General features: G+C 68.1%; 60 protein-coding genes and 4 pseudogenes (1 of these 64 cut by a window edge). 30 read left to right on the top strand and 34 right to left on the bottom strand.

Translation table 11 applies throughout. The features are described 5' to 3' along the window. Window positions 1-53: 53 nt before the first annotated feature. Both Q9G87_RS56690 and Q9G87_RS56695 read right to left on the bottom strand, forming a co-directional pair. Window positions 54-245, bottom strand: coding sequence for a cytochrome d ubiquinol oxidase subunit II (locus Q9G87_RS56690; RefSeq protein ID WP_305925004.1), 192 nt, complete (start codon window positions 243-245; stop codon window positions 54-56). Between the two features lie 13 nt (window positions 246-258). Next, a complete protein-coding gene (locus tag Q9G87_RS56695; protein WP_305925005.1) occupies window positions 259-1527 on the bottom strand; it encodes a cytochrome ubiquinol oxidase subunit I in 1269 nt (422 codons plus the stop codon). A 274-nt stretch (window positions 1528-1801) separates the two neighbouring features. Here Q9G87_RS56695 and Q9G87_RS56700 point away from each other — a divergent pair, with 274 nt between their 5' ends. Continuing rightward, on the top strand, window positions 1802-2242 hold the full coding sequence (locus Q9G87_RS56700) for a YybH family protein (RefSeq protein ID WP_305925006.1): 441 nt from the start codon (window positions 1802-1804) through the stop codon (window positions 2240-2242). Window positions 2243-2295: 53 nt separating this feature from the next. Continuing rightward, window positions 2296-2859 (top strand): YceI family protein, encoded by a 564-nt coding sequence (locus tag Q9G87_RS56705; protein ID WP_305925007.1) that lies wholly within the window; start codon window positions 2296-2298, stop codon window positions 2857-2859. 359 nt (window positions 2860-3218) lie between these two features. Here Q9G87_RS56705 and Q9G87_RS56710 read toward each other — a convergent pair whose 3' ends face one another. Continuing rightward, window positions 3219-4115, bottom strand: a complete 897-nt coding sequence (locus tag Q9G87_RS56710) for a LysR family transcriptional regulator (protein WP_305925008.1) — start codon at window positions 4113-4115, stop codon at window positions 3219-3221. A gap of 260 nt (window positions 4116-4375) precedes the next feature. On the opposite strand from Q9G87_RS56710, the gene Q9G87_RS56715 reads away from it, so the two are divergent. Further along, window positions 4376-5905 carry an N-acyl homoserine lactonase family protein gene (locus Q9G87_RS56715; RefSeq protein ID WP_305925009.1) on the top strand — a complete coding sequence of 510 codons (1530 nt, stop codon included), beginning with the start codon at window positions 4376-4378 and terminating at the stop codon, window positions 5903-5905. Continuing rightward, window positions 5902-6558: a TetR/AcrR family transcriptional regulator gene (locus Q9G87_RS56720; RefSeq protein ID WP_305925010.1), complete on the top strand. Its 657-nt coding sequence runs from the start codon at window positions 5902-5904 to the stop codon at window positions 6556-6558. Before Q9G87_RS56715 ends, Q9G87_RS56720 begins: the two co-directional genes overlap by 4 nt. 322 nt (window positions 6559-6880) lie before the next feature. Here the strand turns inward: Q9G87_RS56720 and Q9G87_RS56725 are convergent, their stop codons facing one another. Further along, window positions 6881-7294 (bottom strand): hypothetical protein, encoded by a 414-nt coding sequence (locus tag Q9G87_RS56725; RefSeq protein WP_305925011.1) that lies wholly within the window; start codon window positions 7292-7294, stop codon window positions 6881-6883. A 280-nt stretch (window positions 7295-7574) separates the two neighbouring features. Here Q9G87_RS56725 and Q9G87_RS56730 point away from each other — a divergent pair, with 280 nt between their 5' ends. Beyond that, a complete protein-coding gene (locus Q9G87_RS56730) occupies window positions 7575-8507 on the top strand; it encodes a GNAT family N-acetyltransferase (protein ID WP_305925012.1) in 933 nt (310 codons plus the stop codon). On the opposite strand, the gene Q9G87_RS56735 is transcribed toward Q9G87_RS56730, so the two are convergent. Then, the gene (locus Q9G87_RS56735; protein WP_305925013.1) at window positions 8504-9283 is read right to left on the bottom strand and encodes an NAD(P)H-dependent oxidoreductase; all 780 of its coding nucleotides are present in this window, start codon (window positions 9281-9283) and stop codon (window positions 8504-8506) included. The genes Q9G87_RS56730 and Q9G87_RS56735 overlap by 4 nt on opposite strands. A gap of 138 nt (window positions 9284-9421) precedes the next feature. Between Q9G87_RS56735 and Q9G87_RS56740 the strand changes: the two genes are divergently transcribed. Next, entirely contained in the window at window positions 9422-10267 is an 846-nt protein-coding gene (locus Q9G87_RS56740; RefSeq protein WP_305925014.1) for a helix-turn-helix transcriptional regulator, read from the top strand. A 53-nt stretch (window positions 10268-10320) separates the two neighbouring features. On the opposite strand, the gene Q9G87_RS56745 is transcribed toward Q9G87_RS56740, so the two are convergent. Further along, on the bottom strand, window positions 10321-11181 hold the full coding sequence (locus Q9G87_RS56745) for an NAD(P)-dependent oxidoreductase (protein WP_305925015.1): 861 nt from the start codon (window positions 11179-11181) through the stop codon (window positions 10321-10323). A 93-nt stretch (window positions 11182-11274) separates the two neighbouring features. Between Q9G87_RS56745 and Q9G87_RS56750 the strand changes: the two genes are divergently transcribed. After that, window positions 11275-11856 carry a TetR/AcrR family transcriptional regulator gene (locus Q9G87_RS56750; protein WP_305925016.1) on the top strand — a complete coding sequence of 194 codons (582 nt, stop codon included), beginning with the start codon at window positions 11275-11277 and terminating at the stop codon, window positions 11854-11856. A gap of 93 nt (window positions 11857-11949) precedes the next feature. On the opposite strand, the gene Q9G87_RS56755 is transcribed toward Q9G87_RS56750, so the two are convergent. After that, window positions 11950-12831: an NAD(P)-dependent oxidoreductase gene (locus Q9G87_RS56755; protein ID WP_305925017.1), complete on the bottom strand. Its 882-nt coding sequence runs from the start codon at window positions 12829-12831 to the stop codon at window positions 11950-11952. 158 nt (window positions 12832-12989) lie between these two features. Here Q9G87_RS56755 and Q9G87_RS56760 point away from each other — a divergent pair, with 158 nt between their 5' ends. Further along, the gene (locus Q9G87_RS56760) at window positions 12990-13328 is read left to right on the top strand and encodes a winged helix-turn-helix transcriptional regulator (RefSeq protein WP_305925018.1); all 339 of its coding nucleotides are present in this window, start codon (window positions 12990-12992) and stop codon (window positions 13326-13328) included. 114 nt (window positions 13329-13442) lie between these two features. Here Q9G87_RS56760 and Q9G87_RS56765 read toward each other — a convergent pair whose 3' ends face one another. From Q9G87_RS56765 to Q9G87_RS56780, 4 genes are all read right to left on the bottom strand, one after another. Then, window positions 13443-14324 (bottom strand): NmrA/HSCARG family protein, encoded by an 882-nt coding sequence (locus tag Q9G87_RS56765; RefSeq protein WP_305925019.1) that lies wholly within the window; start codon window positions 14322-14324, stop codon window positions 13443-13445. A 512-nt stretch (window positions 14325-14836) separates the two neighbouring features. After that, window positions 14837-15163 (bottom strand): DUF1048 domain-containing protein, encoded by a 327-nt coding sequence (locus tag Q9G87_RS56770; protein WP_305925020.1) that lies wholly within the window; start codon window positions 15161-15163, stop codon window positions 14837-14839. A gap of 1 nt (window position 15164) precedes the next feature. After that, on the bottom strand, window positions 15165-15521 hold the full coding sequence (locus tag Q9G87_RS56775) for a DUF1048 domain-containing protein (RefSeq protein WP_305925021.1): 357 nt from the start codon (window positions 15519-15521) through the stop codon (window positions 15165-15167). Beyond that, window positions 15518-15844 carry a PadR family transcriptional regulator gene (locus Q9G87_RS56780; RefSeq protein ID WP_184758742.1) on the bottom strand — a complete coding sequence of 109 codons (327 nt, stop codon included), beginning with the start codon at window positions 15842-15844 and terminating at the stop codon, window positions 15518-15520. Before Q9G87_RS56780 ends, Q9G87_RS56775 begins: the two co-directional genes overlap by 4 nt. Before the next feature lie 382 nt (window positions 15845-16226). Between Q9G87_RS56780 and Q9G87_RS56785 the strand changes: the two genes are divergently transcribed. Beyond that, window positions 16227-16487 (top strand): hypothetical protein, encoded by a 261-nt coding sequence (locus tag Q9G87_RS56785; protein WP_305925022.1) that lies wholly within the window; start codon window positions 16227-16229, stop codon window positions 16485-16487. Window positions 16488-16824: 337 nt separating this feature from the next. Here the strand turns inward: Q9G87_RS56785 and Q9G87_RS56790 are convergent, their stop codons facing one another. The 3 genes from Q9G87_RS56790 to Q9G87_RS61175 form a co-directional block, all read right to left on the bottom strand. Further along, window positions 16825-17208, bottom strand: coding sequence for an NAD(P)H-binding protein (locus Q9G87_RS56790; RefSeq protein ID WP_305925023.1), 384 nt, complete (start codon window positions 17206-17208; stop codon window positions 16825-16827). Window positions 17209-17254: 46 nt separating this feature from the next. Beyond that, window positions 17255-17728, bottom strand: coding sequence for a VOC family protein (locus Q9G87_RS56795; protein WP_305925024.1), 474 nt, complete (start codon window positions 17726-17728; stop codon window positions 17255-17257). A 200-nt stretch (window positions 17729-17928) separates the two neighbouring features. Next, a complete protein-coding gene (locus tag Q9G87_RS61175; RefSeq protein WP_371825992.1) occupies window positions 17929-18060 on the bottom strand; it encodes a CBS domain-containing protein in 132 nt (43 codons plus the stop codon). Between the two features lie 753 nt (window positions 18061-18813). On the opposite strand from Q9G87_RS61175, the gene Q9G87_RS56800 reads away from it, so the two are divergent. Beyond that, window positions 18814-20061, top strand: coding sequence for a vanadium-dependent haloperoxidase (locus Q9G87_RS56800; protein WP_305925025.1), 1248 nt, complete (start codon window positions 18814-18816; stop codon window positions 20059-20061). A 213-nt stretch (window positions 20062-20274) separates the two neighbouring features. Here the strand turns inward: Q9G87_RS56800 and Q9G87_RS56805 are convergent, their stop codons facing one another. Beyond that, a complete protein-coding gene (locus Q9G87_RS56805) occupies window positions 20275-20439 on the bottom strand; it encodes a hypothetical protein (protein ID WP_305925026.1) in 165 nt (54 codons plus the stop codon). A 419-nt stretch (window positions 20440-20858) separates the two neighbouring features. Between Q9G87_RS56805 and Q9G87_RS56810 the strand changes: the two genes are divergently transcribed. Continuing rightward, entirely contained in the window at window positions 20859-21065 is a 207-nt protein-coding gene (locus Q9G87_RS56810) for a three-helix bundle dimerization domain-containing protein (RefSeq protein ID WP_305925027.1), read from the top strand. 167 nt (window positions 21066-21232) lie between these two features. Here Q9G87_RS56810 and Q9G87_RS56815 read toward each other — a convergent pair whose 3' ends face one another. From Q9G87_RS56815 to Q9G87_RS56830, 4 genes are all read right to left on the bottom strand, one after another. Beyond that, complete coding sequence (locus Q9G87_RS56815) at window positions 21233-22396, bottom strand: AAA family ATPase (protein ID WP_305925028.1); 1164 nt, start codon at window positions 22394-22396, stop codon at window positions 21233-21235. A 198-nt stretch (window positions 22397-22594) separates the two neighbouring features. Then, a complete protein-coding gene (locus tag Q9G87_RS56820) occupies window positions 22595-23482 on the bottom strand; it encodes an NmrA family NAD(P)-binding protein (protein ID WP_305925029.1) in 888 nt (295 codons plus the stop codon). Window positions 23483-23508: 26 nt separating this feature from the next. Beyond that, window positions 23509-24237 carry an NAD(P)H-dependent oxidoreductase gene (locus Q9G87_RS56825; RefSeq protein WP_305925030.1) on the bottom strand — a complete coding sequence of 243 codons (729 nt, stop codon included), beginning with the start codon at window positions 24235-24237 and terminating at the stop codon, window positions 23509-23511. Next, window positions 24234-25295 (bottom strand): LLM class flavin-dependent oxidoreductase, encoded by a 1062-nt coding sequence (locus tag Q9G87_RS56830; RefSeq protein WP_305925031.1) that lies wholly within the window; start codon window positions 25293-25295, stop codon window positions 24234-24236. Before Q9G87_RS56830 ends, Q9G87_RS56825 begins: the two co-directional genes overlap by 4 nt. Before the next feature lie 361 nt (window positions 25296-25656). On the opposite strand from Q9G87_RS56830, the gene Q9G87_RS56835 reads away from it, so the two are divergent. Together Q9G87_RS56835 and Q9G87_RS56840 are read left to right on the top strand one after the other, a co-directional pair. Further along, window positions 25657-26397, top strand: coding sequence for a VOC family protein (locus Q9G87_RS56835; RefSeq protein WP_305925032.1), 741 nt, complete (start codon window positions 25657-25659; stop codon window positions 26395-26397). A 70-nt stretch (window positions 26398-26467) separates the two neighbouring features. Continuing rightward, window positions 26468-26938, top strand: coding sequence for a MarR family winged helix-turn-helix transcriptional regulator (locus tag Q9G87_RS56840; RefSeq protein WP_305925033.1), 471 nt, complete (start codon window positions 26468-26470; stop codon window positions 26936-26938). A gap of 281 nt (window positions 26939-27219) precedes the next feature. On the opposite strand, the gene Q9G87_RS56845 is transcribed toward Q9G87_RS56840, so the two are convergent. Continuing rightward, window positions 27220-27771 (bottom strand): NADPH-dependent FMN reductase, encoded by a 552-nt coding sequence (locus Q9G87_RS56845; protein WP_305925034.1) that lies wholly within the window; start codon window positions 27769-27771, stop codon window positions 27220-27222. 113 nt (window positions 27772-27884) lie between these two features. On the opposite strand from Q9G87_RS56845, the gene Q9G87_RS56850 reads away from it, so the two are divergent. Beyond that, the gene (locus tag Q9G87_RS56850; RefSeq protein ID WP_305925035.1) at window positions 27885-28808 is read left to right on the top strand and encodes an AraC family transcriptional regulator; all 924 of its coding nucleotides are present in this window, start codon (window positions 27885-27887) and stop codon (window positions 28806-28808) included. A 120-nt stretch (window positions 28809-28928) separates the two neighbouring features. Here Q9G87_RS56850 and Q9G87_RS56855 read toward each other — a convergent pair whose 3' ends face one another. After that, window positions 28929-29756 (bottom strand): class I SAM-dependent methyltransferase, encoded by an 828-nt coding sequence (locus Q9G87_RS56855; RefSeq protein WP_305925036.1) that lies wholly within the window; start codon window positions 29754-29756, stop codon window positions 28929-28931. A gap of 98 nt (window positions 29757-29854) precedes the next feature. Here Q9G87_RS56855 and Q9G87_RS56860 point away from each other — a divergent pair, with 98 nt between their 5' ends. From Q9G87_RS56860 to Q9G87_RS56875, 4 genes are all read left to right on the top strand, one after another. After that, a complete protein-coding gene (locus Q9G87_RS56860; RefSeq protein ID WP_305925037.1) occupies window positions 29855-30457 on the top strand; it encodes a TetR/AcrR family transcriptional regulator in 603 nt (200 codons plus the stop codon). Window positions 30458-30809: 352 nt separating this feature from the next. After that, window positions 30810-31655 (top strand): CPBP family intramembrane glutamic endopeptidase, encoded by an 846-nt coding sequence (locus Q9G87_RS56865; RefSeq protein WP_305925038.1) that lies wholly within the window; start codon window positions 30810-30812, stop codon window positions 31653-31655. Continuing rightward, entirely contained in the window at window positions 31652-32806 is a 1155-nt protein-coding gene (locus Q9G87_RS56870; protein WP_305925039.1) for a sensor histidine kinase, read from the top strand. The genes Q9G87_RS56865 and Q9G87_RS56870 overlap by 4 nt, the downstream gene beginning before the upstream one ends. After that, window positions 32803-33462, top strand: coding sequence for a response regulator (locus Q9G87_RS56875; protein ID WP_305925040.1), 660 nt, complete (start codon window positions 32803-32805; stop codon window positions 33460-33462). The genes Q9G87_RS56870 and Q9G87_RS56875 overlap by 4 nt, the downstream gene beginning before the upstream one ends. A gap of 48 nt (window positions 33463-33510) precedes the next feature. On the opposite strand, the gene Q9G87_RS56880 is transcribed toward Q9G87_RS56875, so the two are convergent. Together Q9G87_RS56880 and Q9G87_RS56885 are read right to left on the bottom strand one after the other, a co-directional pair. Further along, window positions 33511-33708 (bottom strand): hypothetical protein, encoded by a 198-nt coding sequence (locus Q9G87_RS56880; protein WP_305925041.1) that lies wholly within the window; start codon window positions 33706-33708, stop codon window positions 33511-33513. 327 nt (window positions 33709-34035) lie between these two features. Next, window positions 34036-34644, bottom strand: a complete 609-nt coding sequence (locus tag Q9G87_RS56885; RefSeq protein WP_305925042.1) for a TetR/AcrR family transcriptional regulator — start codon at window positions 34642-34644, stop codon at window positions 34036-34038. 94 nt (window positions 34645-34738) lie between these two features. On the opposite strand from Q9G87_RS56885, the gene Q9G87_RS56890 reads away from it, so the two are divergent. Next, window positions 34739-35488 (top strand): SDR family oxidoreductase, encoded by a 750-nt coding sequence (locus tag Q9G87_RS56890; protein WP_305925066.1) that lies wholly within the window; start codon window positions 34739-34741, stop codon window positions 35486-35488. Between the two features lie 539 nt (window positions 35489-36027). Here the strand turns inward: Q9G87_RS56890 and Q9G87_RS56895 are convergent. Continuing rightward, window positions 36028-36858: an SDR family oxidoreductase gene (locus tag Q9G87_RS56895; protein ID WP_305925043.1), complete on the bottom strand. Its 831-nt coding sequence runs from the start codon at window positions 36856-36858 to the stop codon at window positions 36028-36030. Window positions 36859-37132: 274 nt separating this feature from the next. Here Q9G87_RS56895 and Q9G87_RS56900 point away from each other — a divergent pair, with 274 nt between their 5' ends. Next, window positions 37133-38032, top strand: coding sequence for a helix-turn-helix transcriptional regulator (locus tag Q9G87_RS56900; protein ID WP_305925044.1), 900 nt, complete (start codon window positions 37133-37135; stop codon window positions 38030-38032). A 160-nt stretch (window positions 38033-38192) separates the two neighbouring features. Further along, window positions 38193-38537 (top strand): annotated as a pseudogene (locus Q9G87_RS56905) (transposase family protein); the annotation flags it as partial. Window positions 38538-38687: 150 nt separating this feature from the next. Here the strand turns inward: Q9G87_RS56905 and Q9G87_RS56910 are convergent. Then, window positions 38688-39092, bottom strand: coding sequence for a nuclear transport factor 2 family protein (locus tag Q9G87_RS56910; RefSeq protein WP_305925045.1), 405 nt, complete (start codon window positions 39090-39092; stop codon window positions 38688-38690). Between the two features lie 150 nt (window positions 39093-39242). On the opposite strand from Q9G87_RS56910, the gene Q9G87_RS56915 reads away from it, so the two are divergent. After that, entirely contained in the window at window positions 39243-39794 is a 552-nt protein-coding gene (locus Q9G87_RS56915) for a TetR/AcrR family transcriptional regulator (RefSeq protein ID WP_305925046.1), read from the top strand. A gap of 136 nt (window positions 39795-39930) precedes the next feature. Here the strand turns inward: Q9G87_RS56915 and Q9G87_RS56920 are convergent, their stop codons facing one another. Beyond that, a complete protein-coding gene (locus Q9G87_RS56920; RefSeq protein ID WP_305925047.1) occupies window positions 39931-40149 on the bottom strand; it encodes a hypothetical protein in 219 nt (72 codons plus the stop codon). Window positions 40150-40272: 123 nt separating this feature from the next. Between Q9G87_RS56920 and Q9G87_RS56925 the strand changes: the two genes are divergently transcribed. After that, window positions 40273-41277 (top strand): helix-turn-helix domain-containing protein, encoded by a 1005-nt coding sequence (locus Q9G87_RS56925; RefSeq protein WP_305925048.1) that lies wholly within the window; start codon window positions 40273-40275, stop codon window positions 41275-41277. 254 nt (window positions 41278-41531) lie between these two features. Here the strand turns inward: Q9G87_RS56925 and Q9G87_RS56930 are convergent, their stop codons facing one another. Beyond that, window positions 41532-41996: a nuclear transport factor 2 family protein gene (locus Q9G87_RS56930; RefSeq protein WP_305925049.1), complete on the bottom strand. Its 465-nt coding sequence runs from the start codon at window positions 41994-41996 to the stop codon at window positions 41532-41534. 101 nt (window positions 41997-42097) lie between these two features. Continuing rightward, entirely contained in the window at window positions 42098-43621 is a 1524-nt protein-coding gene (locus Q9G87_RS56935) for an FAD-dependent oxidoreductase (RefSeq protein ID WP_305925050.1), read from the bottom strand. Window positions 43622-43743: 122 nt separating this feature from the next. Here Q9G87_RS56935 and Q9G87_RS56940 point away from each other — a divergent pair, with 122 nt between their 5' ends. Together Q9G87_RS56940 and Q9G87_RS56945 are read left to right on the top strand one after the other, a co-directional pair. Further along, window positions 43744-44520 (top strand): TetR/AcrR family transcriptional regulator, encoded by a 777-nt coding sequence (locus Q9G87_RS56940; protein WP_305925051.1) that lies wholly within the window; start codon window positions 43744-43746, stop codon window positions 44518-44520. A gap of 223 nt (window positions 44521-44743) precedes the next feature. Further along, the gene (locus tag Q9G87_RS56945; protein ID WP_305925052.1) at window positions 44744-45043 is read left to right on the top strand and encodes a hypothetical protein; all 300 of its coding nucleotides are present in this window, start codon (window positions 44744-44746) and stop codon (window positions 45041-45043) included. 707 nt (window positions 45044-45750) lie between these two features. On the opposite strand, the gene Q9G87_RS56950 is transcribed toward Q9G87_RS56945, so the two are convergent. Beyond that, window positions 45751-46164, bottom strand: a complete 414-nt coding sequence (locus Q9G87_RS56950) for an SgcJ/EcaC family oxidoreductase (RefSeq protein WP_305925053.1) — start codon at window positions 46162-46164, stop codon at window positions 45751-45753. 252 nt (window positions 46165-46416) lie between these two features. Then, window positions 46417-47208 (bottom strand): arginase family protein, encoded by a 792-nt coding sequence (locus tag Q9G87_RS56955; protein WP_305925054.1) that lies wholly within the window; start codon window positions 47206-47208, stop codon window positions 46417-46419. 347 nt (window positions 47209-47555) lie between these two features. On the opposite strand from Q9G87_RS56955, the pseudogene Q9G87_RS61185 reads away from it, so the two are divergent. Continuing rightward, window positions 47556-48020 (top strand): annotated as a pseudogene (locus Q9G87_RS61185) (serine hydrolase domain-containing protein); the annotation flags it as partial. 233 nt (window positions 48021-48253) lie between these two features. Beyond that, window positions 48254-48865, top strand: coding sequence for a hypothetical protein (locus tag Q9G87_RS56965; protein ID WP_305925056.1), 612 nt, complete (start codon window positions 48254-48256; stop codon window positions 48863-48865). Between the two features lie 187 nt (window positions 48866-49052). On the opposite strand, the gene Q9G87_RS56975 is transcribed toward Q9G87_RS56965, so the two are convergent. Further along, complete coding sequence (locus tag Q9G87_RS56975) at window positions 49053-49514, bottom strand: hypothetical protein (protein WP_305925057.1); 462 nt, start codon at window positions 49512-49514, stop codon at window positions 49053-49055. 115 nt (window positions 49515-49629) lie between these two features. Next, the gene (locus Q9G87_RS56980; RefSeq protein ID WP_305925058.1) at window positions 49630-49956 is read right to left on the bottom strand and encodes a hypothetical protein; all 327 of its coding nucleotides are present in this window, start codon (window positions 49954-49956) and stop codon (window positions 49630-49632) included. A gap of 306 nt (window positions 49957-50262) precedes the next feature. Here Q9G87_RS56980 and Q9G87_RS56985 point away from each other — a divergent pair, with 306 nt between their 5' ends. From Q9G87_RS56985 to Q9G87_RS56990, 3 genes and pseudogenes are all read left to right on the top strand, one after another. Further along, complete coding sequence (locus Q9G87_RS56985) at window positions 50263-50442, top strand: site-specific integrase (RefSeq protein ID WP_305925059.1); 180 nt, start codon at window positions 50263-50265, stop codon at window positions 50440-50442. 41 nt (window positions 50443-50483) lie between these two features. Further along, window positions 50484-50708 (top strand): annotated as a pseudogene (locus Q9G87_RS61190) (site-specific integrase); the annotation flags it as partial. Window positions 50709-50795: 87 nt separating this feature from the next. Beyond that, complete coding sequence (locus Q9G87_RS56990; protein WP_305925060.1) at window positions 50796-51236, top strand: tyrosine-type recombinase/integrase; 441 nt, start codon at window positions 50796-50798, stop codon at window positions 51234-51236. Between the two features lie 87 nt (window positions 51237-51323). Here Q9G87_RS56990 and Q9G87_RS56995 read toward each other — a convergent pair. Then, window positions 51324-51716, bottom strand: a pseudogene (locus Q9G87_RS56995) (transposase); the annotation flags it as partial. A gap of 345 nt (window positions 51717-52061) precedes the next feature. After that, window positions 52062-53881: the 3' portion of a hypothetical protein gene (locus Q9G87_RS57000; RefSeq protein ID WP_305925061.1), read on the bottom strand. 355 nt of this gene lie beyond the right edge of the window; only the last 1820 of its 2175 coding nucleotides appear in the window; its start codon lies beyond the right edge, outside the window; its stop codon occupies window positions 52062-52064.

Raw genomic sequence — 53881 nt, forward strand, 5'->3', positions numbered from 1 at the left:
CTACGCTGGCCACGAGGTCTCCGGTACTTGGCTCTTCTTGGTCGTTGAACCAACTACCGGAGGCCTCGTCGTTTATCGATGACCGCCACGCCGCAAGCCCTCAAAGACCCTTTTGAAACACGGCCTAGAGCCGCGTCGCGGTCTTTCATGAACGGGTGCAGCAGCTGCACGCCGAGGTCGTAGCCGCCCAGCACGAAGTACCCGGAAAGTAGCAGCCCGAGCAGGGCCAGCCAGAATGTCTGCATGGTCGTCTCGCTCTCAGAAGGCCGGAACCGTTTGCTTGTCTTCGGCCGGCGGCTGCGGCGCGCCGAGCTGGGTGGCGTCCGGGCCGCGTCTGGCCAGGCGGGTAATGAGCGTCCAGTTCGTCACCGCCAGCGCCACGAAGATGACGATGAAGGTCGCGCACGAGATGGCCAGCGCAGCCGTACTGACGTGGGACAGGGCGTCGGCGACCTTCAGCTCGCCGTAGACCAGCCACGGCTGGCGGCCCACCTCGCGGAAGACCCAGCCGCCCACCGAGGCGATGAACGGGAAGGGGATCATCGCGGTCATCAGCCAGGCCAGGGGGCGCCAGCGCACCAGCCAGTCCTTCCACAGCAGGATGACGGCGATCAGGGTGATGGTAGAGATGGTGTTGCCGATGATCGTCATGGCGTCCATCGAGACGCGCAGCCATTCGCCCGGAAGCGTGTAGTCGCCCGGTCCGTACTGCTGGAGGAGCCGGGCCTGCACCTGGGCGACGCCGCTGTCGTCCATGGCGGCGATTTTCATCGGCTGGGTACGGCGCAGCAGGGGGAACTGCATGTCGCCGACGATGATGACGAAGAAGGAGGCCGGCATGGCCACCCACACCCCCAGGCGGAGCGAGCCGCGAAACAGGTCGGTCTCCTTGGTGGCGCGGGCGAAGTGGTAGGCGCTGACGCCGGCGACGAACACACCGCCGGTCGTCAGCGCGGCCAGGGTGACGTGGGCCAGCGCGATCAGCGCGCTCGGGTTGGTCAGCAGCGCGGCGAAGTCGGTGAGATAGGCGGCTCCGTCGCGTACTTGGTAGCCGACCGGGTGTTGCATGAAGCCGTTGGCGACGAGGATCCAGTAGCCGGAGGCGTAGGCGGTCAGGGCCACCAGCCAGATCAGCGTGACGTGCACGCCGCGGCGCAGCCGCCCCCATCCGAAGATCCACATGCCGAGGAAGGTGGATTCGGCGAAGAAGGCGATGAGGGTTTCCAGGGCTAGCGGGGCGCCGAACACGTTGCCGGCGAACTTGCTGAGCCCGCTCCAGCTGAGCCCGAACTGGAACTCCATGACGATGCCGGTGGCGATGCCGACGGCGTAGTTGATGAGGTAGAGCTGGCCCCAGAAGCGCGTCATGCGCTCCCATACGGCCGCTTTGGCCAGATCTCGGGTGAACGCGGCCCTGGTGTGCATGATCGCCACGATGGGGACCAGGCCCATCGTGAGGATCACGAACAGCCAGTGGATGCCGGTGGTGGCCGCGAACTGGAGTCGGGCCAGATCCGCAGCGCTCATGGTGCGACCTTCCTGGTGCAGTGGCGTGGTGTGGGGGCCATTGCGACCGTAGAGGACAGGCGCTTATGCCTTCCAAGACCGGTTTTGCCATGAACAGATAACCCGCAAGGCATAACCCCTCGCTGAGCGCCTCGCGGCCCGGCTGCAGCTCCATCATGCCACCCAGCGCATAACGCCATAGCAATATTAATCTTGGACAAGATAACTGCAGAGCCATAGCGTCGGAGGTGTGAGAAGCCAAGATTCCACCGCAAGGGGAAGGGCCGGGATAGCGATGCCCACGCAACGCGAGGTAGATGAAGCCAAGATCCGCCAGCTGGTCGACAAGATCGTCGAAGGGCTCCAAAGCAAGGATCTCGAGGGTCTGAAGCGGCTTTACGCAACGGACATCGTGTCCTTCGACGTCGAGCCGCCGCTCCAGCATGTGGGGATCGAGGCGAAGCTCAAGAACTGGGCGCCCGTGTTCACGTTCTTCGAGCGTGTGACTTATGAGGTTCGCGACCTGACGCTCACCGTGGGCGATGACGTGGCGTTCGGGCACGCATTCGCTCGGCTCAGCGGCACGCTGAAGAACGGGACGGCGACGCGCGGTATGTGGGTCAGGGTCACGTACTGCCTCCAGAAGATCGACGGCACATGGTTGATCGTGCACGACCAGGTCTCGGTGCCGCTCGACATCTCCAGCGGCAAAGGCGTTGTCGACCTCGAGCCCTGATCCCGCCACCCCACTCCCGCCTGCGCCACGGCACCCCATCCATGGAGGAAGCCATGACCCCCGTCCCCGCGACCCTCGAGATCCCGGGCTATCTGGTCGGCACCTGGAAAGCCGACCCGGTGCACTCCGAAATCGCCTTCACTGTCCGTCATCTCATGATCAGCAAGACGCGTGGCCGGTTCACCGGCTACGACGTCACGATCGTCACGAGCCAGGACCTGCTGGGCTCGTCGGTGGCCGCGACGATCGACCTCGCGTCCATCAACACCGGCAGCGAAATACGTGACAACCACCTTCGCACCGCCGACTATCTCGAGGTCGAGAAGTACCCGACGATGAGCTACCGCTCGACCGGCATCCGCCAGACCGGCGACGGTTGGGTCATCGACGGTGAGCTGACGTTGCACGGCGTCACGCGGCAGGTACCGCTGGCCGTCGAGGTGAACGGGTTCGGCTCAGACCAGTGGGGTGCACAGCGGGCCGGCTTCTCCGCGACCGCGGAGATCAACCGGCACGACTTCGGCATTGACATCAGTACCCCGATGGAGGCCGGTGGCGTCGTGGTCGGTGACAAGGTGGCGATCAGCCTCGAGCTCCAGGCCGTTCTCCAGAAGTGACCCGGCCCGGACGGGCGGCCCGCAAGGCCCCATCCACCGATGGTGTGGTGTCCCGATTCCGCGATTTGACCGAGCGGGATCGGGACACCGCCACTCTGGTCCAGCGCCTCGTCGAGCTCAGGAGGATTGCCATGACCTCGTCCCAACCGAGATGCTCCTGAGGTCACCGTCGATCAGGCGATGGCCGCGCTGATCACACTCGGCGCGGCGCCGGTGGGCAATGACGAGCTCGCCGTCGTCGTGCGCCTCAACGCGCTGGTGCATGGCCTGGCCATCCGCGAGAAGTCCTGCGGACGCCACACGCTGCTCTCTCGGCTGCGAGCCCGTAAGCGGCTACCGACGGCGCATGAAGCGCATCCTCAGCGCTTCTCCTGCGGTTCGCCGGTGATCCAGTTCCAGTTGGCGATCGTGGTGCGCATCAGGCGGGCGGCGGTGGATGGGTGGCTGCCGGCGCCCCAGTACAGGGTGACCGCGCGTCGGCAGTCAGAGCTGTCGACGGGGATCCAGGCGCCGGGGACCCGCGTGGAGCTGCTCCGGGCGAAGGCGGGGACGAGACCGATGCCGAGCCCCGCACTGATCAGGGCCGCGATGGCGCTGGGCTCGTCGACCTCGCAGACGATCTTCGGGGTATGGTCGCGTGCGGCGAAGAGCCGGTCCAGGAGGCGGCGTTGCCAGTGCCCTTTGCGGGCGCTGACGAAGGGCTGGCCGGTGAGCTCGTCGATGCTCACTGACGTACGGCTGGCCAGCGGGTGGTCGAGCGGCGTGGCTACACCGACCGCCTCATCGAGCAGTTGGACCGCCTCCAGGCCCTCAGCGGGGATCGGCTGGGAGGCAACGCACAGGTCGACGTCCTGGGCCCGCAGATGACGGCCCATGTCCTCGGCCGCCATCCAGCGGAGTTCGATCTCGATGGTCGGGTGAGCTCGTTTGAAGGCCGCCAGCGGCCCGGTGAGCGTGAGGAAGGTCTCCGACGCAAGTCGTACGGTGCCCACACCCTCGCTGACGGCCTCGGCGACGGCTCGCCGCCCCGCATCCAGCTCACCCAGGGAGCGTTCGACGTAATCGCGGAAGAGCTTGCCCGCGTCATTCAGCCGCAGCCGGCCGCTCCGGTCGAACAGCGGTGTGCGCAGCTCGCTCTCCAGCCGGGCAATGGTACGGCTCAGCGACGGCTGGGCGACGCGAAGCTCCTCGGCCGCGCCGCTGAGGTGTTCCAGCCGCGCCACCACCAGGAACTGCCTGAGCGAGTTCAACTCCATCACGCCTCCAGACACATAGCACTAGAGCGATATTAACCTTAGTCAAGATAACCTGTGAGCCATAGTGTCTGGATCTGTTCGCACATCGAGTGAGGAGAGCAGGACGGAGAGCTGGAGCGCGCCGTAGGCGGCCGCCATGGTGTCGGCGCTGAACACGACGGTGCACCCGCTTCGGTGTTCCGGTACTGCGGCGCGAGATGATCGCGACTTGCCCTATTATGCAAACGCATCCGTATGCGTTTACGAAATGAGGTGGCCGGATGCCGAAGATCCTGGGCAAGATCGGGTTACTCGTCACCGCCCTCGCGGTCGGCGCCGTCTGGCTGGTCGTCCTGCGGTTGAAGGACGTGTCGGCGCCGCTGCTGGCGGCCTATGGGTTGCTGCTGGCCGCACTGGTGGCTGGGCTGCTGTGGCCGGGCGTGCTCGGCCGGCTGTCCACGCGACGCCGGGTGCTGGCGGTCCTCGGGGTTCCGGCCGGACTGGCCACGCTGGGGCTCTACCTGGCGGTCGTCTACTACGTCACGGACCTGCCGGTGCTGCTCGCCCTGGCCGCTACGGGAAGCCTGGCCTGGGCGGCGGCCGCCCTCCTGCGCGGGCGCCGGGCAGCGGTCGGCCGGGGAGCCCGGCAGACCAGGCGCGCCTTCCTGGCGGGCGGTGCCGGGCTACTGCTGGGTGTGCTGAGCGGGCTGTCGGTCGGCTGGGCGGAACGGCGGCGCCGCGAGGTGTTGGCGCAGGGCGAGCAGGAGCGGCAGGCGGCCGCGCAGGCCCCGGGCGCGCGGCGGCGGATCGCCGACGGCGCCGTCCGGGTGTTCCCGATCCACACCGGCGACACCGTCGTTACCTACGGCCAGTTTTACGGCGGTCTGGACGGCTGGGAGGGGCCGAACGGCTACCTGCGCACCCTGCTGGACAAGGCGCAGATCGCGGTGCCGGTCTACGCCTACCTCATCGACCACCCCCGGCACGGCCTCCTGCTGGTCGACACCGGCGTCAACTGGGAACAGGCCCACGATCACGACGGCTACTACGACCACAATTACCTGGTCTCGCGCCTGCTGACCCAGCGCGACGAATACCGGATGACCCCCGAGCAGGACCTGCGGGTCCGCCTGGCCCGGCTCGGCTACGACGCCAAGGAGATCACCACCGTGTTCCTCACCCACGTCCACGACGACCACGCGGGAGGGCTGCGCCACCTGCCCCAGGCGACGGTGGTGATGGACCGCCGCGATTGGGAGCACGGCACGCTCTACCCGTACTCCTTCGACCTGGTCAAGGACCACCTCTCCTTTCCCGCCTTCGACTCCGGCGCCTTCGGCGCCTTCCCCGGCAGCCAGGACTACTTCGGCGACGGCAGCCTGATCCTGCTGCCCACGCCCGGCCACTCGCCCGGCCACATGTGCGTGCTGCTGCGCCTGGGCACGGGCAGCGTGCTGTTCATGGGCGACACCCTCTACACGCTCCCCCACCTGGCCACAGGCCAGGTCCGCCAGATGACCATCGGCGGCGCCGACACGATCCACCAGATCGAGGCGGCCCGGCGTATCCAGCACCTGCTGGCCTCCGACCCCGGCACCGTGCCGCTGTTCGCCCACGACAACACCCGCTACCAGTCCGGCTCGGTCTCCTCCGCGTTCTCCACCGGGGCGCCCGGCAAGGAGGGGCTACAGGAGCTGCGCGCGCATATGGAGGCCGTCCTCACCTCCGACTGGCGGCTGCGGCCCGGGCACTCTCCCCGCTTCGTTCCGCCGGCGCCCGGCACGGGACTGGGACGGGTGGAATTCCGATGACCAACGGCCGGCGTACCCGGGGCAGGCCGCGCGACCCCGAGGCCGACGACGCGATCATGAGGGCGGCGCTGGAGCTGTTCGTGGAGCGCGGCCTGGAGGGCGCCAACATCGAGCAGATCGCCAAGCGCGCCGGCGTGGCCAAGGTGACCGTCTACCGGCGCTGGTCGTCGAAGGAGGAACTGCTCATCCAGGCGATCGAGCGGGCCCGCACCCTCACCCCCGAGAACGACATCTGGGCCACCACCGACACCGCGGCACCGCCGGTCAACGAACGACTCGTGGACTCCTGGGCGCACACCCTCGGCGACGCCCGCTTTCGGGCGATCCTCGCCCAGCTCATCGGCTCGAGCGTCACCCAGCCGTCGCTGCTGGCCACCTACCGCGAACAGTACATCCAGCCCCGCCGCCGCCTGATCCACGCCGCGCTGGAACGCGCCCGTCGCGACGGCCAGCTGGCCGCCGACGCCGACCTCGACACCGTGATCGACATGGTCGTGGGCGCGGCGATGTACCGCATGCTCATCGACCCGGACGCATCGGCCGACCCCGCCGCCACCCGCCAGTACCTGGAGGCTGTCCTCCAGCAGGCCGACCGGCTGCTGCGGCTCCCCGACTTGCCCCATCAACAGGAAGAAGGGCCGGCACCAGCGTGATCGGACACATCGACGTCCAGCAGCACATGATCCCCGCCGGCTACGCGCGACGGGTCCTCGACCGCGAAGCGATCGTCGGGGCTGTCAGATGACCAGCGATAGGTCGACGCGTGGCGTCATCAGGACTCCATGTGGGACTCGAACCACTGCAGCATCGGCTGGGGGCGCCGCCGGAACGCGGGACCCGGACACCCTTCGCCCACTGCTGTGGCTGCCGCGCCGCGAACGGGATGCCGGTACGCAACACCACACGCCTTTCCAGCGCGCCGATGCGGTCGGCAGGCACGCCCGGCCCGTCAGCGACGGGGCCGCAGATTTCTGGTCACGAGAGTGCTCCGATGATCTTGTCCTGAGTGATGGGCAGGTCGCGGATCCGTTCCCCTAGGGCGTGGTAGACGGCGTTGCCGATCGCAGCGGTCAGCCCTGTCGAGGGAACCTCGCCGAAACCGCGGGCGCCCAGCGCGTCGCTGGAGGGATCGGGACGGTCGATGAAGCTGAAGTCCATGTCGGGCACGTCGGCGTTGACCGGGATGAGGTACGTGGACAGGCTCGGCGTGACGATACGGCCCAGATGCGGATCGACCAGGGCGTGCTCGGTGAGCGTGAGCCCGATGCACCAGATCGTCCCGCGCCGGACGGCCCGCTCGTCGAGGCTCCTGAGGAGAAGTTCGAACTCATCGCGGCCGGACAGGCCGTGGCCATCGTCTCGGCCGGGCTGCGCGCCGAGACCCTCCACCCCGACATCATCGGCATCCCCTTGGAGGGAGTGGAGCCGAGCCAGGTCGCCCTCGCCACTCGCGCAGGCGATGACAACCACCTGCTCACGCCCTTCCTCAAGGCCGCCCGAACCCACCTCACGGGCGGTTAACCGCCATCAGGGCGTCAGACCCAACGGCGACTCCAGCCCGGTCGCCGGCTCAGTGCGGCGACCCGGCGCCGACGAGACGGCCTTGGATGCACGGAGCCCTCCCGTGGCCACGGCTCAGATGATGCCAAAGGCTCGCTAGTTTATTCGGGTGATCTCCTATCGCCCCACGGCCCCCGCCGACCTCGACCGCGTGACCGCGTGGATCGTGACCGAGCCCGTCGGCTGGATCCCCGCCGAGCGTTACCTCGCAGATCTGGCCGAGGACATGTACCGGCCGGAATGGACCTGGATCGCCGAGGTTGACGACCGGGTCGTGGGACGGGCGCTGTGGTGGGGGCCGAGGGACAGCGTGCACCCGGTCGCGCTCGACTGCCTCGACGTGGATCCCGCAGTGGGTGACCGCGCCGCCATCGCCGCCGAACTGATCAGGGCCGCGCTGGCCGGATTCCCGCAGCCGGTGCAGTACGCGATCAAGGCGGCCGGCGGCTGGCGCGACGATCCGGCCATCTCGGTGGCCGTGGAATGGCGGCGGGCGGCAGCACACGCGGCCGGCCTCACCCGGGAAGTGGAGCGGCTGCAGTTCGAGTGGGCACCCGCCGACGGGGTGCCCCCGGCGACCGGTGTGCTGCGGTTCGCCGAGGCCTCCGACGAGGAGTTCTTGGCGGTGTTCACGAGAATCGCCGAGGGCAGCCTGGACGCCCAGACCCGGGCGAACCTGGCGGCCAAGGGCGTGGACGCGACCGCGCGCGAAGAGATGGACTTCTATCTCAGGGCGCCGGGCAAGCGGGAGTGGTGGCGGATCGCCTACACGCACGAGGGTGAGGTGGCGGGCATGGCGATCCCCTCGGCGACGCCGTACAACGTGAACGTCGGGTATCTCGGGGTGGTCCCGGAGTTCCGGGGGCGCGGCTACGTGGACGAGGTGCTCGCCGAGATCACCCGCATCCACGCAGCCAACGGAGAGTCGCGCGTCACCGCCACCACCGACGTGGGCAACGCGCCGATGGCGGCCGCGTTCGGGCGCGCCGGATACCGCAACACGGAGATCCGGATCAACCTCTCCAACGACCTCCGGCCCTAAGGCCGCACGTGCAGCCCGAATCCCGAGCGGCCCGCGGGCTCCAGCCCCTCCTTCAGGTGCAGCGACGGGATCTCGTAGTCGCCGAAGTTCTGCCGCCGGAACGCGATCGGCTCGGTCGACTCCAAGGTCAGCAGCCGCTGCTCCCAGGCCTTGGCGATGTCCGGGAAGTCCTCGTCGGTGGTCCGGTCCGTGCCGTACAGCACGAACGGCGGCAGCACCTCGATCCCCGGGTAGTAAAGGATCCCGTGGTGGATCGGGAACAGCAGGTCGTCGATCGGGCCGTTGATCCCGCGCCCAGCGTAGTGCGACTCCGGACCGCCGGCGGTCACCGACAGCAGCGCCCGCCTGCCCACGAGGGTCCCCTCACCGAAACGCTCCCCGTACTTGACGTCGCTGTGCTCGCCGACACCGTACGCGAAGTTGTACGTGAAGACCCGGTCAACCCAGCCTTTGAGGATCGCCGGCATCGTGTACCACCACAGCGGGAACTGAAAGATGATCACGTCCGCCCACAGCAGCTTCTCCTGCTCGGCGCGGACGTCCGAGACGAGGGTCCCGGTGTCGAAGGCCCGCCCCGAGTCCGCGGCGACCTTCAGCGGGCTCGAAGCGGACGGGCCGAAGTCGCCGGCGTCCACGACCGCCTTCCAGCGCATCGCGTACAGGTCACTGACCCGCACGTCGTGCCCCGCCTTCTCCAGCGTGGCCACCGCCAGGTCCTTCAACGAGCCGTTGAGCGACCTCGGCTCCGGGTGGGCATAGACGATCAGCGTCTTCATGCGAACTCCTTTGGATCAGGTGCCTTCGATCCTTCACGCCCGGGCGGCCGCCGTTCAGGGGCGCTACTTCCGTCGGACCCGGCTTCCTGGTAACGGCAGGGCCACCTTCACCGCCGGCGCCCGCGAGATACTTGGCCGATGGACGATCTCGCGGGCTTCCTGCGCACTCGCCGCTCCCGGGTCGATCCGGCCGGGGCAGGCATCCCGGTCGACAGCCGCCGCCGGGTCCAAGGGCTGCGCCGCGAAGAGGTCGCGCACCTGTCCGGGGTCAGCGTCGATTACTACGTGCGCCTCGAGCAGGGCCGCGCCACGCAGCCCTCGGAGCAGGTACTCGACGCACTCGCGCGGGTCCTCGGGCTCGACGACACCGAACGCGGGCACCTCTACCGGCTGGCCCGGCAGCGGCGCCGGAAGGCGAAGTCGCCCACCGGGCGGCTGCGTCCGGAACTGCCGCGGGTCCTGGACCTGATCACCGACGTGCCCGCGCTCATCGTCGACCACCGCCTCGACGCCGCCGCCGGTAACCGCCTCGCCGAACTGCTGTACGGCCGCCCCATGAGAGGCCTGAACACGGCCCGGCACATCTTCCTGGAGGAGACCGAGCGCGGCCTGTACGCCGACTGGGATCAGTGCACCCGCGACGTGGTCGGGCACCTGCGCCTGGCGGCCGGCAAATACCCCGAGGATCCGCGCCTGGCCTCGTTGATAGGAGAGCTGGCGATGGGCAGCGAGCGCTTCCGGCGCCTATGGGCCCGCGCGGACGTGCGGGCGCGGACCTACGGGCGCAAGGCCTACCGGCACCCCCTGGTCGGGGAACTGGAACTGCATCAGGAGAACTTCGCGCTGCCGGATGAATCGGGTATGGAGCTGCTGGTGCTCTCGGCGGCCCCCGGCAGCCCCTCCGCGGACGCCCTGCGGCTCCTGGCCGGCCTGGACGCCGATGGTGACGTGCGTCCCACAACCGAACCACGGCTGGGTAGGTAACAGCCCCGAAACCGGCACATGCCACGTCGGCGCGGTGCACCGTTTGTGATACTTCAGCGTCGCTTCAGCACGCCGACCAAGCTCGTGAGGCTGTTCTGGCCATGGCCGGCGGTGACGCCTTGGCGAAAGATCTTCAGGACGGCGGCCGGAAGTGCGCCATCCACGCCGGACGCTTGTGTGGTGCGCAGCACGTGTTCCAGGCTCGCCACGCCCATGGAGATTCGGTCGACGTCCCCCTCGTGGTTGCCCGCAGTGATGCGTGGCGCGTAGAACTCCAGGAAATAGCGAAGGTCCATGGTCTTGACCGCGTGCGGCAGGAAATCCTCCGCCGAGATGCCATTGGCCTCCGCCACCGCCTGGCCGTGCAGATAGCCTGCCAGCGCTGTCCAGAACATGTCGATCCCGATCTGGTAGTACAGCGCCGCCAGTCCCTGGTCCTCGCCGAGGTATTCGATCCCGGTCAGCACCTCGAGGGCGGATCTGTGCGCCTCGACGGCGTCCCTGGGGCCGCTGTAGTAGGTCATGGCGTCCGGCGTACCGATGCCTGGAGGCGGCACCTGCACGCCACCGGTGATCTGCACGGCCTCGCGCTCGGCTAGCCACGCGGCCGCCTGACGTGCCCTGTCCGGGGTGTCGGAGGTGAGGTTGACCAGGGTACGTCCGCTCAGGGCGGTACGCGGGGCCTGTGCCAGGATGGCATCCATCGCGTCATAGTCGGTCAGGCTCAACACCACCAGTTCGTTGGCGGTGAGCGCCGCCTCGACGGATTCCGCTCTCTTCGCGCCCCGCGCCACCAGTACGTCTGCCCTGGCAGAAGTACGGTTCCACACGGTCACTTCGTAGCCGCTGTCGAGGTAGGCCCCGGCCATGGCCTGCCCCATGGGGCCCAACCCGATCACCGTCACAGCCTTCATCCACGATCTCCTCACGGGTAGAACGAACGCTCTATTTAGACGACACGGTAGCACACGACTAGAACGAACGCTCTACCCAGTACGATGAGAGCCATGCGAACTCAGCACGAGATCGGCACCCGCGAGCGGATCGTCCGGACGACCTCTCGCCTGATGCAGCGGCAGGGGTACGAGGCGACGGGCCTCAAGCAGATCTCCCAGGAGGCCCAGGCCACGCTGGGCTCGGTCTACCACTTCTTCCCGGGCGGGAAGCGGGAGCTGGCGGTCGAGGCGGTCCGCCATGGGGACCGAGAGTTCGCGGAATTCTTGCGCGCGGCGTTCGACCGGGAGGACGATCCGGCCGCGGCGATCGTCACCTGCACTCGAGACCTGGCGAAGGGGCTGCGCGAGTCCGGCTGGCTGGACGGCTGTCCCGTCACCACCACGGCGTTGGAGAGCGCGGGCCGGGTGCCCGAGATCCAGCAGGCCGCAGAGGACGCCTACGAAAACTGGCGCGCGCTGGTCCGCGACAAGCTCAGCCGTGCCGGATTCGCCGACGACCTGGCACACGACCTCGCCCACAGCGTGATCAACCTATTGGAGGGCGCGGAGCTGTCGGCGCAGGTGTCCCAGAGCGAGGCACCCCTGGAGATCGCCGGTCGGCACCTCGCACGGCTTATCGACTCCTACCGATGAGTTGAGCCGGTCCACGGCCGGTGCCGGGCCAGTCCGTCAGGCGTGGCCATGGTGGACGCTTCGTTCGGGCTCGGACCCGTCCGACTATGGTTGTCACGCCGGTTTTCTGAGCACCTCGGTGAGGGCCGAGATGTTGTGCTCGCCGTGGCCTGCCTCGGCCGCCCGCCTCACCAGGTCGTGCAGGGGCGTGAGCCAGGTCGTGTCGACGTTCGTCTCCTTGGCCAGGTCCGCGTCGTGGGCTGCCCCGGCCAGGAAGAGGTTCACGGAGGAGGCGGCGTTGGTGTAGTCACCGCTGTCGATCTCCTTGGCATAGATCGGCAGCAGGGACTTGATCATGTCCAGCCACTTGCCGGCGAACCGCACCATGGAGGCTGCCTCGAGCCCGCGCGCCTGGACGGCGGCGGCGCCCTGGAAGAAGCCGACGAGTGCGGGCAGCAGCATGGCGCCCACCGCCATCTCGTACAGGGCGGCGAGGTCGCTCTCGTCGCCAAGGTGGACGGTGTCGCCGCCCAGGACCTTCAGGGTCGGCTCGAACTCCTCGAAGACCGTCTTGTCGCCGCTGTAGTACAGAAGGGTGTCCGGCGCCCCGACGGCCGAGGGCACGTTCTTGACCGCCCCGGCCAGGAATCGGGCGCCATGACCGATGGCCCAGGCGGCCGTCTCGCGTGCGTCGGCGGGGGAACCGCTGTTGAGGGTGACGAGGGCCTGTCCACGCAGCGACGCGACGGCCGGCCGCAGCGCCAGCCGGGTGTCATCGAAGGTGGTCAGGCAGGTGATGACCAGCGAACTTGCCGCCACCGCGTCCTCGATGGCCTCCGCATGCTCGGCTCCCATGGCGATGAGGGGCGCGGCTTTGGCGGCGGTCCTGTTCCAGACAGTGGTCGGGTGCCCGGCCTTGGTGAAGGCCTCGGCCAGTGCCCTGCCCATCGAACCCAGCCCGATGACGGTCACCGGTGTCGCGTTCTTCCCAGTCATATACATACTCCAGCCACAGAGATAAGGAGGTGAGCGTGCTGCCTCGCAGAACCGTCCTGGTCTTGGCGCGGCGCCTGATCCATGCTGGCTGGAACACCGACATTCTCTCAAGTACCGACATTTTCGCCATGTACTGACAAAAATGTGAGTATGGGTTGATGAAGGTGACAAGGAAACGGACATTCACCTGCGGTCTCGACGCTGCCATCGCCGTCATGGGAGGCAAGTGGAAGGGACTGATCCTGTTCGCGCTCCAGGATGGTCCCTTGCGCTTCGGGGAGTTGCGGCGCGCGGTCCCCGGCGTCAGCGAGCGGGTGCTGATTCTGCAGCTGCGGGAGATGGAGGCCACCGGGCTGCTGCATCGCGAGGTGTATCACCAGGTTCCGCCGAAGGTGGAGTACTCGCTCACCGAGTTCGGTCATTCGCTCAACACCGCGATGGCGCCGCTCGGGGAGTGGGGTGAGGAGCACATCGAGCGCATCGAGGCCATCCCGTAGGACCTATGACCACACTACGATCTGCGGGCCGCTGGAAATCGTCCAAGTGTCCTTCCCGGCCTGGCGGTCCGGGGCCCCGGCCCCGGCCCCGGGCAGCGCCCGGCGTGGGCTGATCTAGCCGTCCTGTCCCGTGAGGATTCTGTCCCAGTCCACCGTCTTGGCCCATTCGGCGTAGCTGTGCCAGCGCACGGCGGGGTATCTGGCATGCAGAGTCTCGATGTCAAGGAAATCGGTGTTGTTCTCAAAGCTCTCGAACATCGTGGCCACCTCCTCGCCGGCCCACTGTCGCACCATGTCCAGCGGCAACTGCTGGTAGGGGATCTCCCTGCCGAGCACCTCGCTCAGAATCCGGGCCGCCTCCTGCCCGGAGACGCGATCGGACGCGATGTCGATCCGCTCGCCGATGAGCTCGCCGGGGTTCTCCATGGCATGGACGGCCATGCCTGCAATGTCCAGGACGCTGACCTGGTCGAGCGGCTTGCCGGGAGTCAGCGGATTGGCGAGCAGGCCGTCACCGAGCCGGCTGAAGCCGAGGTTGAGCACATTCTCCATGAAGTACACCGGGCCGAGCACCGTCGCGCGCACCGGCCGCTCACGCAAATACGCCTCGACGAGCTGTTTGCTGTCGGCGTGGTCGACGTTGGTGGCCACCAGCCGGTCGCCGCCCCGCACAGAGGAGTACACCAGGTGGACGTCGAGGCGAGCAGCGGTGTCGACGAGCAGGCGTCCCTGCGCGACCTCTTCGTCCTTCCCGCCCGCGCCGAACGGCACCGACAAGCCGAAAATCGCGTCGGCGCCCGCGCAGGCCCGCTGGAGCGCGCCGGGATCGGCGAGGTCGCCGGTGGCAAGCCGCGCCCCCTGAGCCGACAGCGCCTTCGCGGTCGGCGACTCCCCCGAGCGCACGTACGCCACCACCTCGTGACCGCGCTCCAAAAGCAGGTCGGCAACCGCGCCACCCTGTTTGCCGGTGGCGCCAACGACGACGACTTTGGTCATGACAAACATCTCCATGGTTGGGATGGGAAATAGCCAGGACATGCGGGCGCGTCCCGACCAGCCCCATCCGGCCGCGCCGCCCGCCGTCAGCGATTCTGGGACCTCAACCACAGTTGAGGTCAAGCGCCGGACAGCCTGCCCACCACCTTGACCACCACCCGTCAGGTCGACCGCCCCGTAGACCTCGCACGATCACAAACTTGACGGCACATCAAACAAGCATCCGCTGAGGAGCGAAATGTCGGCGGCTGCTCTCCGGGTCCCACGTCCTGAGCACGCCCCAGGCGCTGGGCCGGCGCGCCTCTCACCTCCCGGCCGTGGTACTGAGCGGCGCGGCCGCTCGCCGCTGACGAGCTGCCGGCGCTGTCGCGTGGTGAACGCGCCGCCTACGATGAGGCGCGCCGCGACTACCACCGCGACCTGCCGTTGGTTAACACCGCGACGATCCAGCGGCTCCGGCGGGAGACAGGCGCAACTCGGCGCGCGCAGCGGCAAGCACCGGTCGACGGGTGTTACTTCTCGGCCGTGCCGGTTTTCCCGCTGATGGACTCCTGATAGATGTCCGCGTAGGTGCGCGAGTCCTTGATCAGATCGTCACAGAAGGCAGCGACATCGTTGCCGATGAGTTCCAGGACTCCCTTGCCGGTCGCGACGCCCTCCCCGAAGAAATCGACGATTCCTGAGAGCAGGGACCCGTCAGTCAGTCCGACCGGCCCGACCTTGAAGAAGTACCTCTGAATCTCCTTGTAGACGATCTGATAGTCCGGCGGCAGCGCCTTGACCCGCGCCATGTGCGCCCGCCACTGCCTCTTGCCCTCGATGATGTCTTGGATGCCCACGTCAGCCTCCTAGCCGGCCCAATTTCCTTGCGACATTCCTGTTCAACTGCTCGCGCCACCGGTCGCGATAGCTCCGAGCCCCTTCTCCGCCGGCCAGCGCCGCGCAGAAGCCCCCGATGTCGTCACCCAGCACCTCGTGAATGCTCTGCCCATCGGACGCCGTCTCTTCGAGCAGCCCCAGAACACCGTCGAGAATCGGCATCAGGTTTCGACCTGTGAAGTCCCCGTAGAAAAAAAGATGACCCTTGATCTCTTCCCACGCCGCCCGGTAGTCGGCCGGCAATGCCTCGGCCCGAGCTTCGAACGCCTTCCATTCCCTGGTGAGATCGCTGCCTGTAATGGTCTCCCAGAAGTTCATCTCCCGCCCTCCTTGAGCTTGTCGATCCGTGATGTGACGTACTCCCATTTCGCCCAGAACGTCGCGAGTTCTTCGCGCCCCGCATCGTTGAGCGCATAGAACTTGCGCGGCGGGCCCAGCCCGGACGGTCGTTTCGTCACCTGGACGAGCCCGTTCTTCTCCAGCCGCAGCAGAATGGTGTAAACCGTCCCCTCGACGACGTCGGCGAAGCCGAGTTCGTTCAGCCGACGCGTGATGGCGTACCCGTAGGTCTCCTCGCTGCCGATGATTTCCAGCACGCAGCCCTCAAGCGTGCCCTTCAGCATCTCCGTCAGGTCGTCCATCGTGGGTCCTCTTCGATCTCCTGGTACTTTGTAGTACCGAGTACCGCTACACGGTACCACGGAGTAGTGAACCAATGCCCACCAACAACGAGCGCTTCGCATCATCGGCCCGCGACTGGATGCTCGACATCACCACCTGGCCCGGAGACGTCGATTCCTTCGTTGACGCCATGGTCTGGCTGGTCGGCCGCATGCTGGCCGACCCCAAGCACTTCCCGCAGCCATACCACCGGCGAACTGGAAAGGATCATGACCGCACGCCCGCGCAGTTCCACGAGCGTGCGCGCCCGCGAGATGAACCGCTATCGCCGCTACCGCGACCTGGTCACCTCCGGAGCACGCCATCGTGGCGCCCCGCGTTGCCCAGGTCCCCGTGAAAGCCGTGGTCAGAGACGCGACCGCCCCTTTCTCCCCGTACTTCTCGGGCCCGTCGAGGAGCATCGCGGTGGCCGCCGACGAGTCGGTGTCGTGGGTAGTGGTCGATGAAGACCTGGAGTTGCATGTCGAGGCGTGCGCATATCTGGCGGGGCTGCGCGGGGCGGGCCGGGTGTTCAACACCGAGAAGACCTATGCCGGCCGGATCGCCTTGTACTTGTCGTACTGCCGCTGGCATGGGGTGGACTGGTCGAGCCCGAGCCCCTGAAGCAGCTCCCAGCGATCAAACTAATTAACGGCCTCACCCGCGCCATAGACGAACCGACGTCGGCGGGCGACCCGCCCCCATTTTCCCGCCTGAGCGGCGTCCCGAGCAGGGACGAGGGAACTAATTAGCGATGGGCGACTAGGACGCTCTCACATAATTTCGAGAGCTCTGCCCTCTCACGGCGGCCCAAGATGTGGTTGCGTACGCCGCCCAAAGCTTTCTGCAACTAGCATTTAAGAGCGATTTTCAAATACTGGACCGCAGTATAGCGTTGAATGTTCGCCTCAAAGCCATCATCGAACAGTCCGCTCTGTCCAGTTCAGCCTCGAATCTCATTCTATGCTGCTGTCGCGCATATAACAGTAAGCCAACTGCACCGTCCTGATGCGGGCGTATTCGGTGTAGTAAACCGGGGTAACCCAACTTCCCCCCTGAATCGCACGTAGTAGTATATTACCGGATAGCTGTACGAGGGCCTGAATGCGTCGAAGTCATCCCAGAGGTACATCCGCCCCGCACCCTCCAACGCCGCCGCCACACTCTCCGGCCGGGTCAGGTCGCCGACGACGACCTCCGCGCCGAGGGCACGCAGCTCGGCCGCACGCTCGCCGTCGCGGCGGACCATCGCGCGCACCGGCACGTCCTGCGCGCGCAGTTGGTCCAGCACCGTGCGGCCCGTGCCACCGGCGCCAGCGATGAGAACAAGGTTGCTGGCAACCATCGGTCGCTCTCCTGAGTAGCTGAGTGGAGGTGTGATCAACGTGCTGTCACCGTCCGGGGGCCCGCTGCTTCACCTCCTGGAGCCCCCAGCCGTTCCCGTCCGGGTCACGGAAGGTGACGTAGGAGGCGTAGGAGGCACGGTCGGGGTGCGGGCCGGCCAGCCGCTCCTGGCCCTGGCCACGGTGGACGACCCCGTTGGCGTCATGGCCATGGTGGAGGAGCCCTCCACCATCGTGGAAGATCTCGCTCACCTCGACGCCGCGGCCGGCGAGCTCTGCACGGGCCTTTTCGATGTCGTCGACGACGAGGTACAGGCCCTGGACGGAGCCGGGGGCGGCGGAGGTGAGGCCCTTGCCGAACATGATCGAGCACTCTGAGCCAGGTGGCGTGAAGTGCACGAGCCGGAAGTCCTCACTGAAAGTTTGGTCGACGTCCAACCGGAATCCCGCAGCCTCGTAGAAGCTCTTGGCCCGATCGACGTCGGAGACGGGCAGCACGATGAATTCGAGTTTGAGGTCCATGTGGTGTCCTTCTTTCTTGACGTTGCTGAGGTGTCGTTGGCGGGATGCGGGCGCGGATGGCCAGGGCCGCCTGGTGGCTCCACTCCCCGACCTGCCGGGCGCAAGCCCAGGCGCCGACGAGCACCTGATGGTCGCGGTCGGCAAGCAGGCCCAGGGCCCCCACATCGGCCCCGCGGTCGATGAGCTCGGACCGAGCCGCGTCACGGTAGGACACCCTCAAGCTGACCGTCCCTCCGGGCCACCGGAAGCGCCTCCATATGGACATCCCGAAGCTTGCGAGCGGCGTCGAGGACTGTGTCGTCCTCGCTCACAGACCCGCTGACAGCTCTCATCAGATCGCGCGCTGTGCTTATTTCGCCTCATTTCCTGGGCGTCTTGCTTCATCCCCCGGACTCCCTCAAGCCACATCTAAAGACCTTTCATCGATATTTGGCGCGCTGTCCCTGGCCGATTCTGGGACGATCGCGATCTTGAGAAAGATCCCAGGTCGAGCGGTGGCCTGGCTTCTCGATACGGTGCCGCCGGAGTACAGGGCGTATGAGGTGCTGAAACGTCATTCCCTTGCCCTGGCTCGGATGGCCCTCCGCTACGCCAATGCGGCTGTTGAGGGAGCCAGGGCCGCTTACCGGCATGCCGCCGTCGACCTTCGCGGCCTTTCCCGGATGCTGTCGAGACGGTGCTGGCTGTCTACCGCGAGGAAGGGCCCCGCCTGGTTCGCCTGGCTCGGTCTATCGAGGTTGTGAGCCAGGCACTCCGTGGCGAGATGTTCGCCGCAACCCTGCGCGGAAACGGCAGGTCAACTCCCCCTTCTAGCGCATGTCAGCGGTACGCCTCGGACAGATCCCACCCGCTCCTGACAGGTACGCGGCGCAGCGCCCGCCGCGAAATCGATGGCCGGCTCGGTCGCAGTGTTCCCTCATCGTGCACCGCACAGCGCCCATCTCGCGGCCTGGCGCGTGTCGCGTACGAGAGAGGTCACCGCCACCCAGCGGAATCCCGCTGTTTGTTGATCTGTCTCACGGACTACCTAGACTCTTGCGCGGATTACGGGAATGTGGACTGTCATTCGTCGCCTTGGAGGGCACGTGACCAGCCGAATCACCCGACTTCCCCTACGCCTGTTATCGATCGTGCTCGGCTCGGCACTGTTCGTGTCAGCCGTAGCGGCACCCGCTCGACCCGACGCCGGTGCCGAACCAGGAACCAACACCGTGCTGGAGTGGTTCGACCAGACCAACGCGTCAGTGGCCGCCCCCACCATGATCACCAACATCCGCACGTGGGTCATCAGCTGGACCGCCGCCGGCCGCGCGATCGGCTCGCACGCAAACGGCGTCTACGCCGAGGCCGCCCTTGCCTCGGCCGTCCACGACTCGCTGGCCTCGATCGCTCCGCAACGCAAGAACGAGCTGGACGCGGCGCTGAACACCACCCTTGCCCGCCTTCCCGAAGGCCCCGCCAAGACCCGGGGCGTCGAGGCAGGCCGCGTCGCCGCCGCCAAGGTCCTGGCCGAACGGGAAGGGGACGGTCTGGACCCGGCCTCTGTCAACGAGCCGTTCACCGCGCCCCCTGCCGCTCCGGGGGTCTGGCAGCCGACGCCGCCCGCGTTCGGCCCAGCAACACAGGCCGGCCAGGGCAAGGGCAAGACCTTCCTCCTCGGCCGCTCCGATCGCTTCCGGCCCGAGCCTCCCCCATCTGTCACCTCCGCCCGGTACGCACGCGACTTCGCCGAGACCAAGGCATACGGCAGCGCCGACAGCACGGTCCGCACGCCCTGGCAGACCAACATCGCGCTGCTGTACCGGCCGGCGATCCTGTCCAGCTGGACGCAGATCCTGCGCCAGGTCCTAACCGACGGCACAAATCGCTCAATCCGCGACAGTGCCCGGCTGCTCGCGACCTTCCACGCGGTGACGGGGGATGCGTACATTGCGGTGTACGACGCCAAGTACGCCTACCTCGCCTGGCGGCCAGTCACCGCGATCCGGCAGGCCGGCACCGACGGCAATCCCCGCACCGAGCCGGACGCGAACTGGATGTCGCTTTTCCCCGCACCCGACAATCCTGAATACCCCAGCGGCCACAACGGCTACGCCGGCGCGGCGGCCGCTGTCATGACCCGGCTGCTCGGGCCTGCTCCGGCCCGGCCGGTGACGCTTGCTTCACCCGACGCGCCAGGATTCGTCCGCACCTACACCTCCTGGGCGCAGACCGCCGAGGACGTGATCAACACCCGCGTCTGGTCCGGCCTCCATTTCCGGACCTCCGACGAGGCAGGCATCCGGCTGGGCGAGCAGATCGCCCAGTACGATCTGGCACGCCTGAACTGGTAGCACCCAGCTCATAGACCGAGACATAGACGGTGGACTTGGCCGGCCACGCTGATAGGCGTGGAGTCGCCTTTGGACATCACACCGTCGGTGCGCGGATCAGAAAAACTCCGCGGTGACCATCGCGCTCCGCCTTCGCGATCGCGATGGTCACCGCGTTCGCCATGGTGTCCGCGCGGATCATCGGCAGGCAGGCCTGGACCCGGACCGTGGATGTCAGGAGTTGCGCGGGGCGACCAGGCCGGATTCGTGGGCGAGGACGACGAGTTGAGCGCGGTCGGCACGCGTCGGCAGTCGGGAGAGGCTGAGCTGTTGCCCGAGTTCGCGGTTGACGCCGAACGCCGCCTGGTGCAGGTAGAACCCTTTCAGACACGCCGCCATCGTGGTCAGCGTGTCGGAGTCGAAAGGCGAGAACGAGGTCGAGGTCGAGGTCGAGATCGACAGAGGTCTCCATCACGATGGTTGCCCATCCCCGTCCGCCATCGGCTTCCAGACGCGTGCACGCGCACAGGGCGGCCCGCAGCCGGTCGAGCACCGGGGTGGTCAGGTGCAGGTGCGCCGTGCGAGGGCCGGCCAGCCGCACGATCTCGCAGCCGCCGCTGGTGAACAGCGCCCCCTCCGCGGTCAGCAGGAACGTCAGAGCGGGCCAGGACCGGAGCTGGTGTTCCTCAACCGTTACGCGGTTACGACACCTCCGTAACTCCCGGCCGGAGCAGGTCAAAAAGGGTTGGAGGGCGTCGTGGTCGCCCAAGGCTCTCGGTCCAGCCCTCCGTGCGGCACACCTCCTCTAATCACCTTTGATGCACAAAAGTGGACAGTGTGGACGGCTGACGGATCAGCTCACCAGCGCTTTCGCCGACGACTGCAAGCCCGAACAGATCACCGAAGCGATCGACCGCGCCTGGAAGATGTTCGAGAAGGCGCCGGTCAGGGATTTCGTGCCGTTGCTCGCCGCCAGAATCGCCCGGGAGGAGCTGCGCCGCCTGAACGGCGGACATCACGGGTGATCCCCCGCCTGTGGCAGCCCCTCCGCGCTGACATCGGCGATTGGTTGCTCGTCGAGCTTGTGCTGTTCTATCCGCTGATGATAGCCGAGCGCGTGCTGCTGTTGTGGGTGAGGGAGACGACGGCGATCCGGTGGGCAGTGGAGGGGGCCTTCCCCCGTTCACTCCGGTCAGCGCTTGGGCCAGTGCCATGGCGGCTCGTCCAGCGAGTCCTGGCCGGCGACCGCGGTCTGGCCGTGCTCCTTGACCAACTCGATGGTCCGCGCTTCCTGATCGCTGAGCGCGGCCACCAGAGAGGGGTTGTGCGTGACCACGATGATCTGGGTACGAGCGGAGGCGGCGGCGGCGAGGTCGGCCAGCGGCGCGATCAGGTCGGGGTGCAGGCTGGTCTCCGGCTCGTTGAGCACCAGGAGCGCCGGCGCGCGTGGCGTCAGCAGCGCGGCCACCCAGAACAGGTAACGCAGCGTGCCGTCCGAGAGCTCGGCGGCGTGCAGCGGCCGCAGCAGGCCGTGCTGGTGCAGCCTCAGCTCGAACCGGCCGGCCTCGCCTGCCACCTCCAGGCGGCTGCCGGGAAAAGCATGATCGATGGCTGTGACCAGGGCGTCGTGGTCGCCGATCTCCCTGATGGTCTGCAGCGCCGCAGCTAGGTCCGCACCGTCGTGGTCGAGGATGAAGGTGCGAGTCCCGATCTGAGAGGCGCGGGCCGGGGCGTTCGCGTCGGTGCGGAGCTGGTCGTAGAAGCGCCAGGTGCGGATACGCTCGCGCAGTGCCAGCAGTTCGGGGGTGCGCTGAGGGTCGGCGATCTCGCTCAGCATGCTGTCGAAGGGCTGTATCGCGCCGGGCACCCGCCACCAGCCGCCGTCGGCCTGGCGCACGCGTACGGCGCCGCGGCCGCGTTCGGCCAGCACCGCCGCCGGGCGCAGCACCGGTCCGCTCCAGATGGCCTCGGCCTTGATCTCGGGGTCCAGTTGGAAGGCCGATCCGCCGTCCGTAGGGGAAGGCAGTCCCAGGTCCATGGCGTAGCCGAAGTCGTCCCCCGCGAACCCAAGCCGCAGGCTGACCGGCCCCGACCGGACCGTGCCCTGGACCGGGTAGCGACCTTCGCGCACGGCTCGGCCGATGACCTCCGGACCCGCCCACAGAGTAGATGGCAAGCCGCCCTGCCGGGCCAGCGCGGCCACCGCGCCGTTGCGGGAAGAGTCGGCTAGTAGCCGCAGCGCCCGGTAAAGGCTGGACTTGCCGCTGCCGTTGGCGCCGGTCACGACGTTCAGCTGCGCGAGCGGCAGGACCAGCTGGCGCAACGACCGATAGCCTTCGATCGCTAGCGTGCTCATCACTGACACATCCTCGCATTTCAGCCGCTACCCGTGGGCTTGATCCGGTTTCGATCCGGTTTGACGGACATTCGAGGTCAGGGGCTTGTCCCCGGAAGGATGTCCATGGTGGAGAGCCGGGGGGGAAGAAGCCGCGTCGTCGCCCTCGTAGCCGACAAGGTGCGCGTCCGTGTGCCTGTCATGGAAGACCTGCGCGGGTCACGTCATGGCCTGCCGGAAGTACTCCTCGGCGCCGGTCGGCTGAATGCCGGGGTAGCGGTGGTTGTCGAGCGGGTCGAGCTTCCCCTTCCCCGTGACCATGGCCCAGGTGTACTGCAGAAGGAGGTACTCGAACGGGTCGGTGGCCACCGCCTTGCGGCGTTCGATCTCGGCGCTGAGGTCGTCGGTGCCGCCGAGCTGCCGTGGCTCGAGCCGTCGCCTCGAGCCGCGCTCCATGGCCTGGTGCAGTTCCGTCAGCGTCAGCACATCCCCGGCCACTCGCACGGTGCGTCCGGCGGTCGAGGGGTCGAGGGCTACTTCGGCGGTCCACTCGGCGGTGTCGGAATAGGTGGAGAAGTCGACGGGTTGATCGCCGTCACCCCAGTAGCTGAAGGTGCCGGACTCCCAGTCGACCCAGTTGTAGAAGGGCATGTTCAGGATCTCGAGGAAGGCGCCGTTGAGGACTGAGGTGGGTGCCACAGTGCTGGACCGGTAGGCCTCGGCGGCCTTCTTGCGGAGGTCGGCGAAGTGGTTGTCACCATAGTCGAGTCGGTCTATACCAAGGGAGAAGTCCGAGGGGATCCAGCGCGGAACCCCGGCCTTCTCGGCGGCACGCAGCAGGTTGACCTGGCCGTCGATGATGACCTCGGCTCCCCCCTGGACGGCGGAGACAACGACGTCGACTCCCTGGAGGGCGCGGGTGAGGCGGTCGGCGGGATCGCGGATGTCTCCTTCGACGACCTCGATGGCCGGGTCGTCGAAGGCTTGGCGGCCCTTGGCGTTGCCGGGCCTGACGAGAGCGCGGACCTGCACGTCTCGTCGTCGCAGGCTGTCGATGACCAGACGGCCCAGGCGGCCGGTGGCGCCGGCCACGAACACAGTGGACATGGATACTCCCTGTCGCAGAGTAGGGGTCAGTGAGTTGGGGTGAGGTGGGAATGGGAGCCCGCGGATTCGGGCTTCTGCCTGCTGGATGCGCTCGGTGAGAGGGCAAGTGGCTTGTGCGGGGGCCGGCTGTTCGCTGGTCCGTGGTCCTGTGTTGCCCCAGAGCCCGTCGCGCGAGCTCTGAGAAGGTCTGCGACGTCAGTGAGCCCGACCTGGATGCGTCCGTAGATGCGAGGGTTGAGCAGTGTCGTGCCGTCGAAGTCTCCGGCGGATGCGAAGAACGCGACCGGGATCGTCAACGCCTGGAAGAAGGCGAACAGTGGCCGCATGGCATGCTCCAGGACGAGCGCATGGTGGTCGCCTCCGCCCGTCGCGGCAAGGAGGACGGGCTTGTTCGCGAGCGCGTACTGGTCGACGAGGTCGAAGAAGTGCTTGAACATGCCGGGGTACGTACCTCGGAACACGGGTGCGGCGGCGATGAGGAGATCGGCATCCTCGGCGAGCCGGAGCGAGTCTTCGACCTCGGAGGTGACGTCGTCGCGCTCGATCGCTCCGGTGAACCCCGCGCCCAAGCGGTACACGTCCACCCGGGACACCTCGATGGGGAGCACGTTCTTCAGGGTGTCGAGGACGACGTCGACGAGCCCCATGGTCTTGGACGGCTCGCTGGGGCTGCCGTTGACGACGACGACTCGCAGGGTCGGGCCCCGCAGGGGCGTGACCGGATCTGCGTTACCTGCTTGCGGGACGACAGTCATGCCACGCTCTTCTCGCGCAGTGCGACCTCGCGGCGCACGACGGGTGCCACCTCTGTGCCGAGCAGTTCGATCGCCTCGAGGTGCTCCTTGTGCGGCATGCCGCCGAAGCCCATCTGGATGATGGCGCGGTTGATGCCGTACAGCTCGTGGTAGGTGAGCAGCTTGTCGATGAGCTCCTGCGGGCTGCCGACCAGCAGTCCGGCCGCGGGCGACGACTGCGCGTCGAAGGCGGCCCGGGGAAGCCGGAGGCCGACGCCGCGCTGGTGGTTGTTCTCCATCATGCCTTTGGCGAAGTAGGGATACATGGTGTCCCGCGCGCCCTGGCTGGTCCGCCCGACGAACCCGTGCGAGTTCATGCTGATCGGCAGAGCGTCCGCGTCGTGCCCGGCCTTCGCTGCGGCCGCTCGGTAGAGCTGAACGGTCTCCTCGTGGAAGGTCATCGGGCCGAGCAGCAGGGCCAGTGCCATGGGCAGGCCGAGGTGGCCGACGCTGATGGCCGAGGCGGGCGATCCGCCGACCCCGACCCAGATCGGGATGGTGTCGCCGTCGGCGCGGGGTGCGATGTCGGCGTCGACCAGGGGCGGGCGGAAGCGACCTTGCCAGGTGAGCGGGTTCTGGTCGCGGATCTTGAGCAGCAGGTCGAGCTTCTCGCGGAACAGGTCCGCGTAGTCCTTCAGGTCGTACCCGAACAGCGGGAAGGACTCGGTGTAGGAGCCGCGGCCGGCGATGATCTCGGCGCGGCCGGCGGACAGCAGGTCGATCGTGGCGAACTGTTCCCAGACGCGTACGGGGTCCTCCGAGCTGAGCACGGTGACCGAGCTCGTCAGCTTGATGTTCTCGGTCTTCTCCGCGGCGGCGGCCAGCAGGATGGTCGGCGCTGATCCGACGAAGTCGGTGCGGTGGTGCTCCCCCACGCCGAAGACGTCCAGGCTTGCCTGGTCGGCGACCTGCGCCTGCTCGATCGTCTCGCGGACGCGCTGCCGCGGGGACGGCAGGCTCCCGGTGGACGGGTCCTCCGTGAGCTCCCCGAACGTCATGATGCCGATCTCGAATGGCATGTCGTTTCCTTTCTGCGGTCGGCGGCGCCGCGCGCCTCCGACCGCTGATCCGCATCCCTCAACCTGTCTGCGCAAGCAATTATTCCAGATGCTGCCGGACTCCACCGCCACATGCTTCGCTCGGGACTGGGGGCCCTGTGGGACTTCTAGGGCGAGCTCAGGTACGGAATCGAGTCAACACCCAAGGCCGAATAGTTGCCTGTGCAGGCACTTTGTAGCTTCTCGTGCGCGAAGAGGTTGTCAACAGTCCTCGCGTATCCCGGTGATGCCTGCACGGTACGTGCCCGCCGGAAGGAAGCCGTCTACCAACCGAAGGTGCGTGGTTCATCCCGGTTGATCCGTTGGGCATAGGGTGGGCGGCATGGCGCTGCGACTTATTCAGGCGAATTTCAAAGCTCGGGATGACTCGGCGCTCGGCCGGTTCTGGGCGGAGGTGCTCGGCTGGGGTGTTTCCAGCGAGGGACCCGGCGTGACCAACCTCGAGCCCGAGGGCTTCGCCTGGCCGGACCCCTCCGCTTTCTACATCGATGTCGTCACCGTCCCGGACCCCGAAACGGTGAAGTACCGCGTGCACCTCGAGCTCGCCACCACCTCTGCGGCCCATCAGGCCGAGTTGGTCGCGCGTCTGAAGGAGCTCGGTGCGACGCCCGCCGACGTGGGCCAGGGCGACGTCCCGTGGACGGTTCTGGCCGACCCGGAGGGCAATGTGTTCTGCGTGCTGGAGCCTCGGGAGATCTACCGGGATACCGGGCCGATCGCCGCTGTGGTGGTCGACTGCGCGGACCCACGGGCCATGGCCCGGTTCTGGGGCGAGGCGGTGGACTGGACCCTGCATGAGGTGACCGACGATCACGCGCTGCTGCGCTCGGCCGAGGGTGTCGGGCCGTATCTTGAGTTCCGCCGCACAACGCCCGGCGCGAAGACCGTGTGGAACCGCGTCCATCTCGACCTGCTGCCGCACCCCATTGACGATCAAGAGGCGGAGGTGGCCCGGCTGCAGACCCTCGGCGCGACGCCCGCCGACGTCGGCCAGGGCGACGTTCCGTGGATCGTTCTCGCCGACCCGGAGGGCAACGAGTTCTGCGTCCTCGGTCGGGCCTGACGCGGAGCCTTGCTGTGCAGGCAGACACATCGGTTGGTTCTCGAGCTGACCTGCCGATACCGTGCTGCTCATGGCGACCGACAAGCTGCGAGAGCTTGAAGACCAGGCGTGGCGGGGATTCCTGCTCACTCACGATCGAATCTGGCGTGAGATCGAGGCCGGGCTCGCTCCGCTCAACGTGAGCATGGCCGAATACAGCGTGCTGGCACTGCTGGGCGAGGCCGGTCGCAACGGCATGCGGATGTCAGAGCTCGCCCAGCAGCGCCTGATGTCCACCGGCGGGTTCACCCGGCTCGCCGACCGGCTCGAGCGTCGCGGCCTGATCGAGAGGCATCGGTCGGCCGACGACGGCCGTGGCTTCACGGTGGTCCTGACCAAGGACGGGAGGGCACTCATGCGCAAGGCCTGGCGCCAGCAGTACGGCGACCTGCGCAGGCTCTTCTTCGACCGGCTCGAGGACGAGCACCTGCGCAGCCTCGCCGACGTCTGGGCGCGGCTCGCCCCGGACGACCGGGGCGAGCCGAATCAGCGCTCCTCGTAGCCGCCATGGGTATGTCACACCCCGCGGGCGGGCACCTTCCTGAGCCCTGGGGCGGCGCCGGCACCCGGGTCGTCAGCAGGTCGAACTGATGGCCGTCCTCTGCCGCGACGGGAGCGAATACAACACTGCCGCCCGCGTAGTCGGCTCGAACATCTCCCACCGGTCTTGCTCAGCGGGAAGGCGTGACGACCCGCACGCGGTCGCTGTCGTTGCCCGGACAGGAACGACATCAGGCGCCGCCGCAGTCAACACCGATGGGACCATGGCCCGGTCGAAGGGGCTCACCCCCTGAGCGGACGCAGGGCGGAACCCCAGGCGAGGACTTGGTCGAGGACGAGGTTCAGCCGGTCCTCGTGGGCGGCGGCGGGCCGGAAGCCGTCGGCGAAGTCGGTATTGATCGACAGGCCGACCTGGTTAGAGACGGTGGCCACGCTGAGCAGGCCCAGGACGTGCCGCAGGTGCGAGATCGCCCGGGGTGCGCCGTCCACGCCGTAGCCGACGAACCCGGCCGCCTTGTTGGTCCATTCCGTGTACAGGAAGTCGAGGGCGTTCTTGAGTGCGCCGGGGTACGAGTTGTTGTATTCGGGGGTCACGATCAGGAACGCGTCCAGGGACGAGACCTTGGCCGCCCAGCGCTTGGTGTGCTCGTGCTGGTAGTTGCCCGTGGAGGGGTGCTCGGGCTCGTCCAGGTTGCCCAAGTTGTAGTCCTTCAGATCGACGAGCTCGTACTCGGCGTCGCCTCGTTTGACCGCCAGATCGCGGGCCCAGTGCGCCACCGCCTCGCCGTTGCGGCCGGGACGGGTGCTGCCCAGGATGATGCCTACCTTCAGCATGTCAATGCTCCCTCAATCGGTTACTCGAACCACCGTAGGGAGACTTGCTGAGATACTGAATGCGCTACTGTCCAACATTTATACGCCAGCGTCTCAGGCGCTAGACTCCACCCATGGACATGCTGAGCGACGTGGTGGCCTTCATGCGGTGCGGGCGCCCTACCTCCGCCCGCATCTCCTGGCGGGCGCCGTGGGGCGTGTCGTTCCGCGCGGCGCCCGGGTCCGCCGGTTTCCAGGTGGTGCTGCGCGGGTCCTGCTGGCTCCTTCCCCCGGATGGTGAGCCCGTTCCGCTGAGCGTGGGCGATGTGGTGTTCCTGCCGCACGGCGACCCGTTCGGGCTCGCCGACGATCCCGCGCGGCCGCTGGCCGAGTCGGACTGCGATCCGCATTCCGAGCTGTTCGCCTCGGCCGGTTTCGGCGGCGCCGGGGCCGAGACGGTGATCCTGTCCGGCGGCTACCGGCTCGAGCTCGACAGGACGCATCCGATCCTGGGCTCGCTGCCCGGCGTGATCCACCTTCCCTCGACGCTCGGCAGCCATCCGGAGCTGCGGGCCGCGGTCGAGTTGCTGGCCGCCGAGATCGACAACCCCCGCCCCGGCACGGACACCGTCGTGTCGTCCCTCCTGGAGATGTTGCAGCTGTACGTCCTGCGGGCCTACATCGAGACCCAGGACGAGCCCTGCACCCTGTCCGGCTGGGCCGCCGCGCTGGCCGACCCCGGTGTCGGCCGCGCGCTCGACGCCATCCACCGCGACCCGGCCCGCCGCTGGACGGTCGAGTCGCTCGGCGCCCACGCGGGCATGTCACGCGCCGGCTTCGCCCGCCGCTTCACGGGGCTGGTCGGGCAACCGCCGCTGGCCTACCTGACCTGGTGGCGGCTGGTGAGCGGGGCCCGCATGCTGCGCGAGTCCGACGCGTCGGTGGCGGAGGTGGCCGAGCGGGTGGGGTACGGGTCGGAGTTCGCCTTCGGCAACGCCTTCAAGCGGGAGTTCGGCGTGGCGCCCGGCCGGTACCGCCGCCAAGTCGCGGCGGCCTAGGCCCGGTTGGTGGCGACCTGCTGACGGTCCCGGCCATCGCCGCCCGCGCAGGCGTGCACGCCACCACGGTCCACCGCCGTTGGGGCTCCCGGCCCACGCGCCCTCGGAGTGGTGGGCGACTCAGGTGTTCAGTGACGCGACGATCGCCATCGTGGTGTAGGCCATGGTGAAGCCGCCTCCGATCGCGTCGATGGCGGCCCCGACGCCCTCCAGCACCTCGGCCAGTTTGTCTGGTGGGAGTTGGGTGAGCGCGCCGGTGGTGGGCAGCAGGTCGAGCCAATCGTCGCGGCTGTAGTACTGCTCCCAGTCGAATCGCCACTGCTCCGGCTCGCCGAACCCGGCCGTCTTACGGATGCCGTCGGCGAACGTGGCGAACATCGCCTGGTAGATGTCCTGGGCCGGCCTCGGCGGTCCGGCGCTGAGCGGCGAGTTGGGCGCCACCTTCCGGAAGACGGTGGCGAAAGCCTCCGCGACGATGGGCGGCGGGTCGTATGCGTGCGCGAACACCGCCAGCAGGCCGCCGGGACGCAGCAGCTGCGCCGCCTTGGCCGGGCCCGCGACGGGGTCCACCCAGTGCCAGGACTGCCCGGCGACGACCGCGTCGAAGGTACGACCGGCGGCGTCCCAGTCCTCGAACGTCGCCACCTCGACCGCGACGCCGGTGCGGCGGGCGAACTCAGCCATCCGGACATCCGGCTCGACACCCAGCACCTTGCACCCGGCCGCCAGGAACTGACGGGCTTCTATGCCGGTGCCGCAGCCGACGTCGACGATGTCGGGGCCGGGGCTGGGGCTGGCGGTGATGATCTGCTGCACCAGCGCGTCGGGATAGTCGGGCCGGGCCCGGTCGTAGCGTTCGGCGTGGACCCCGAACGACTCCGCCATCTGCCTGGCCTTATGAGGCTCGTTCCGCGGAGGCTCTGGTTGCTCCTGCGCTATAGTGGGCATGCGCCCACCATAGTGGGCAGATGCCCACTATGCAACCCGGGCAGCGGTTCGCGGTGGGCGAAGGGCGGGCGAAGGCGTGTGAAGAAGGAGGAACGGGGATGCCGACTGGAGTGGCCCTCCGGGATGTGCGGCAGCAGTTGTTCGACGCCGCCGAGCGCGTCCTGCTCCGGGATGGGGCGAACGGCCTGACCAGCCGGGCGGTCACGGCGGAGGCGGGCGTCGCCAAGGGTGTCCTGCACCGGCACTTCGAGGACTTCGACGCCTTCCTCGCCGAGCTCGTGCGGGACCGCATCGCCCGGCTCGAGGGCCAGGCCGACGCCCTTCGCGGCTCCGCCGGGACCGGCACCGTCGCCGGCAACCTGACCGGGGCGCTCAGTGACCTGTTCGACTCGGTCGCCGTGGCGATCGTCGGTCTCGTCATCTTCCGGGATGAGTTGCGTGCCCGGCTGCGTCAGGCCCGGCCGGCTCCCGGTGTCCCGGTCCTGACGGATGCCGCGGCCATGATCGCCGCCTATCTGAACGAGGAGTGCGAGCTGGGCCGCATCGCGGCGGACGCCGATGTGGATGCGCTGGCGCTTTCCCTGATCGGGGCCGGGCACATGCTGTTCGCCGGCCGGGAGGGGGTCCCACCGGAGTCTGAGGAAGTCGGCAAGGTCGTGAACGCCGTCATCGCCGATGTCGTGCAAAGACGACTGCTATGAGCTGATTGGACGCCGACGCGATCTTGGCGCCCGACAGTGGGATATCGCACTGCCGGGCGGCCGCGCCACAGAGGCGTGGACCGACCCGAGCGCTCGACGGCCTTCGCGGGGCCGGTCGCGGGGTCGCGGACCGGCGCGCGGACGGGAACGCCCGCCGCGAGGAGGGCCGCCACGGCAGACCGGCTTCTCGGCCTGGTCGTAGCGGGGGTCAGCCCGTGACCTGACCGCTTGTCCCCCGTGAGAGCTACCCGCGAGTGTCCACCGCACGGTGACGATTCCGGACCCTCGAATCCCTAGCGTTACCGGTGAAGCCGCGGCGCTCCGGCCGCGGGCATCTCGCGAAGGAGTCATCATGGGAGTCGTCCTGCGGCTGTTGAAGCAGCTCGTGGCCGTCGTGGCAGTCGCTTTCGCCGGGGGCATGGTCGTGGGCGCCGTACAGGGGAACGCGCCTCTCACCCTGGTCCTCGGCCTCGCGACGGCCGCGCTCGCGGTGTTCGTGTACGCCAGGGTGGTGCGATGGTCCGAACGCCGCCCCCCCGTGGAGGTGGCCGTGAAGGGGGCGGTGGCCGCCACCGGGCGGGGGGTGCTGATCGGTGTGGGGATGTTCGCGGCCGTCATCGTCAACATCGCCTTCCTGGGCGGCTACCAGATCGAGGGTCTGGGCTCGGTGTGGGGCGCGGTCGGGCTGTTCGGCATCATGGCCGCCGCCGCGGTGACCGAGGAGTTGCTCTTCCGCGGCGTCCTGTTCCGGATCGTCGAGGAACTCACCGGCACCTGGGTAGCGCTGACGCTGACCGGCGTGCTGTTCGGCCTGGTGCACCTGTCCAACCCGAACGCCAGCCTCTGGGGCGCGATCTGCATCGCGATCTCGGCGGGCGGCATGCTGGCCGCCGCCTACGCCGCCACCCGTACCCTGTGGCTGCCGATCGGCCTGCACTTCGGCTGGAACTTCGCCGCGGCCGGCATCTTCGGCACCGAGGTCTCCGGCAACGGCACGCCGCAGGGGCTGCTGGATGGGGTGACATCGGGACCGGCCCTGCTCACCGGCGGCGCGTTCGGGCCGGAGGCGAGCCTGTACACGGTGGTGTTCGGCGTGCTGCTGACGATCGCGTTCATCTGGCTGGCCCGCCGGCGCGGCAACCTGGTTCCGCTGCGGCGCGGCGCCCGGACCGGCGCGACCGCTACGCTCTCCCAGTGATCGAACTCCGGCGGGTCCCGGACCTGTGGCGGCGGTGTGACGTCACGGTCCGGGATTTACCGTTCGCGCTGCTGATGGTCGCCGTGTCCTTCGTCCCGGCGCTGCACGGCAAGGGGACGCAAGTCGGCGACCTGCCGATCCGCCCCCTCGACGCGTTCGCCGTCGTGGTGATCGCCCTGGAGGGCCTCCCACTCGCCGCGCGCCGGCGGTGGCCGGCCGTCTGCCTCACCCTGGTATCGCTCGGCTTCGCCCTCGACCAGATCCGCGGCTACCACGCGTTCGCGAGCACCGCCCTGCCCATCGCGCTCATCAGCGCGGGCGCCTATCTGGAACATCACCGGCGCGCCACCGTACTTCTCCTCTCCGCGGCGTACGTGCCGCTGGCGGTCGCGCTCGACCTGCTCGGCGCGCCCGAACGGCCGGAGGGATTCGTGGTCTTCTACCTGACTCTGATCCTCGCGTGGTGCATCGGGGCCTGGCTGCGCTCCACCCGGGCCGCTGAGGCCGAACGCCGCCGCCACGTCGCCGAGGCCACCCGCGCCGCCGAACGCACCCGCATCGCCCGCGAACTCCACGACGTCGTGACCCACCACGTGACGGCAATGGTCGTGCAGGCGGAGGCGGCACGCTACCTGACCGCCGCGCCCGATCGCCTCGACGCGACGCTGAGCGCCGTCACCGACACCGGCCGGCGCGCCATCACCGACCTGCGGCACCTGCTCGACCTGCTCAACCCCGATCACGACACCGACGTCAGAACGCCGTCCGTCGGCGAACTCCACACCCTCGTGGAGCAGACCCGTCAGGCCGGGCAGCCGGTGGAGTTCACCGAGGAGGGCAGGCCGGCGGAGTCGGCCGGAAGCGCCGAGTTCGTGGCCTACCGGGTCGTGCAGGAGTCCCTGACGAACGCCCTCAAATACGCCCACGGCAGCCGCACCGTAGTCCGCATGCGCTATGGCGAGAAGGAGATCACCGTGGACGTCAGCACTGAGGGATCCGGCTCGCGGGCCGGCTCTCCCGGCGGGAGCGGGCGGGGCCTGGCCGGGCTCCGCGAGCGGGTCGACGCCCTGGGCGGCGAGTTCAGCGCTGACCGGCAGGCGGGCGGCGGCTTCGTCGTTCGGGCCCGCATCCCCGCCGGGAGCCAGTCGTGACCGCCCCGGTCAGGGTGCTGATCTGCGATGACCAGGCGCTGATCCGCACTGGCTTCGCGACGATCATCGATGCGCAGCCCGACCTGGAGGTGGTGGGAGAGTGCGGGGATGGCCGCGCCGCGGTCGACCTCGCCCGCCGGCTCAACCCGGACATCGTGGTCATGGACGTGCGGATGCCGGTCCTCGACGGCATCGAAGCGACCCGCCTGCTGGCCGGCGCCGGGGTGGAGCATCCGGTCAAGGTGCTCGTGGTGACGACGTTCAACCTGGATGAGTACGTATATGAGGCGCTGCGCGCCGGGGCGAGCGGGTTCCTGCTCAAGGACGCCCCACCGGCGCAGCTGATGCACGGCATCCGCACCGTCGCGACAGGCGCCGCGCTGCTGGCCCCCGAGGTGACGCGGCAGCTCGTCGGCCGGTATGCGGCGCGGATCCGGCCCGCCGAGGGCACGGCGGACGACACCAGGTTGACCCCGCGCGAGCTGGAGGTACTACGCCTCATCGCCGACGGCCTGTCCAACAGCGAGATCGCCACGACGATGGTGATCAGCCAGGAAACCGTCAAGACGTACGTGTCGCGCATCCTCACCAAGCTCGACCTGCGTGACCGCGTCCAGGCGGTGGTCTACGCCTACCGCAACGGCCTGGTGACCTGAGACACACCGCCTGAGAACCTCGATGGGCTCCGTGGCCCTGTTCGACCATCAGCGCGCGGCCGTCGGCCCCGGTACTGCATGTGTACCCGACGAGCGGGCCGAGACGACGTCGAGTAGCTTGACGAGCCGATCGAGCTGTTCCGGGTCCAGGCGGCGGGTCGCGGGCGCCAGGGCACGCCGAATGTCGTCCTCCACGCGTCTGGCGAGTTCGAGCCCGGCCGGGGTCGAGGGTGGCACGGGCGTCACGCCCCCTTCTCTCCAGGAAAAGAGCTGGTCAGTGGGTACGGCGGGGCGGCGCGAGATGGGTGGCGGCGCTGTGCCGGAGTTGGTGGAGGTCGAGTCCGGCGTACTTGTCCACCAGCACGCGGGCGCGGTCGTAGCCGAGCCGGGCCCGGCCCGTGTGCGGGCAGATGTCTTTCGCTGCGCCGCCCTTGGAGGTAACGGGGGCACGCCGGGTGTCCAGGTCGAGGTCTTCGACGTTGAGCGCGAGAATCTCCGTTGCTCTGGCGGCCGTTTGTGAAAACCAGCCGTTACAGCGAGCGGTTGCTCGCGACGGCGAACGTCGGGTGGTTCTCAGAGGAGCGGCCAGTTGAGTAGGGCGGCGTCGGCCATCCCCTGGAGTTCATCGCGGCCGACGCCGCTCGCGGCTTGCACGGCGATGCCGAATGCCAAGGTGGTGACATAGCGGGCCAGGAGCTCCGGATCGGTCTCCGGAGGCAGGTCGCCGTCGTCGACAGCTCGCTGGAACCGCTCCCGGACGCGAGAGCAGCCGTTGTTGCGCCAGGCGATGAGAAGGTCACGGACTCCACGCCCGGAGTCGCTGGCGGCCAGGGCGCCCTGGACGCCCAGGCACCCTTGGGGGTGGGCCGGGCGGGTGGTGGTTCGAACGGTGCCGGCCAGGATCGCGGTGGCGACGCCGAGGGCGGTCGGCTCCTCCAGGGCCCGGGCCAGGTATGCGCTCGGGCCTTCGGTGTAGCGCTCCAGGGCCTTGCGGAACAGCTCTTCCTTGTTGCCGAAGGCTGCGTACAAGCTTTTGGCGGAGATGCCCATCGCCTCGGTCAGGTTGGCCAGACTGGCCCCCTCGTAGCCATGCTCCCAGAAGACCAGCATGGCGCGCTCGAGAGCGTCGTCGACGTCGAATCCCCGCGGTCGGCCGAGGGGACCGCTCTGTTTGATCGCCACCCCCGCAGCCTACCCCTTCTGCAGCGATCGCTGCAGAAGTGCTACCTTTCGACTTCAGCAGCGATCGCTGCAGAAATCGAAAGAGGTTATTCACATGGGACTACTTGAAGGTAAGACCGCCCTCGTCACCGGCGGCAGCACCGGAATCGGCCTGGCCAGTGCCGTACGGCTGGCGGCCGAGGGCGCACACGTGTTCATCACCGGCCGACGCAAGACCGAACTCGACGCGGCCGTCGAAGTGATCGGCTCAGCGGCTACCGCGGTGATCGGCGACATCTCGAACCTGACCGACCTGGACCGGCTCTACGAGACGATCCGCAGCCGGGGGCGGGGCCTGGACGTGCTGTTCGCGAACGCCTCCGTCGCCGCGTTCGTGCCGCTTGAGCAGGTCACCGAGGAACACTTCGACACCCTCTTCGGTATCAACGTCCGGGGCACGCTGTTCACTGTTCAAAAGGCGCTGCCCCTGCTCAACGACGGCGCCTCGGTAATCTTGAACGGCTCTACCAACGTGGACGTCGGCGCGGAGGCGTTCGGCGTGTACGCGGCGACCAAAGCCGCCACCCGATCGTTCGCCCGGACCTGGGCCAACGAACTCAAAAGACGCGGCATCCGGGTCAACACCATCACGCCCGGCCCGACCGACACCCCCGGTTTGTCGGGGCTCGCGCCCGACCCGGAACAGGCCGCCGACCTCAAGCAGCACCTGGCCACACAGGTGCCGCTGGGCCGGCTCGGGCGCCCGGAGGAAATCGCCGCCGCCGTGACCTTCCTCGCCTCTGAGCAGAGCAGCTTCATCACCGGTTCGAGCCTGTACGTCGACGGCGGCCTGAACCAGATCTGAGTTCCATGGCCGCATATCCGGCAGGATTCAGGCCCAGATGTTCGCGCAGCAGGTCCAGTAACGAGGTGCGGTTGTCGACGGTGACGGTGTGCCGCTGCGCCGTTGACGGCCAGCGAAAGGCGGCCGCTCGGTGGCGTCTCGGCGGCGACGGCTTCCTCGGCCGCCCGCACAGGCGCCGCGACGGTGGACCCGCCCACCACCACGGCGCCGCCGACGCCGGCGGTCATGGCGGCGATGACCGTGCGCCGGGTCCGCTCGAGCGGTGATTCGGTGGGTACGGCGGCCGCATCCGAAGGTTCGGCCGGTATGCGTTCTTCCATGAATCGCCCTCTCGGATCGGTGTAGGTCACGGGCAGGTGTCAGGGCCTGCTCCGTTCTATGGAGCCCCGCTGGGCCGGCTCGGCGAGGTCCGTGCTCTCGCTCCCGTCCGGGGACAGCCGTGCGCCGCTGGGCGACGCACGGCTGTCCCCGGAGGCCGGTGAGCCTCCGGCCGGTGGAGCGCGGCCGGTCCAAGCTCCTGTGGTCGAGCGAGGCCCGGGTCAAGCAGCGGAGCGGCTGCCCATGGCCGCTTCCGAGACGTGATTCCACTCCTCCCAGGTCGCCATGCGCTGCGCGTACTCCTCACGCATCCAGTCGAGCAGGCCTGCGCCGAGGAAGATCCGCAGCGGCGGTTCCTCGGCATCGACGACCTGGAGGATGGCTGGGGCGGTCGCCTGCGGGTCGCCAGAGGTCACCCCGCTCCAGAACGCGGCCACGGCCTCGCGCACACCGTCGTAGACGGGCAGATGCTCGGCGCGCACCGCCGAACTCCCGCCCCAGTCCGTGGCGTAGCCGGTCGGCTCGACAATCGTGACCTTGATGCCGAAACCGCGGACCTCGCCGGCGAGAGCCTGGCTCATCCCTTCCAGCGCCCACTTGGACGCGTTGTAGATACCGACACCGGGGTACGCGAGCAGCCCGCCGACGGAGGAGACCTGGATGATGTGGCCCGAGCCCTGCTGGCGCAGATACGGCAGGACGGCCTGGGTCACCCACAGAGCGCCGAAGACGTTCGTCTCGAACTGGTCGCGCGCCTGCTGCTCGGTGACCTCCTCGGCCATGGTGAACAGACCGTATCCCGCGTTGTTGATGACGACGTCCAGCCGCCCGAAGTGGTCGTGGGCCGTCTTCACGGCCAGGTCCACGGCGGACTTGTCGGTGACGTCGAGCGCGATCGGCAGGACGTTGTCGCCGTAGCGGTCGACGAGGTCGGTGAGGGTGGCGACGTTGCGGGCGGTGGCGGCCACCTTGTCACCCCGGCCGAGCGCGGCCTCGGCCCAGACGCGGCCGAATCCTCGCGAGGTTCCGGTGATAAACCAGGTACGAGACATCAAGAGCTCCTAGAAGAAAGCTGGCCGGGCAGGCCGCGACAGCGCGTCTGCCCGAGGTGCTGATGGGAAAGAAGCCGGACGGCCGCGTGATGCGGTCCCAACGTGAGATCACTCAGGCACCGTGCTGATCGGCGCTGGTTCCCGTTCCGGCCGGGACATCGCCAAGCCTGCCGTTCGTGCCCGGGAACAGCCATCCGCTGCTTTGACTACCTTCCTTTTTCCTACGGCTGGCAGTGGCAGGCACGACGGTTGCGGATGGGGCAAACTGGACAGCATGCCAAGCCTCACTCCCTCCGGAGATGGGTCGGCTGCCGGCCTCGATCGGCGTGCCGAGCTCAGCGAATTCCTGCGCAGCCGCCGAGCCCGGCTCAAGCCCGCCGACGTCGGCCTGCCCGACTACGGACGGCGACGGCGGGTGCCCGGGCTACGCCGGGAGGAGCTGGCACAGGTGGCGGGCGTGTCGGCCTCGTACTACACCCAGCTCGAACAGGGCAACAGCGCCAACGTGTCGGTGGAGATCCTGGACTCCATCGCCCGCGCCCTGCGGCTGACCGAAACCGAGCATGCCTACCTGACACACCTGGCCAAGCCCACCCGGCAGCGGGCGAACAAACCGTCACCGCGGACCCAACGGTTGCGCCCCGCCATCCAGCAGCTTCTCGACACGATGACGGACGTACCCGCGTACGTGTACGGATTCCGCATGGACATCCTCGGCTGGAACCGGCTGGCCGCCGCGCTGTTCGGCAACTGGGCCGAGCTACCGCCCGAGGAACGCAACTGGGGTCGGCTGATCTTCCTCTCGCCCGGCATGCGTGAGGTGTTCATCGACTGGGAGCCCAAGGCGAGCGGTATCGCCGGAATGCTGCGCATGCACGCCGGCAGCCATCCCGAAGATCCGCAGCTCGCCTCGCTGGTAGGCGAACTGTCGGTGCGCAGCGAGGAGTTCCGCCGCTTGTGGGCCGCGCACGAGGTGCGTCGCAAGAGCCATGGTGTGCTGCGGATGAACCATCCGCTGGTGGGTGAACTCACCCTTTCGTACGAGATGTTCCCCCTACCCGACAACCCTGACCAGGTGCTGGTCGCGTACCACGCGGAACCGGGCTCCGAGTCCGCCACGGCCCTGCGGCTACTTGCCAGCTGGGGAACGGACGCGACAACACCGGTCGGCTGAACCCAACCGAGACAGGACCCGCCACGTCTCCCGCTTCGGGTTTCCACGGCGTCGAGCCGGTGCGGCTACCGCGATCCGACAGCCGTCCGCACCCTGCCGGTGCAGCCCCCGAGGACAGCGTCTCGACGAGCAAGATCATCCTCATCGCCGGCACCTAACCCTGCCCGGCTCGGTCCACGACCTGACCGCAGCCCGAACACACGACATCATCGAGGCACTGACCAGGGCAGACGTGATGACCTTCGCCGACAAGGGCCATCAAGGTGCCCGCGGCAGCGTGCGCACTCCGTTCAAGCGGCGCCGCTTCCGGCCGAAGCTGTCACGCCGGCAGAAGGCCGTGCACCGCGCCCACGCGAAGATCCGCGCCCGCGGCGAACGCGCGATCGCCACCCTCAAGACTTGGAAGGTCCTGGTCAAGCTGCGCTGCTGCCCACGCCGGACGACCACGATCGTGCAGGCCATCCTCGTTCTGCACTACGTCGAAGCCAACTACTACGAAGGATAGAAATGGCTCCAGGTTGTCGGAACTGGCGGTTTGACCTCACGTCGGAGCAGCTCAGGTGGCCGGTGTGGATCGCCGGCGCGAGCGGGGTGGTGGGCACCGTCGGCGAGGTTCGAGGTCGAAGCGCCCACCGGCGCGGTTCTTCTATGCAGGCTAGGCGCTTGTCAGCTGTGTGCAGAGGGCGTCGAGTGTGTTTGTGGCACGAGCGAGCCCGAGATGGTCGATGTAGTCCCGCGACTCGACGATCAGCCCTTCGCGGATCCGGAAGACGATGATGCCCGGCGCGGCCCAGCCCGAATCGCCGCGGTAAGTGAACTCGCCGATGACCACCTCCGGGTCGGCAGTGTGATGGACGCGTACATCCTCAACGCGAAAGCCTGCCAGGCCAGCCGGACCCGCCGCGGCGAAGTGCTGTCGGAGTGCTTCGCGGCTGAGCATCGGGGTGTCGCCGAGTGGGGCCATCGGATGCCGCACGTCGGTTTCTTCGGCGTAGAACTCGACCAGCTTGTCGATCTGGTCGCGATCACCGTTCTGCAGCCGGCAGGCGGCGTCGAGCATGGCACGGAATATGTCTTCGGGGGTTCGCATCATGGTTACCCTTCCAAGCGGAGTCTTCTCTCCGAATAATACGGAGTCGAAACTCCGAATAACAAGAGTTGGTCACCGGGGCCTGCGGGAGCAAGACTGCCGGGGTGGGAAGATGGTGGGATGCGGAGCGACGCGCGGGCGAATCGGGACCGGGTGCTGGCCGCGGCCGAAGAGGTCTTCGGCGAGTTCGGCAACGCCGGCTCGACCGAGGAGGTCGCGCGCCGGGCGGGCGTCGGAATCGGCACCGTCTTCCGCCACTTTCCGACCAAGCGGGTGCTGGTCAAGGCCACGATCGTTCGGCACCTCACCCTGCTTGCTGAAACAGCGCGGGCGCGGGGCGAGGGCGGCGAGGCCGGGGCGGCGTTCCGGGAGACGTTCCGGGAGATGGTCTCAGGCGCTCCGGCGAAGCTCGCGCTCGTCGCGTTGCTGGAGGAGCCCGCCGACTCGACAGGCTCCGCTGATGAGGTGGAGGCTGCGGCCACTATGGTGCGCGAAGCCGTCGAGGAGTTGCTGTCCCGCGGCCAGCAAGCCGGTGAGGTGCGCGCGGACGCAACGGTAGATGAGGTCTACATGCTGATCAGAGCGCTGGCCAACGCCCGGGGCGACCGGACCGTCGTGGATAGAGCGGTCGACATAGTGCTGGACGGCCTGTCCCCGCGGCGTTCCGGGTAGCCACCCCGCGCAGTCTGCGCACCTTCCTGGTCCTGAACCGCAGCGGCGCCGGTGGGTCGGCCCTCAGGCGCGTTGCCGGCGCCCTGCTGCCCGTCGGCAGCCGCTCGCCGAACTCCTTGTCCTGCGCGCGGCGCTGCTAGGCGGCTTTCTGCTCGGCGAGGTGGCGCTGCCGCACCGCGGCCGCCTCGACCGGCAGCAGCACCGCCTGCTTGCGGCCCGGGCCGCGCCGGGTGAGGGTGACCGGCTCGCCGCCGCCGTCCTGCTCGATCAGTTCGGCCAGACGGGCGCGGGCGGGGGCGGCTGGAATACGCCCCCCACCTGGACAGCGGTTCAGCCGCTGACTTCGCTTGCCCATGATCTCTCGTGGCGCCGGCCAGTTCGGCTGCACAACTGACGAACTCAAGCGCTCCGTCACAGAGGAGCGCTCAGTGGAAATCGACTTGCGCCTCAAGCGGCTTGAGGTACCACAGTGGCCCCCATGAACGACCCCACGCTGTACCCCATCGGAGACGCCGCGCGTCGCAGCGGCCTGAGCGTGAGCGCCGTCCGGTTCTACGCTGACTCAGGGCTCATCGAGCCCACGGGCCTGAACGAGGCCGGCCACCGGATGTACGACATCCACGCCATCGCCCGGCTTGAACTCGTCCGCACCCTGCGCGAGCTGGACACCGACCTGGACGAGATCCGCCGCCTGCTCGAAGGCGGCACGACCCTGCACGACCTGCTCGCCACGCACCTGGAGATCGTCGAGCGCCAGGAGCGCACCCTGCGGGCCAGGCGGGCGGTACTCCGGACCCTGATCAAACAGGGCGCCACGACTGCGCAGGCCGACCTGATGCACAAGCTCGTCTCGATGACCGACGAGGAACGCGAACAGACCATCGACGACTTCTGGAACGACGTCGGCGAGGACCTGGACGTCTCCGAGGGCTTCGTCGACCGGTTGCGGACGATTCGCCCGGTCCTGCCCGCGGACCCCACGGCCGCCCAGCTCGAGGCCTGGATCGAGCTGGCCGACCTGGTCTCGAACCGGGCGTTCCGCGACGCGGTCCGCACCTACTTGCACGACGCCTACTCCACACCGGAGGCCCGGGTCCTGGCGACCGAGCCGTTCCAGGCTTTCATACACGTGAACGGGGCCCCGCTCGTAGAGGAGCTCCTCGCCGCGTACCGTGCCGGAGAGTCCCCCCGGTCCCCTCGTGCCCAGCAGGCCATCACCCGCTTCATGGAAGCCGCCACCGCGTTGTCCGACACACCGCTCACCCCCGAAGTCCGAAACCGGATGGCCGACGGATACCGGCAGATGCCCGACATCCTTCGCCAGATCGCTGAGGAGGAAGCCACCTCCGAGAGCCCCACCTACGACGACACCCACGGCCGGTACCTGTCCCTGGTGGCGCTGATCAACGGGACCGCGACCGAGGAGGACCACTACTCCATCCCCTCTGTCTGGATCGCCGACGCCATGCGCGCCGTGCTCTGATCGTGGAGGGACGACATGGACGCCCAAGCGCGTGAGCGAGCCTCAACTGCCCATATCGGCCCCAACGAGGCTGACTGCCCTCCAGCAGTCAGCCGCGCCTCACCTACACACCGGCGGCCCAGGGAATGCGCTGGACGCCGGAAGCGTCGCTGCACCCAGCGAGCACCACAGACAGTGACGACCTACGGAGAACACAGAGGGCTCAATCACCGGGCCTTACCAGGGCCGCCCACCGAAAGGGGCGTGCTGGGCGATCAGGCCTCTCCGGCCTTCTGCGCGAGTGCCGCCTCGCGTTCGAGTGAGATATCCCGTAGAAGCGCGGTGTCCTGGTAGAACGAACGCTTTTTGGTGATCTTTCCGTTCGCCACGTCGACCAGCTCGAGAACGGTCATCCTCCACGGGTTGCCGTGGATATCAGTGCCACTGTTCGTGGCCACCACCACCACGCGAGTGGGACCGTCGGCAATGAGCTCGTCGATGCTGATGGCTGAGATGTCCAACCGGGTCAGCTCGTGCATCCGGTGCCGCGCTGGCCCAATGGCGGCTCCCCCGTAGACGCCGCTGTCGGGGTGGCCCCAGTTGAGCTCGATCTCCTGCTCGTCGGTCAGCTCTTTGATCGTTGCGAAGTCCGGACCACCGGGTACACGGAGAACGGCTTCGTAGAAGCGGCGGACCACTTCCTTGTTCAGCTCGGGCTCGGTCGGGATTGCGCTCGGCATGGAAGTTTCCTTTCTCTCGAGGGTGCCCCGGAATCAGTGTGGATCCGGGGTGCTTGGGGCTGGTTCGCCCGCCGCGCGCTGGTCGGCTTTGCGGTGTCCTGTCAAGGTGTCGGGTCGCCGAACCAGCGGGTCGCGGCGTGCCGGAACGCCTCGCGATCGGGGTCATGGTCGTCGGTCCAGGCGGCGATGCCGTCGGGTCGGATCAGCAGCGCGCCGAATCCGAGGTCGTTGCTCACCGGCCCGCCCACGTAGCGGATCGGGCCTTTCCAGCTCATCGCCGCATCGTGCAGGCGATGGTCGGGGGTGAAGTCGAGTGCGATGCCGCGTCCTTCGCGCAGCAGGTCGCCGAGGCGGGTGCCGTCGGCGAGACGGAAGTCCGGGGCGGTCCGGCCGGCGAGTGGCTGGTCGCTGCCCAGGTCGTAGCGGTAGGACAGTCCTGAGGTGCTGCGGAACACGTGGGTGGTCCCGTCGCGGGTGTCGAGCAGGTCGTGGACCAGCCGTCGCAGGGCCGGGGCGTTGGGGCCCGGGTTCATGGTCGCGACCTGGGCGCGTGACCAGTCGAGGATCGCCGCGCCGATGGGGTGGCGTTCGGCGGTGTAGGTGTCGAGCAGGCCGTCTGGTGCGGTGCCGTGGATGGTGGCGGCGAGTTTCCAGCCGAGGTTCATGGCGTCGCCGATGCCGAGGTTGAGGCCCTGGCCGCCGAGCGGGGAGTGGATGTGGGCGGAATCGCCGGCGAGCAGGATGCGGCCGTTCCGGTAGGTCGTGGTCTGCATCGCGCGGTCGGTGAAGCTGGAGGCGAGATGGACCTCGGTGAGTGTCGCGTCGGTGCCGGAGACCCGGCGCAGGACCGTCTGGAGGTGCTCGCGCGTCAGCGGCTGGGAGCGGTCGAAGGCGCCGCCGTCGAAGTCCATCATGCCCAGGTGTCCCTCGAAGGGCGTCCGCAGGTACATGCCGGTTGGCGTCAGGTTGAAGCCCAGGTCCAGCTTCTGCGGATCGGCGAAGGTGACGCGGGCGGCGTAGCCGGTGAACAGCGGTTCGGTGCCGACGAAGTCAAAGCCCGCCTGTTCGCGCACCGTGCTGCGTCCGCCGTCGCATCCCACAAGCCAGCGCGCCTGGTAGTCGCGCCCGCCGACTCGTGTGACGACAGTGTCGCCGTCCTGGGTCACGGCCTCGACGGGAACGCCCCGCAGGATCTGCACGCCGAGCCTGGCCGCCTGCTCGGCCAGTACCGTCCCGACCGCCTCGAGGCTGGTCATGATGCCCTCCATCGCCGGGCCGGGCAGCCGGAACGGGAGGGCGGCGGCGTCGATGTCGGCCGGGTCGAGCCGCATGCCCGCGAAGTGGCTCACGTCACGAGGAGCCGGCGGCTCGTGCGCGTCGGGGTCCGCGCCGATCTTCTCCTCGTCGGCGCCTGAGGCTTTCAGCAGCTCTTCCAGCATCCCGCGGCGGTAGAACATCTCGACCGATCCGGCGTTCAGGCCCCGCATCCCCAACGGGAGCGCCTTCCACGGCGAGGTCTGCCCCTGGTCCCGCTCCAGCACCAGGACCGAGCAGCCCGCCAGCGCGAGCTCACCGGCAAGGAACAGGCCCACCGGGCCGGCACCCACAATCACCACGTCATACACGTTGAGCCTCCTTCGATCAGGATCGCCCGGCGAGACCCCAGGCAGGCTTATGGAGCATTGCTCCAATACTGGAACGGTACTCCATGTTGGATCAATGCTCCAAACCTGCCAGAATGACAGGCATGGCCATACGGACACGTCAGTCACAGCGACGCAGGCAGGTGCTCACCCGGGAGCGCATCGTCGAGACCGCTGTCGAGCTGCTGGACGCGGTGGGCGAGGGCGCCCTGACGGTCCGGGCGCTGACCAGCCGCCTGGCCACCGGTCCCGGCGCGATCTACTGGCACATCGGCAACATGAACGAGCTGCTGGAGGCCGCGACCGACGTCGTCGTCGCCACCGCCCTGGACACGCGCCCCACCCAGCCCGCGGGAACCACCGAAGCCGGCGGGGCTGTAGGCACGCCCCAGGACGAGATCCGCGCCGTCGCACTCGGCCTGTTCGACGCGGTCACCGAACACCCATGGCTCGCCGCCCAGCTCGCGGTCCAGCTCACCCGCAACCCCTGGGGACCGGTGACATTGCGGATCTTCGAAAGCATCGGCCGGCCGGTCCGCACGCTGGGCGTGCCGCAAGGCGACTGGTTCACCACGACGTCGACACTGGTCCACTACCTTCTCGGCGCCACCGCCCAGACCTCTCAGAAGACCGGCGACGACACCGTCCCCGGCTCCGAAGCGGACCGCGCCGAGTTCCTCAACACCGCATCCAGGGCATGGCAAGACCTCGACCCCGACGACTACCCGTTCATCCGGGCCATCGCAGAGCAGATGCGCGAGCACGACGACCGCGAACAATTCCTCACCGGCATCGACCTCGTCCTCACCGGCATCACCACCCTCCATCCACCCACCACATCAAGACCCCCTGCTCCTGAGCGCCTCCCCAGCCCCGATTAGGTCTGCGTTGGGCACGCCACAAAGGGTGTCTGGAATTGGGCAGTTCCCCGGCGGGAAGCCAAAAGCCCACCCCCACGCTCCACTTACTGCGCTACCGTGACCAGTAAGTGCGATATCAGCCCACTTAACAGTCGACTATCGGCGGAATTCACGTTGCCATGGAGGTTTTGTGAGATACCGAGGGTCTCTTCCGAAGAGAATAGTCGGACGGGTCAATGCCTGCGTGAGCACCCTGCGTTCGTCTCCTCGATGGGGCACACTGGTCAGTAAACGCCTCACGATCGTCACCTACACGGGACGACGGACCGGGCGCACCTTCAGCACACCCGTCGCCTACCGGCGCGTAGCCGATGTCGTCACGATCGGCGTTCAATTTCCCGAAGCCAAGTCGTGGTGGCGCAACTTCGGGGACATGGGTGGCCCGATGTCGCTACACCTGGATGGAACCGACCGCACGGGGCACGCGATCGCTCGACGTGACGAAAAGGGCCGCGTAACCATCACCGTACGTCTTGGCGACTGATCAAGCCACGTATCAGCGCTATCCCGATTACAGGCGGTACGAGAGTCCGCGAAAGCTGTGAAGAGCCGTTTGGAAAAGCTTGTATTCCGCACCGGTATGAGGCAACGCCCAAATCTGAACGGGTTCGAAATCTATCAATACCCGCCAGCTCGACAAGGGCGAACCAGGCCCTCGCTGAGCATGAGAAGACACAGGCGGCAGAGGAGGCTGAACTTCGCCATCGCCTGCAGAGCCACTGACATCAACGGCGGGCACGACCCGGCCGCCCGCCACCGTCGGCAACGGCAGCTCCGCCAACGCCCGCCGGAGCCGGGCGATCTCGATCCGGCCCTGGTTCAGTGGCCATAGAGCGCGCCATGACCACGCCGGTCAGCCAAACCCGCGCCGTCGGCGTGGGCACATGCCAGAGTGGACCGCACGGCCACCACCCTTCTCCTCGAAGCACTCCCACGACGAAGATGAGGCTGGTGGCCGGCCACCGCATGCGTCCCGGATTTTGGATAAGAACAGCTCACGCTTCTCCAGCACCCAGGTCGCGTACACCATGCGCTCGGCGAGGGCCTCGGTCTCACCCGGGAACCTGACGCCGGTCTCGCTCACCGCGACCGATGTGGCTGCGCCAGCGCGTGGAATCGGTAATCGAAACGCTCAATGACCGGCTCGGCATCGAACGTCCCGGGGCTTACTTCGCGCCGCGCAACCGCGGCTCACTGCTCAGGCGCCAGCACCGGGCTGTTGTGATAGGCGGCGATCAGCCACTGGCCGTCCCGCTTCTCGAAAACCCAGGTCGCGTTCACCTTACGCAGGTCGTCCGGAACCTCGGTCTCGCCGGCGAACAGGATGGCGGATTCGCTGACGACGATCGCGCCGTCCCTGCCGACGAAGCGGATGCTGAGCTGCTTGTTGTAGGTCGAGCTGCCCTTGAGCGGCCCCTCGAAGGCCAGGGCCATGTTCTGACGGATCACGTCACGGCTGTCGCGGAGCGAGCCGGTCATGATGGCGGTCGCGTCCGCGGTGTAGTTGGCCACCATGCCGTCGGCGTCGCCGGCCTCCCACGCCTTGTAGGAATCAACCAGCACGGCCTGGATTGCGGCCTCGTCTTCCACACGAGTGTTCGACATCAGATTCTCCCTTGTGATCGGCTCGCCCGGGGTATTCCGGCGAACTCGCCATACATACCGGCGGCGGGGTCGGAACTCATCGCGCCCGCGGCCAAGAGATGTTGAGGCGTGCTCGGCGCACAGGGCGGGCGACGTGACGAGGCCCGGTCATCGCCCGCGCAGTCGCAACGACACCGCCTCCGCGAGCAAGCCCAAAGACGTCACCTCCATCGCGGATAAGGGCCGATGGAGGCACCGAGGATGAGTCGACCGTCAGCGCGTCAGCGCGGCGCCCAGCAGGCGGATCACCTCGGCCTCGCCGGGGTTGACGTCGTCGCTGGATGGCGCGTGTTCGGTGATGGCTGCCCCGATGATGTCGTCCACCTGGGAGATGAGGTCGATCAGTCGCTGCGGCTGCACGCCGTTCGGCTCCGGGTAGCAGGTTGCGCCAAAGGCGGTGGGCTCCAGGACGTCGAGGTCGATGTGGACGTACACGGGGCCGCGCAGACCGTCGAGTGCGCGCTCCAGGTCGTCGACGCCGTGCCTGCGCAGGCCGGTCTTCGCGAGGTACTCGTGCTCGGACGCGTCGCCCGCTCGCTCTCCAGCGATGATCACCTGATGTGGTGCCAGCGGATGCTCGAGGGTGAGGCCGGTCGGTCCGTCTCCGAGCAGGGCGCGCACCACCATCCCGTGGAAGGCGCCCGATGGCAGCGTCTGCGGGCTGTAGACGTCCGGGTGGGCATCGATCCACAGCACCGTCAAGGCATCCCCATAGCGGGTGTGGGCAGCGGCGATCGGCGGGATGTCGACCGCGCAATCGCCGCCAATAGTGATCACCCGGTCGTCGATGCCGGCCAGTGCCTTCTGCGTCAGCCGCTGGTTTTCCACGAGCACGTCGTAGGCGCGGATCCCGGCGGCCTTGTCCCCGCCCGTTTCAAGCACCGGCACGGTCACCACCGTGTCGGCCGGAACGAGCTCGGCGGCGCGGCGAGCGCCGACCATCAGCTGCGGCGCCTTGCTCGACGCCGATCCTTGCCATTGGGGTACGCAGAGCACAGTCGTCATGCGGCGACAATACGAGATGCCAGAATCAAGGGTCTAGATCGATCTCTTGGTTCATTATGGAAATTTCCACCAGATCGGCACGATGACAGGAACTTATCCAGAAAGGTCTGTCATGCCCGCCCCGGTGCCGGACGAATCGGCGGCCGACAGCCCGGCTTGACGGCGGTCGTCTCGTCGCGCAGGAAATTCCGGAGAAATCGGGCAGTCCGCCTTGTTAGGGTGCCCGAATGAGTTCTCAGCCGGCCTTGCTACCGCGCTCGACACCGGCGGCTTCGGGGGTCTCGTCCCGTTCGATCGCCGCGTTGCTGGACCGGCTCGAAGCACAATCCGTCGAGCTCCACTCCATCATGGCCGTACGCCACGGTCACGTCGTCGCCGAAGGCTGGTGGGCGCCGTACTCGGCCGGGCGCCCGCATCTGCTCTATTCGCTGACCAAGTCGTTCACCTCGGTCGCGGTGGGGCTCGCGATCGCCGACGGGCTGCTCTCGCTGGACGATCGGGTGGTGGACGTGTTGCCCGACCACGTTCCGGCCGACATTTCCGAGCAGGGACGCCGCCTCACCGTGCACCACCTGCTGTCCATGACGGCCGGGCACAGCACGGACAGTCTCGCCGAGGCCTGGCAGCTGGAACCGGGCGACCTGGTGAAGGGCTTTCTGCGCGTACCGTTCTCCGAGCCCGAGGGAACCCGGCACACCTACGACAATGCGACCACGTTCGTCCTGGCCCGGATGGTGGAACGGGTCACCGGTCGCGGCCTGCCGGAGCTGCTCGACGACCGCCTGTTCCAGCCGATGGGCGTCGACCACGCCGAATGGGATCGGGTGGCGAGCGGTGCCGCCTTCGGATTCCACGGGCTGCACCTCACGACCGAGGCCGTCGCCGCTTTCGGCGAGTTACTGCTGCGCGGAGGCGTCTGGGGCGACCGCCGGCTCGTCCCGCGCGAATGGGTGGAGCTCGCAACCAAACGGCACATCGAGACCCGGCAACTCGAGGACGGCTCGGCTACCCCGACTTTCTTTGCGGGTACGGCTACCAGTTCTGGATGTCGCGTCACGGTTACCACGGCAACGGCGCCTTCGGCCAGCAATGCGTGGTCGTCCCGTCCCACGATCTCGTGGTCGTCCTCACCGCCGCCGTCGAGCAGACACACGCCCTGCCGAGTGTCCTTTGGGACTACCTGCTGCCCGGCCTGGATGACGCGGGAAGCCCCCGGGACGACGAGATCCTCGCCGATCGGCTGCGGCGGCTGTCACTCGCGCCGGTGCCGGGTTCGGCTGCCCCTTCCCGTTCCGGTGCGGCGAGGATCGACGCCTCCGCCGAGGATTCGGCCCTGTCTGACGGAACCACGGTGGCCGTCGAGCCGGTGGACGGCGGATGGCACCTGCAACTCGGGTCGTCCCTCAAGGTCGCCGTCGGCCACGGCGCATGGTGGGAAAGTTCGCCGCTCGGCCGCCCGGTCGTTGCCGCCGGCGCCTGGCAGGGCAACACGTTCGTCGCCGACCTCTACGTCATCACCACCCCGCACCGGGTCCGGCTGGTGCTCGACGCCGACGCGGGGACAGCGGCGGCGACGTGGAGCACCGTGCCCCTGACCAGCCCCAGCCTGGAGTTGCATCTGCGGTCGCCGCTGATGACCCGGCCCGACGTCGCCTAGTACTCCAGTGACACTTCGCGATCTTGGGGTTGGACAGGGCCGCCGGTCGAGCTGGCTGAGCGGTAGGACGGGTACGCCTGGCCTTCGGCGCGGGCGAACTCGCACATGCTGGCCGCGCCGCCACCGGGGTCCTTCCCGGGGGTGGACGAGGCGGACGTCTACGTCTTCCTGGGGCGGCACGCCTGAATCAGCGTCTCCAGACGGTGGCGTCCAAGGTGACGGATTCCTTGCCAAATTCGATCACTTGGAGCCGGGCGACGGTCCCGTTCGAGGTTCTCACGCAGAGGATGTCGTCTGGCTGTGGGCTGATCAGCACATTCTCCCCCGACTTGGCCATGGCCTCGCACTCAGCCCGGGAGTTCACCTGTCCTGGCGCTTCGGCGAACTTGGCGCCGTTCATGATCTCGAAGTCCACCACGGCGTACCTCTCGTCGATGTAGAGGGCATGGAAGTCGATCTCAGCGTCGCCACCGGTAAGGGTCTTCGAGTCGAAGTCGACGCCCTCGACTTTGGAGGATTCCAGGGTGAGGGGGCCGCGATACGCGGGAAGGGGCTCGGGAGACGCGGTAACCGTCACGACGGATTGCGGCTTATTGTAAGCGTCAACAACAGAGCAGCCTGCCACCCCCAGGAGAGCGGCGACGACCACGGCTGCTTTATGGCCTGTACTCACCTTTGGCACGATAGAGGCCGTGGAATCCCCAGTACGGCTGAGGCGCCCTCGCATGTTGTTCTCCCTTATTCATCGCGCCCAGCAGGCCCGCTTATGGCCGCCAGGTGTGGATCATGTGCCGCAGTCTAGGGAGCAGCGGTATGAGTCGGGTATGGTCGTCCCGCAGCAGCCGGAACCGGGCAGGACAGCCGTCCTTCGCCGGGATCACCGGCCGGTCGATGACGACCGCCCGGCCTGCCAGCGCGTCCGCCACCACAACCACCGGCCGGCGAACCGCCTTGACATCCCTGTCCGCCACCGGCTCCCGCAACGCCCCCAGCCTGGTCCCGGTCTGCCCGGCGATGAAATCCACGCACACCTGGTCGCTCGCCGTGCTCAGGCCGCGTCCAGCCAGGAAGGCCGCGAACTGGTCCAGCACAGCCTGGTAGCGCCGGATCGTGCCCTCGGACCCTCGCGCAACGCCGTCACGACGCCGCCCACGGCGACCCTGACATCCGCCTCTCCCATGAAAATCACCCCTGTTCGGTGAAGGAATGAACACAAGTGATTCTTCGCCGATGCGGTCAATGCACCCTGCGGCGCTGACGCCAGCCCAGGAGGATTATGCGGACTACAACACGAGCCCGCCGCTCCTGCCAGCGGAAACACCACGGCAGGGCGCATAACCCAGCCGTCCGCCTAATGCCTGTTATGAGGAATTCCTCATAACAGGCATACCTTCGCGGTGACCACCATGGCGAACTGGTACGCCACCGGAGCCGACGTCGCGCACCTGCTGCCGGCTCTGTCGACCTACCTCGGACACATCACTCCCGCGACCACGTACTGGTATCTGCACGCCTGCCCGCAGCTGATGACCGAAGCCGCCAAGCGCCTGGAAGCCTCCTGGGAGGAACCATCATGACCAGCCTGGCCCCGATCATGCAGTGATACTTCACCGAACGGCTCACCGACCGCCGCGCCAGCGAACACACCGTCGCCGCCTACCGCGACACCTTCCGCCTGCTGCTGCACTACGCCCAAGCCGAACTCGGCCGACCGCCCGCAGCCCTGGACCTGGCCGACATCGACGCCCACCTCGTCAGCGGCTTCCTGGACCATCTCCAGACCGACCGGAACAACAGCATCGCCACCAGCAACGCCCGGCTGGCCGCGATCCACTCCCTGTTCGGCTACGCGGCGCTCCGCTGCCCCGAGCACGCCCTGCTCATCCAACGCGTCCTGGCCATCCCCTGCAAACGCCGTGAGTCCACCGACGTGTGCTTCCTGACCCGCGTCGAAACCGACGCGCTACTCGCGGTTCCCGACCAGTCCACACCGCTGGGCCGCCGCGACCACCTGCTGTTGCTCGTCGCCCTGCAGACCGGGCTGCGCGTCTCCGAACTCACCTCGCTGACCTGCGCCGACGCCGAACTCGGAACCGGGGCGCACCTGCGCTGCACCGGCAGGGGCCGCAAACAGCGCGCCACCCCGCACACCTTGCGCCACACCGCGGCGATGGCGCTGCTGCACGCCGGCGTCGACACCTCCACCATCGCGCTCTGGCTCGGCCACGCCACCACCAAGGCGACCGACGTCTACCTGCACGCCGACCTGGCCACCAAGGAGAAAGCCCTGGCCCGCACCGCACTTCCCAGCGTCGGCACCCGACGCTACCGCCCTGGCGACACCCTCCTCGCCTTCCTGGAGAACCTGTAATTATCTCCGGCAACCAGGCTGTCAGGCCATCGCTGGCCAGCACTGATCCACCCGGCCCGGCATAACATCCAACCCCTGATAATTGCCGGCGTCGATGCCCTGGCTGGCCTCACCGACATTGCCGGAGGTCTTCACGCTCTGCGCATCGATGATCGCCGCGGTTGGCGCGGGCTTGCGCCCCTTGGCGACGCGGACCTGCTCGCGGAGCAGGTCATGGACCGCTTGGGTGGTGCCGTCAGCCTGCCACTTGGCGTAGTAGTCATAGACCGTCTTGTACGGCGGGAAGTCATGCGGGAGGTACTCCCATGGGATCCCGGTCCGGCACACGTACAAGATTGCATTCACGATTTCCCGCAGGTCGTGGACCCTTGTTGCCACACCGGGGCCCCGACGAGCAGCCCGCCATGCCATCAACGTCGGTTCGATCAACGCCCAGCGGGCATCGGACAGGTCGCTGCGATAGGGACGCCGAGACACCATGTGATGATCAACGACGCAGCCATCCCTCCGACACGGACAGATCATTACGAAACAAGATCAGATGCCCTCTAAGGCCCGGGCCGGAGGGCGAGCGCCGGAGGCCGGGTCGGGCGGCCCGGGGGCGGCGTGAGGGCGGGGCGGCGTGGGGTCGGGCGGCGGGGTCTGGGGCCGGGCGGGGTCGGGGGTTTCCAGGTGGGGTTCCGGGGTGGCCAGCTGTCGGGTGACCGCCACCCGATGACGACCAACCGCCGGTGACCGCCGCCCGATGACGGCCAGCGGGGCGGCGGCCAGCGGGTGACGGTCAGCGGGTGGCTGGTGTCGAGGTGGCTGGTGTCGAGGTGGCGGCTAGCGGACTGCTGCGATGATCCGCCCCGCCTCCCGAGCCGTGATCAGCCCAGAAGCCGCCAGCTCCGCACTCTTCCTGGCCACATGGGTAACCAGCTGCCCACCGGAATACTTCTCGTCCTCGATGAGATCCTCGACCGTGCACCCATCGGCCCGGTACCGGTTGGCGACCCCGCTGTCCCGATCCTTGATCGTGACCGTCGGCGACAAGTCCGAACGCGGACAGGCATCGACAGGCGGCGTGTAACGCAGCAGCCGAGCACCACCCTGGATGGCACCGTCGGCGTCCTTCGTGCCACTGCGGAACCAGACGTTACCGGCCCCGTCCTGCGCACTCCGGTGAACGCCCGACTCCACCGCCACCGTGACCTCCTTCGACAGCGGGTCGATCCGCAGCAGCTTCCCGTCCAGCGCGGCGTAGACGTGCTCGTCCGCGTTGAGGTGCAGCTCGTCGGGCACGCTGCCCGAGCCGGTGCTCAGCTTCACCCGTCGTACCACCTCACCGGTGGCCGGGTCGGCGAGGAAGAGCGTGCCGTCGGCCAGGCCCCACAGCAGGCCGTCCGGCCCCTCGATCAGCGAGGTGATCGTCCGCGCGCCCGGGACGGGGGTGTACTCAGAGCGCTTGGTGCCGGTGGCCAGGTCGTAGGTGAACAGCTTAGCCTCGGTCGCCCTCGGTGTGGTGCCGCCGCCGCCGTTGATCGACGTGCCGCCCCACAGCGTGCCACCCAGGACGACCAGGGACGTGACGCCCTGGTCGGTGACGGGCGCGCGCAGGACGGTGTGGGTGCGGGTGGTCTCGTCGTAGACGGTGAGCGCGCCGCCCCACAGGCCGTAGTCGGGGGTGCTGCCGATGTAGACCTTGCTGCCGGAGGAGGCGAACGCCACGGGGCGGTTCTGGCCGTCGCCGATCAGGCGGAACAGCTCGCGCGGGTTCGTGCCCGACACGAAGGGCTGCGCCGGGTCGTAGTGCATGATCGAGCCGTTGGGGTAGACGCCGAGGTAGAGCTTGCCGTCCTTCCAGAACCACCCGTCGGTCTGCCCGGTCCGGCCGAGCTGGGTGACCGTGCCGGTGGCCGGGTCCAGGACGGCGAGGTTGCCGTTGATGAACAGGTTGGTGTAGATCCTGCCGTCCGGCCCCGCCGTGATGTTGGCGATGTCGATGGGCTGGTGCGGGAAGGGCAGCTTGAAGCGCTCGGCGGCGCCGGTGGCCGGGTCGTAGGAGAAGGCGTCGCCGCCATAGTTGCCGATCGCGGCGTAGAGCTTGCCGTCGACGAAGCCCCAGCCGACCGCGGGGCCGCCCGCGTTCACCGGGCCGGGCACCGGCTCGGGCCGGTCGGCGGCCAGGTCGTAACGCCACAGCGTGCCGCTGGAGGTGAAGTAGACGTAGCCGCCGGCGGCGGTCTTGGTGGTGCCGCGCGAGTTCATGGTGAACCCGTCGGCCAGCACGGCCCCGGTGTCCGGGTCGAGCACGAGCGCCTGGTTCTTGCTGCGTTTGACGAAGAGCTTGCCGGCCACGAGGTTGATGTCGTAGGGGTAGCTGGCGTCGCCGCGCAGGGCCTCGGGCCAGATGTCGCGCTTCTCGCCGGTGGCCAGGTCCAGCCTGATCAGGTGGCCAGCCGAGCCGATGGCCGCCCACAGCAGCTGCCGGTCGGTGTCGACGGCGACGTCCACGGTGTACTGCTGGCCGGGGAACATCGCGCCCAGGTCGCGGAAGCCGGCCGACGGCGAGTAGGAGAAGGCGTGCGCCCCAGGGTATGTGCCGCCGTAGACGGCGCCGTCCGCCCCGGCCTGCAGGCCGTAGGCGTACGTCTCGCCGGGCA

This window comes from Nonomuraea turcica (genome assembly GCF_030718205.1).
GTDB lineage: Bacteria > Actinomycetota > Actinomycetes > Streptosporangiales > Streptosporangiaceae > Nonomuraea.

Bases quoted from the DNA above. Each gene is read 5' to 3' on its own strand.
- Q9G87_RS56805 (WP_305925026.1), bottom strand. From the start codon at position 20,439: ATGGCGGCGTGTCTGAAAGGGTTCTACCTGCACCAGGCGGCGTTCGGC.
- Q9G87_RS56965 (WP_305925056.1), top strand. From the start codon at position 48,254: ATGTCGCGTCACGGTTACCACGGCAACGGCGCCTTCGGCCAGCAATGC.
- Q9G87_RS56740 (WP_305925014.1), top strand. From the start codon at position 9,422: ATGGACGATCTCGCGGGCTTCCTGCGCACTCGCCGCTCCCGGGTCGAT.
- Q9G87_RS56950 (WP_305925053.1), bottom strand. From the start codon at position 46,164: ATGTCGAACACTCGTGTGGAAGACGAGGCCGCAATCCAGGCCGTGCTG.
- Q9G87_RS56705 (WP_305925007.1), top strand. From the start codon at position 2,296: ATGACCCCCGTCCCCGCGACCCTCGAGATCCCGGGCTATCTGGTCGGC.
- Q9G87_RS56845 (WP_305925034.1), bottom strand. From the start codon at position 27,771: ATGCTGAAGGTAGGCATCATCCTGGGCAGCACCCGTCCCGGCCGCAAC.
- Q9G87_RS56775 (WP_305925021.1), bottom strand. From the start codon at position 15,521: ATGAACTTCTGGGAGACCATTACAGGCAGCGATCTCACCAGGGAATGG.
- Q9G87_RS56780 (WP_184758742.1), bottom strand. From the start codon at position 15,844: ATGGACGACCTGACGGAGATGCTGAAGGGCACGCTTGAGGGCTGCGTG.
- Q9G87_RS56720 (WP_305925010.1), top strand. From the start codon at position 5,902: ATGACCAACGGCCGGCGTACCCGGGGCAGGCCGCGCGACCCCGAGGCC.
- Q9G87_RS56855 (WP_305925036.1), bottom strand. From the start codon at position 29,756: ATGCCCACTATAGCGCAGGAGCAACCAGAGCCTCCGCGGAACGAGCCT.
- Q9G87_RS56860 (WP_305925037.1), top strand. From the start codon at position 29,855: ATGCCGACTGGAGTGGCCCTCCGGGATGTGCGGCAGCAGTTGTTCGAC.
- Q9G87_RS56750 (WP_305925016.1), top strand. From the start codon at position 11,275: ATGCGAACTCAGCACGAGATCGGCACCCGCGAGCGGATCGTCCGGACG.
- Q9G87_RS56710 (WP_305925008.1), bottom strand. From the start codon at position 4,115: ATGGAGTTGAACTCGCTCAGGCAGTTCCTGGTGGTGGCGCGGCTGGAA.
- Q9G87_RS56915 (WP_305925046.1), top strand. From the start codon at position 39,243: ATGCGGAGCGACGCGCGGGCGAATCGGGACCGGGTGCTGGCCGCGGCC.
- Q9G87_RS56765 (WP_305925019.1), bottom strand. From the start codon at position 14,324: ATGACCAAAGTCGTCGTCGTTGGCGCCACCGGCAAACAGGGTGGCGCG.
- Q9G87_RS56925 (WP_305925048.1), top strand. From the start codon at position 40,273: ATGAACGACCCCACGCTGTACCCCATCGGAGACGCCGCGCGTCGCAGC.
- Q9G87_RS56895 (WP_305925043.1), bottom strand. From the start codon at position 36,858: ATGTCTCGTACCTGGTTTATCACCGGAACCTCGCGAGGATTCGGCCGC.
- Q9G87_RS56940 (WP_305925051.1), top strand. From the start codon at position 43,744: ATGGCCATACGGACACGTCAGTCACAGCGACGCAGGCAGGTGCTCACC.
- Q9G87_RS56865 (WP_305925038.1), top strand. From the start codon at position 30,810: ATGGGAGTCGTCCTGCGGCTGTTGAAGCAGCTCGTGGCCGTCGTGGCA.
- Q9G87_RS56900 (WP_305925044.1), top strand. From the start codon at position 37,133: ATGCCAAGCCTCACTCCCTCCGGAGATGGGTCGGCTGCCGGCCTCGAT.
- Q9G87_RS56910 (WP_305925045.1), bottom strand. From the start codon at position 39,092: ATGCTCGACGCCGCCTGCCGGCTGCAGAACGGTGATCGCGACCAGATC.
- Q9G87_RS56820 (WP_305925029.1), bottom strand. From the start codon at position 23,482: ATGTCCACTGTGTTCGTGGCCGGCGCCACCGGCCGCCTGGGCCGTCTG.
- Q9G87_RS56810 (WP_305925027.1), top strand. From the start codon at position 20,859: ATGCACAAAAGTGGACAGTGTGGACGGCTGACGGATCAGCTCACCAGC.
- Q9G87_RS56930 (WP_305925049.1), bottom strand. From the start codon at position 41,996: ATGCCGAGCGCAATCCCGACCGAGCCCGAGCTGAACAAGGAAGTGGTC.
- Q9G87_RS56890 (WP_305925066.1), top strand. From the start codon at position 34,739: ATGGGACTACTTGAAGGTAAGACCGCCCTCGTCACCGGCGGCAGCACC.
- Q9G87_RS56955 (WP_305925054.1), bottom strand. From the start codon at position 47,208: ATGACGACTGTGCTCTGCGTACCCCAATGGCAAGGATCGGCGTCGAGC.
- Q9G87_RS56850 (WP_305925035.1), top strand. From the start codon at position 27,885: ATGGACATGCTGAGCGACGTGGTGGCCTTCATGCGGTGCGGGCGCCCT.
- Q9G87_RS56835 (WP_305925032.1), top strand. From the start codon at position 25,657: ATGGCGCTGCGACTTATTCAGGCGAATTTCAAAGCTCGGGATGACTCG.
- Q9G87_RS56695 (WP_305925005.1), bottom strand. From the start codon at position 1,527: ATGAGCGCTGCGGATCTGGCCCGACTCCAGTTCGCGGCCACCACCGGC.
- Q9G87_RS56735 (WP_305925013.1), bottom strand. From the start codon at position 9,283: ATGAAGACGCTGATCGTCTATGCCCACCCGGAGCCGAGGTCGCTCAAC.
- Q9G87_RS56760 (WP_305925018.1), top strand. From the start codon at position 12,990: ATGAAGGTGACAAGGAAACGGACATTCACCTGCGGTCTCGACGCTGCC.
- Q9G87_RS56755 (WP_305925017.1), bottom strand. From the start codon at position 12,831: ATGACTGGGAAGAACGCGACACCGGTGACCGTCATCGGGCTGGGTTCG.
- Q9G87_RS56790 (WP_305925023.1), bottom strand. From the start codon at position 17,208: ATGGTTGCCAGCAACCTTGTTCTCATCGCTGGCGCCGGTGGCACGGGC.
- Q9G87_RS56815 (WP_305925028.1), bottom strand. From the start codon at position 22,396: ATGAGCACGCTAGCGATCGAAGGCTATCGGTCGTTGCGCCAGCTGGTC.
- Q9G87_RS56825 (WP_305925030.1), bottom strand. From the start codon at position 24,237: ATGACTGTCGTCCCGCAAGCAGGTAACGCAGATCCGGTCACGCCCCTG.
- Q9G87_RS56920 (WP_305925047.1), bottom strand. From the start codon at position 40,149: ATGGGCAAGCGAAGTCAGCGGCTGAACCGCTGTCCAGGTGGGGGGCGT.
- Q9G87_RS56795 (WP_305925024.1), bottom strand. From the start codon at position 17,728: ATGGACCTCAAACTCGAATTCATCGTGCTGCCCGTCTCCGACGTCGAT.
- Q9G87_RS56830 (WP_305925031.1), bottom strand. From the start codon at position 25,295: ATGCCATTCGAGATCGGCATCATGACGTTCGGGGAGCTCACGGAGGAC.
- Q9G87_RS61175 (WP_371825992.1), bottom strand. From the start codon at position 18,060: ATGAGAGCTGTCAGCGGGTCTGTGAGCGAGGACGACACAGTCCTCGAC.
- Q9G87_RS56715 (WP_305925009.1), top strand. From the start codon at position 4,376: ATGCCGAAGATCCTGGGCAAGATCGGGTTACTCGTCACCGCCCTCGCG.
- Q9G87_RS56700 (WP_305925006.1), top strand. From the start codon at position 1,802: ATGCCCACGCAACGCGAGGTAGATGAAGCCAAGATCCGCCAGCTGGTC.
- Q9G87_RS56745 (WP_305925015.1), bottom strand. From the start codon at position 11,181: ATGAAGGCTGTGACGGTGATCGGGTTGGGCCCCATGGGGCAGGCCATG.
- Q9G87_RS56690 (WP_305925004.1), bottom strand. From the start codon at position 245: ATGCAGACATTCTGGCTGGCCCTGCTCGGGCTGCTACTTTCCGGGTAC.
- Q9G87_RS56840 (WP_305925033.1), top strand. From the start codon at position 26,468: ATGGCGACCGACAAGCTGCGAGAGCTTGAAGACCAGGCGTGGCGGGGA.